The sequence below is a fragment of the Cohnella herbarum genome, assembly GCF_012849095.1.
Taxonomy (GTDB): Bacteria; Bacillota; Bacilli; order Paenibacillales; family Paenibacillaceae; genus Cohnella; species Cohnella herbarum.
The window spans coordinates 2,595,217-2,652,887 of record NZ_CP051680.1 but is presented as its reverse complement, the minus strand read 5'-3'; the positions used below and the strand labels follow the sequence as shown (position 1 = coordinate 2,652,887).

Annotated in this window: 44 protein-coding genes (1 of these 44 running past the window's edge); 39 read left to right on the top strand and 5 right to left on the bottom strand. The window is 50.4% G+C overall.

Annotation, left to right across the window (positions count from 1 at the left end):
• Nucleotides 1-814 precede the first annotated feature (814 nt).
• On the bottom strand, nucleotides 815-2,788 hold the full coding sequence (locus tag HH215_RS11930) for a methyl-accepting chemotaxis protein (protein ID WP_169280107.1): 1,974 nt from the start codon (nucleotides 2,786-2,788) through the stop codon (nucleotides 815-817).
• A 186-nt stretch (nucleotides 2,789-2,974) separates the two neighbouring features.
• Here HH215_RS11930 and HH215_RS11925 point away from each other — a divergent pair, with 186 nt between their 5' ends.
• From HH215_RS11925 to HH215_RS11890, 8 genes are all read left to right on the top strand, one after another.
• Entirely contained in the window at nucleotides 2,975-4,783 is a 1,809-nt protein-coding gene (locus HH215_RS11925; RefSeq protein WP_254450452.1) for a cache domain-containing sensor histidine kinase, read from the top strand.
• Between the two features lie 22 nt (nucleotides 4,784-4,805).
• A complete protein-coding gene (locus HH215_RS11920) occupies nucleotides 4,806-6,140 on the top strand; it encodes a response regulator (protein WP_169280105.1) in 1,335 nt (444 codons plus the stop codon).
• Between the two features lie 98 nt (nucleotides 6,141-6,238).
• Complete coding sequence (locus tag HH215_RS11915) at nucleotides 6,239-7,159, top strand: carbohydrate ABC transporter permease (RefSeq protein ID WP_169280104.1); 921 nt, start codon at nucleotides 6,239-6,241, stop codon at nucleotides 7,157-7,159.
• A gap of 12 nt (nucleotides 7,160-7,171) precedes the next feature.
• Entirely contained in the window at nucleotides 7,172-8,035 is an 864-nt protein-coding gene (locus HH215_RS11910) for a carbohydrate ABC transporter permease (RefSeq protein ID WP_169284351.1), read from the top strand.
• A gap of 127 nt (nucleotides 8,036-8,162) precedes the next feature.
• Entirely contained in the window at nucleotides 8,163-9,623 is a 1,461-nt protein-coding gene (locus tag HH215_RS11905) for an ABC transporter substrate-binding protein (RefSeq protein WP_169280103.1), read from the top strand.
• A 79-nt stretch (nucleotides 9,624-9,702) separates the two neighbouring features.
• Entirely contained in the window at nucleotides 9,703-12,120 is a 2,418-nt protein-coding gene (locus HH215_RS11900; protein ID WP_169280102.1) for a glycoside hydrolase family 31 protein, read from the top strand.
• Nucleotides 12,121-12,135: 15 nt separating this feature from the next.
• On the top strand, nucleotides 12,136-14,862 hold the full coding sequence (locus HH215_RS11895; RefSeq protein ID WP_169280101.1) for a discoidin domain-containing protein: 2,727 nt from the start codon (nucleotides 12,136-12,138) through the stop codon (nucleotides 14,860-14,862).
• A gap of 161 nt (nucleotides 14,863-15,023) precedes the next feature.
• A complete protein-coding gene (locus HH215_RS11890; protein WP_169280100.1) occupies nucleotides 15,024-21,656 on the top strand; it encodes an S-layer homology domain-containing protein in 6,633 nt (2,210 codons plus the stop codon).
• Between the two features lie 480 nt (nucleotides 21,657-22,136).
• Here HH215_RS11890 and HH215_RS11885 read toward each other — a convergent pair whose 3' ends face one another.
• Nucleotides 22,137-23,159 carry a LacI family DNA-binding transcriptional regulator gene (locus HH215_RS11885; RefSeq protein ID WP_169280099.1) on the bottom strand — a complete coding sequence of 341 codons (1,023 nt, stop codon included), beginning with the start codon at nucleotides 23,157-23,159 and terminating at the stop codon, nucleotides 22,137-22,139.
• 181 nt (nucleotides 23,160-23,340) lie between these two features.
• Here HH215_RS11885 and HH215_RS11880 point away from each other — a divergent pair, with 181 nt between their 5' ends.
• The 7 genes from HH215_RS11880 to HH215_RS11850 all read left to right on the top strand — a co-directional run bounded on the left by HH215_RS11880 (nucleotide 23,341) and on the right by HH215_RS11850 (nucleotide 31,346).
• Nucleotides 23,341-24,666 carry a sugar ABC transporter substrate-binding protein gene (locus tag HH215_RS11880; protein WP_169280098.1) on the top strand — a complete coding sequence of 442 codons (1,326 nt, stop codon included), beginning with the start codon at nucleotides 23,341-23,343 and terminating at the stop codon, nucleotides 24,664-24,666.
• Between the two features lie 64 nt (nucleotides 24,667-24,730).
• The gene (locus HH215_RS11875) at nucleotides 24,731-26,041 is read left to right on the top strand and encodes a carbohydrate ABC transporter permease (protein WP_169280097.1); all 1,311 of its coding nucleotides are present in this window, start codon (nucleotides 24,731-24,733) and stop codon (nucleotides 26,039-26,041) included.
• Entirely contained in the window at nucleotides 26,038-26,862 is an 825-nt protein-coding gene (locus tag HH215_RS11870) for a sugar ABC transporter permease (RefSeq protein WP_169280096.1), read from the top strand. The genes HH215_RS11875 and HH215_RS11870 overlap by 4 nt, the downstream gene beginning before the upstream one ends.
• Nucleotides 26,863-26,925: 63 nt before the next feature.
• A complete protein-coding gene (locus HH215_RS11865) occupies nucleotides 26,926-28,710 on the top strand; it encodes a glycoside hydrolase family 13 protein (protein ID WP_169280095.1) in 1,785 nt (594 codons plus the stop codon).
• A gap of 137 nt (nucleotides 28,711-28,847) precedes the next feature.
• Nucleotides 28,848-29,267 (top strand): phage holin family protein, encoded by a 420-nt coding sequence (locus HH215_RS11860; RefSeq protein WP_169280094.1) that lies wholly within the window; start codon nucleotides 28,848-28,850, stop codon nucleotides 29,265-29,267.
• A gap of 116 nt (nucleotides 29,268-29,383) precedes the next feature.
• Nucleotides 29,384-30,808, top strand: coding sequence for an NAD-dependent malic enzyme (locus HH215_RS11855; protein ID WP_169280093.1), 1,425 nt, complete (start codon nucleotides 29,384-29,386; stop codon nucleotides 30,806-30,808).
• 157 nt (nucleotides 30,809-30,965) lie between these two features.
• On the top strand, nucleotides 30,966-31,346 hold the full coding sequence (locus tag HH215_RS11850) for a cupredoxin domain-containing protein (RefSeq protein ID WP_169280092.1): 381 nt from the start codon (nucleotides 30,966-30,968) through the stop codon (nucleotides 31,344-31,346).
• An 88-nt stretch (nucleotides 31,347-31,434) separates the two neighbouring features.
• On the opposite strand, the gene HH215_RS11845 is transcribed toward HH215_RS11850, so the two are convergent.
• Entirely contained in the window at nucleotides 31,435-31,686 is a 252-nt protein-coding gene (locus HH215_RS11845; RefSeq protein ID WP_169280091.1) for a hypothetical protein, read from the bottom strand.
• An 88-nt stretch (nucleotides 31,687-31,774) separates the two neighbouring features.
• Between HH215_RS11845 and HH215_RS11840 the strand changes: the two genes are divergently transcribed.
• The 13 genes from HH215_RS11840 (at nucleotide 31,775) to HH215_RS11780 (ending at nucleotide 39,516) form a co-directional block, all read left to right on the top strand.
• Nucleotides 31,775-32,062: a Dabb family protein gene (locus tag HH215_RS11840; RefSeq protein WP_169280090.1), complete on the top strand. Its 288-nt coding sequence runs from the start codon at nucleotides 31,775-31,777 to the stop codon at nucleotides 32,060-32,062.
• Nucleotide 32,063: 1 nt separating this feature from the next.
• Nucleotides 32,064-32,201 carry a hypothetical protein gene (locus tag HH215_RS11835; protein WP_169278022.1) on the top strand — a complete coding sequence of 46 codons (138 nt, stop codon included), beginning with the start codon at nucleotides 32,064-32,066 and terminating at the stop codon, nucleotides 32,199-32,201.
• A 19-nt stretch (nucleotides 32,202-32,220) separates the two neighbouring features.
• The gene (locus HH215_RS11830) at nucleotides 32,221-32,643 is read left to right on the top strand and encodes a DUF86 domain-containing protein (protein ID WP_169280089.1); all 423 of its coding nucleotides are present in this window, start codon (nucleotides 32,221-32,223) and stop codon (nucleotides 32,641-32,643) included.
• 225 nt (nucleotides 32,644-32,868) lie between these two features.
• Entirely contained in the window at nucleotides 32,869-33,744 is an 876-nt protein-coding gene (locus HH215_RS11825) for a cation diffusion facilitator family transporter (RefSeq protein ID WP_169280088.1), read from the top strand.
• A 300-nt stretch (nucleotides 33,745-34,044) separates the two neighbouring features.
• A complete protein-coding gene (locus HH215_RS11820; RefSeq protein ID WP_169280087.1) occupies nucleotides 34,045-34,980 on the top strand; it encodes a magnesium transporter CorA family protein in 936 nt (311 codons plus the stop codon).
• Between the two features lie 92 nt (nucleotides 34,981-35,072).
• Nucleotides 35,073-35,558, top strand: a complete 486-nt coding sequence (locus HH215_RS11815; protein WP_169280086.1) for a hypothetical protein — start codon at nucleotides 35,073-35,075, stop codon at nucleotides 35,556-35,558.
• Nucleotides 35,559-35,563: 5 nt separating this feature from the next.
• On the top strand, nucleotides 35,564-35,911 hold the full coding sequence (locus HH215_RS11810; RefSeq protein WP_169280085.1) for a YtxH domain-containing protein: 348 nt from the start codon (nucleotides 35,564-35,566) through the stop codon (nucleotides 35,909-35,911).
• 164 nt (nucleotides 35,912-36,075) lie between these two features.
• A complete protein-coding gene (gene racE / locus HH215_RS11805; RefSeq protein WP_169280084.1) occupies nucleotides 36,076-36,888 on the top strand; it encodes a glutamate racemase in 813 nt (270 codons plus the stop codon).
• A 136-nt stretch (nucleotides 36,889-37,024) separates the two neighbouring features.
• The gene (locus HH215_RS11800; RefSeq protein WP_254450451.1) at nucleotides 37,025-37,918 is read left to right on the top strand and encodes a M14 family metallopeptidase; all 894 of its coding nucleotides are present in this window, start codon (nucleotides 37,025-37,027) and stop codon (nucleotides 37,916-37,918) included.
• A gap of 61 nt (nucleotides 37,919-37,979) precedes the next feature.
• Nucleotides 37,980-38,210, top strand: coding sequence for a hypothetical protein (locus HH215_RS11795; protein WP_169280082.1), 231 nt, complete (start codon nucleotides 37,980-37,982; stop codon nucleotides 38,208-38,210).
• A 69-nt stretch (nucleotides 38,211-38,279) separates the two neighbouring features.
• Nucleotides 38,280-38,870, top strand: a complete 591-nt coding sequence (locus tag HH215_RS11790) for a cupin domain-containing protein (RefSeq protein ID WP_169280081.1) — start codon at nucleotides 38,280-38,282, stop codon at nucleotides 38,868-38,870.
• A gap of 99 nt (nucleotides 38,871-38,969) precedes the next feature.
• Entirely contained in the window at nucleotides 38,970-39,272 is a 303-nt protein-coding gene (locus HH215_RS11785; RefSeq protein WP_169280080.1) for an iron-sulfur cluster assembly accessory protein, read from the top strand.
• Complete coding sequence (locus HH215_RS11780) at nucleotides 39,259-39,516, top strand: DUF1450 domain-containing protein (protein WP_169280079.1); 258 nt, start codon at nucleotides 39,259-39,261, stop codon at nucleotides 39,514-39,516. The genes HH215_RS11785 and HH215_RS11780 overlap by 14 nt, the downstream gene beginning before the upstream one ends.
• A 423-nt stretch (nucleotides 39,517-39,939) precedes the next feature.
• On the opposite strand, the gene HH215_RS11775 is transcribed toward HH215_RS11780, so the two are convergent.
• Entirely contained in the window at nucleotides 39,940-41,871 is a 1,932-nt protein-coding gene (locus tag HH215_RS11775) for an LTA synthase family protein (protein ID WP_169280078.1), read from the bottom strand.
• A 232-nt stretch (nucleotides 41,872-42,103) separates the two neighbouring features.
• On the opposite strand from HH215_RS11775, the gene HH215_RS11770 reads away from it, so the two are divergent.
• The 11 genes from HH215_RS11770 to HH215_RS11720 all read left to right on the top strand — a co-directional run bounded on the left by HH215_RS11770 (nucleotide 42,104) and on the right by HH215_RS11720 (nucleotide 55,226).
• A complete protein-coding gene (locus HH215_RS11770; RefSeq protein ID WP_169280077.1) occupies nucleotides 42,104-42,736 on the top strand; it encodes an O-methyltransferase in 633 nt (210 codons plus the stop codon).
• Nucleotides 42,737-43,266: 530 nt separating this feature from the next.
• A complete protein-coding gene (locus HH215_RS11765; RefSeq protein WP_169280076.1) occupies nucleotides 43,267-44,985 on the top strand; it encodes a peptide ABC transporter substrate-binding protein in 1,719 nt (572 codons plus the stop codon).
• A gap of 106 nt (nucleotides 44,986-45,091) precedes the next feature.
• Nucleotides 45,092-46,027, top strand: coding sequence for an ABC transporter permease (locus HH215_RS11760; RefSeq protein WP_169280075.1), 936 nt, complete (start codon nucleotides 45,092-45,094; stop codon nucleotides 46,025-46,027).
• 3 nt (nucleotides 46,028-46,030) lie between these two features.
• The gene (locus HH215_RS11755) at nucleotides 46,031-46,966 is read left to right on the top strand and encodes an ABC transporter permease (protein ID WP_169280074.1); all 936 of its coding nucleotides are present in this window, start codon (nucleotides 46,031-46,033) and stop codon (nucleotides 46,964-46,966) included.
• Nucleotides 46,967-46,997: 31 nt separating this feature from the next.
• A complete protein-coding gene (locus tag HH215_RS11750; RefSeq protein WP_169280073.1) occupies nucleotides 46,998-48,014 on the top strand; it encodes an ABC transporter ATP-binding protein in 1,017 nt (338 codons plus the stop codon).
• Nucleotides 48,011-48,967, top strand: coding sequence for an ABC transporter ATP-binding protein (locus HH215_RS11745; protein WP_169280072.1), 957 nt, complete (start codon nucleotides 48,011-48,013; stop codon nucleotides 48,965-48,967). The genes HH215_RS11750 and HH215_RS11745 overlap by 4 nt, the downstream gene beginning before the upstream one ends.
• A 591-nt stretch (nucleotides 48,968-49,558) precedes the next feature.
• Nucleotides 49,559-51,238 carry a peptide ABC transporter substrate-binding protein gene (locus HH215_RS11740; protein WP_169280071.1) on the top strand — a complete coding sequence of 560 codons (1,680 nt, stop codon included), beginning with the start codon at nucleotides 49,559-49,561 and terminating at the stop codon, nucleotides 51,236-51,238.
• A 146-nt stretch (nucleotides 51,239-51,384) separates the two neighbouring features.
• Nucleotides 51,385-52,314, top strand: coding sequence for an ABC transporter permease (locus tag HH215_RS11735; RefSeq protein ID WP_169280070.1), 930 nt, complete (start codon nucleotides 51,385-51,387; stop codon nucleotides 52,312-52,314).
• 3 nt (nucleotides 52,315-52,317) lie between these two features.
• A complete protein-coding gene (locus HH215_RS11730; protein ID WP_169280069.1) occupies nucleotides 52,318-53,232 on the top strand; it encodes an ABC transporter permease in 915 nt (304 codons plus the stop codon).
• A 13-nt stretch (nucleotides 53,233-53,245) separates the two neighbouring features.
• Complete coding sequence (locus HH215_RS11725) at nucleotides 53,246-54,277, top strand: ABC transporter ATP-binding protein (RefSeq protein ID WP_169280068.1); 1,032 nt, start codon at nucleotides 53,246-53,248, stop codon at nucleotides 54,275-54,277.
• Complete coding sequence (locus HH215_RS11720) at nucleotides 54,270-55,226, top strand: ABC transporter ATP-binding protein (protein WP_169280067.1); 957 nt, start codon at nucleotides 54,270-54,272, stop codon at nucleotides 55,224-55,226. Before HH215_RS11725 ends, HH215_RS11720 begins: the two co-directional genes overlap by 8 nt.
• A 1,168-nt stretch (nucleotides 55,227-56,394) precedes the next feature.
• On the opposite strand, the gene serS is transcribed toward HH215_RS11720, so the two are convergent.
• Nucleotides 56,395-57,671 carry the 3' portion of a serine--tRNA ligase gene (serS, locus tag HH215_RS11715; RefSeq protein ID WP_169280066.1) on the bottom strand. It continues 13 nt past the right edge of the window, so only the last 1,277 of its 1,290 coding nucleotides appear in the window; its start codon lies off the right edge, out of view; its stop codon occupies nucleotides 56,395-56,397.

Here is a 57,671-nt window from a genome sequence, read left to right as displayed (position 1 = left end):
ACAAGCCGCTGTCAGCGGTCTAATGGGTTGGATTTCGAGGGATAGTGTGTTACAAGCCGTTGTCAGCGGTCTAATGGGTTGGATATCGAGGGAAAGTGTGCTGTAAGCAGCTGCCAGCGGTCTAATTGGTTAGATATCGAGGGAAAGTGTGCAATAGCTGGGTTAAATCGAAGGAATTACCGTCTCAAAGTGCCTCCCCGCTCGATTTAAAGCGGCGTAGCCGGTCTAATTCCGCTCAAAGTGCCTCCTCGCTCGATTTAAAGCGGCGTAGCCGCTCTAATTCCGCTCAAAGTGCCTCCTCGCTCGATTTAAAGCGGCGCAGCCGCGCTAATTCCGCCGAAAGTGCCTCCTCTCTCGATTTAAAGCGGCGCAGCCGCTCTAATTCCGCCGAAAGTGCCTCCCCGCTCAATTTAAAGCGGCGTAGCCGCTCTAATTCCGCCCAAAGCGCCTCCCCGCTCGATTTAAAGCGGCGTAGCCGCGCTAATTCCGCCGAAAGTGCCTCCTCGCTCGATTTAAAGCGGCGCAGCCGCGCTAATTCCGCTCACAATGCCTCCTCGCTCGATTTAAAGCGGCGCAGCCGCTCTAATTCCGCTCTAATTCCGCTCTAATTCCGCTCTAATTCCGCTCTAATTCCGCCCCTAATTCAGTACCAAGTCCCGAACCAATTCCCTCACCAAATCCGGTTCACCGAATTATCGAGCATCGAGCCAACTTTAGGTTTGATTCTGGTCGCGGTTTCCCCGACCATGATTCCCAATTCGACCTGTAATATCGAATTGACCTCAGGGAAACCGCAGCAACTCCTATTAAAAGTCTAAATCTTATCGCGAGAAGAGAAACCCGAGAGAGTTTCCTGCAAGGAGAGGGATAAGCTCTCCAATTCCTTGGCGATCCCTACGACCTCTTGGCTCGATTGAAGTTGGCCCGTGCTCAGCGCCGAGACTTGCTCGGAAGTCGCCGACGCTTGCTGGGAGAAGCTGCTTACGTTCCCGATCGACGTATTCAGGTGACGCTGCTTCGACTCGAGCCGAACTACGGTTTCCTTGATTTGTTCGACGTGGAGCGTAAAGGCTTCCGATTTCTCGAATACTTTGTTGAAAATCGCATTGGCGGTTCTGACCGATTGGATTTGATTTTGCAACAACGGCAAGGCGTGTTTTAAGGCTTTGACCGTCTGGGAGATTTCATCCTGAATCGTCTCCGTCATCAAGTTGACGGTATTCAAGGAATCGTGCGTTTGATCGGATAATAGTCCCATCTCTTTGGCGATGACTTTGAATCCTCCGCTCTGCTGCCCCGAGCGGGCCGCTTCGATGCCGGCGTTCAGTGACAAAATTTTGGAGTCTTTCGTAATTTTGTTCATCAACCCGAACACTTTTTGCATCTCCCCCGTACTGTCCTCCAGCTTCGTGACCCGTTTGACTAACAGATCGATCGAACTCTCCGAATCCAAAGTCATTTGAACGACATCCTCCATAAATCGCTTGCCTTCCGAAGAAGCGGATTTCACGTCCAACGAAGAAACATTGATCTCGTCCGTCGCGTTCACGACGTTCGAAAGATCGGCGTTCATGGAATCTACGATATGGAACACTTGGTCCGCCTCGGATGCAAGCTGCGCGGAACCTTCCGCGATCTCTCCCGTCGCCGTAGAAATTTCTCCGGACGATGTCGCCGTGTTCTGGGATACGTGCAGCAAGGTCGATGAGGTATTCAGCACCTTGTGTGCGGACGTTCGGGTTTGCTCGATCAGTCCGTTCATCTGCTGCATCATCCGATCGAAGCTGTCGGCGACCTCCCCGATTTCGTCTTTTCTGTTTATTTTCACCCTTGCGTTCAAGTTGCCCTTCGCGCCTTCGTTTAACATATTGCGGATTTTCAATAAAGGTTTGCCTATGTACAACAAGATGAGATAACCGATTGCGATCGCGACGACCGCGGCGATTGCGCACATGATGTAGGTCAGATTTCGAATGACCTTCGTTTCCGCGACGAGTTCGCTTAAGGGAGCGACGCCGGTTAGCGTCCATGAAGTTTTCTTCAGCAATTCGGACACGATCAACTGATCGTCGGATTCGTCCGCCACCGAGAAGCGTTTTCCGACGTCTTCCGGCCTGGAGGACAGAAGCATCGTTCCTTGGCCGTCGGAGAGGAACATTCGGGAGCTCGCGCTGAAATGGATGCTTTCCAACGTTTGCGTCAGCATCGCGGCATCGATCTCGAAGACGATGACGAATTTGTTGACGACCCTCGTCAAGGCGAACAAGTTGCCCTTCGCCAAGCCCGTGTAACCGTTCTCGATCATAGGCAGCCACAACGCGGTGCCTTTCATTCCGATCGCCTTGGTATACCATTCGGCTTTGCGATCTATCGCCGTTAATCCCGTCGAAACGGAAGAGATCGTTTGATTCTCGTCTCCGGTATTGAATAAGGAGATCGATTTAATATAGGTATTCGTCCTGGCGATCTGATTCAGCGTGTCTTGAACCGTCATCTTCGCGTTCATCAGATCGGCCGGATCGGCGGAAGCGTCGAATAGGATATCCAACTGCTGTTGAAGCTCGCGGCTAGTCGAGAACTGCAAGGACATATCCTCGAACTGCTTGAGCATCAAGGCGACCTTCTCCGTCGCTTCTTTAACGGTTTGTTGCGAAACCGTCTTGATCTTATCCTCGATAATGGACTGGGATTTGCCGTACGAAATCAGACCGACAAGGAGAACGGAAACGAATGTCGAAACAAAAAACAAGATGAATAATTTCGCGCCTACCGAACGGAACATACGCATCTAGCGGACCCTCCCTTATGATTCTGTCTATCTCTCATTGTAAGGGCTATCATTTGTCTGATAATGTGTTATTCTACGTAAAATAGGCGCGCTTGTACGCGAATGCCGTAATCTTCTGCCCGTTCATAGGGAAAGCGCTCATAATAGGGATCGACATACGTTGGGGGGAGCTAGGTGAGCTTGAAAATGAAAAATCCTTTGACGAAGATGAACGTGAGACAGCAATTGATTTTGTTGTTTTTAATATTGGTGAGTCCGGTTTTTCTCCTGAATATGTACGCGAACTCGAAAGCCGAACAGATTCTGAAGGAACACGTCACCAACGCCTATGAAGAGTTGAATAAGCAAAATCATTTCTTGATCAACAGGGATATCGATACGATCAGCCGAATCATGACGACGATCATTCAGAATCCGGTTACTCAGAGCATGGTAAGCGACAAAAAGGACGTGGAATTCGACCGAGTCGTTAAGTATCGGGAGTTGAATACGTTGCTGGGCAATAACTCTATGGGATTATACGGAGGGGAATCGATCTACTATTTCCTGTTCGTCTACGACCCGAACAACAGCTATCCGTTCGCCCCTTCGATTCCGGATATCGACCGGCCGAATAACACCGCTAAGGTGTTCTTCTATTCGGACGAAACGAAGACGCCTTGGATCGAGGATGCCCTCAATGCAAGAGGCAAAGGCGTACTGGCGCTTATCGACAATTTCGGGCCGAAAGGAGATCAGCAGACGCTTGCTTATCTTCGTACGGTCAACAGCGTCACGAACGGGAAGAGCATCGTAGGAGTGCTCGTCGCAACGAAGATGGATAAGAAAATCGAGGAATCGTTTAGCACCGTCTCCTTGCCCGAAGGCGGAGAGCTTTACTTGACCGATTGGTCCGACCGGGTGCTTGCGACGACGACGGAAGATATGGGCAAGGTATTGAAGCTGCCCCACGGATTAATCACGAACGAAGCGATGGAGGAAACGCTTAGCGCGGTTTCCAAGGACTACATTTACGTGATCCATACGAAATATTCTTTGAAACAAAAGCTTGTTTACACGATCCCGACGAAGTCTTTGCTCCAGCAAATCAGCGCTTTGAAGCAAGTAATCCAGACGATCTCGATCGTCTATTCCCTATTCGCGATTGTCGTCATGATGTACTTCTGGCGCTCGCTCATGAACCCGCTTCGGAAGCTTGCGATGTTCGCCCGTTCCCATGAACCCGGCAAGCCGTTGGCGAGAGTCCCGTCGAAGGAGCGCAACGACGAGGTCGGCGTATTGATCTACTCGGTGCACAACATGGCGAACCGGATCAATGACATGATTCACGAACAATACACGATGGAGATCAAGCAGAAAGAGTCGCAATTGCAGTTACTCTACCAGCAGATTAATCCCCACTTGTTGTACAACACGCTAGAGAGCATCTATTGGAAAAGCTCGCTAGAAGGAAATATGGGATCGGCCGAGATGATTAAGGAGCTGTCGAAGCTGATGAGAATCAGCTTGAGCAGAGGCAGGGAACTTATTTCGATCGAAGAAGAACTTGAACATGCCATGGCCTACACGAGCTTACAACAGAAGAGGTACGAATACGGGTTCAGCATCCGTTGGGATATCGGCGACGACGTTATGCCCTACATGATTCCCAAGATCACGCTGCAGCCGTTGATAGAAAACGCGATCATCCATGGGGTCATCAATATGGGCGAGGACGGGGAAATTATCGTTTCCGTTCGTTCCGAGGAGGAGAACATCATTATTGCCGTCGAAGATAATGGATATAAAGAAACCGACTACGAAGCGATAAACCGGCTGCTCGAGAACGAAGCTCCGGATACGGGAACCGGCTATGGAATCAAGAACGTCAACAGGCGTATCCAATTGCACTTCGGCAACGGTTACGGCTTGCATTACGAAGCCCGCGTTACGGAAGGGACCAAAGTAACCGTCGTGATTCCCAAACGAGCAAGCGCCGGACAGACAGATCAATGACACATTTCGGGGGGACTAATCGATGTACAACATTCTAATCGTGGACGATGAACCGCTCATATGCCGGGGCTTAGCCAGTCTCCTGGAAAACTCGGGGCTTAACATTCAGAATATTTATACCGCTCATAACGGTTACGAAGCATTGGATTACTTGAAAATGGAAACGATCGATTTGCTGATCACGGATATTCAAATGGGCGCGATGAGCGGGATCGAGCTGATGCAGCAAGCAAAGATCATCAAGCCTTGGGTGCAGGTCATCGTAATCTCGGCCCACGAGACTTTCCAATACGCTCAGCTAGCCATGAGGTTGGGAGCGAAGGATTATCTGATTAAGCCGATTAACAGCGAGCAATTGCTGAATACCGTGCGGCACGTTCTTCTGCACATGGATCGTCCTTTGCAGGATCAAGCCGATATGATTTCGGATTTGCGCGAGCATTTTCGCATGGAACAGCCCCATCCCGAAAGAACCGAGATCTTGAATCAACTTCTGTCGGAAGATCCGTCGGGATCGTCCTCGGCGATTACGTACGGGTTGGAACAGGCCAATCAAATCGTCCTTCGCGGACCTTATTTCGCGATGATCAAGATCCGCATAGATCTCGACTCCAGCTCCAAAGGCATAAAGGTAGAAGAGAAAGACGCGAAGCTGTTGCAATATGCGGTTCTTAATATCGTCAACGAACTTCTCGATAAGGAATGGAATCATTATTCTTTCTACTCCGAGAGCCGGGACGTCAGCATCATCGTTCAGTGGGACGAGGCCGGATACGGCGATTCCAGCGTCGACAATATCAATCAGCTGGAGATGATCGGAAGAAGTTTACATTTCCACATCCATAGGTTTCTAGGGTTTCAATGCGTTGTCGGAATTAGTCAGATTCTGAAAGGCCGCGAATTCTTGCCCGAGCTGAACGTTCAGGTCAATAAGGCGATCGTGTGGAACCGCGAGCATAAGGATCATCACGTCTTTTTCTTCGGCGATTTCAAGTGGGGTTTGTTTACCGAGGATCCTACGGACGAGGATTTGGCAGCCCAGAACAACTTGATCGTAGAGAAAGCCAACGAATACATTCACTCCAACTACGCGCAGAAAGGGCTGACTTTGAACGAGGTCGCGCAGAAAAACCACGTAAGCCCCAATTATCTGAGCTATCTGTTCAAGAAAAATACCGGAACGAACTTATGGGAATACGTCATCAAACTTCGAATGGAGGAGAGCAAGCGGCTGATCCAAAATACCGATTTGCGCCGGTACGAGATTTCCGAGCGCGTAGGCTACGAATCCCCGGAACATTTCAGCAAAATATTCAAGAAATACTTCGGAATCAGCCCGAGCGAAATGAAGAAGTAGTATTGCCCATGATCCCAATAGATACGCACATGTTCACTTGGCGCTCCTTTTTCTACAATAGTAGTTATTGATAGATATTAAGGAATGAGGGAGACCAAATGAATCAAACCAACGCCGTTCCAATACGTCCCTTGGAATCCCAAACCAAGCGACCTCCCACAAAGTGGACCAAACATCTATGGGGCTATTTATTCCTCTTGCCCGCGGTAGCCATCTTCTTCACGTTCTTATGGATGCCGATCGGCAAAGGGGTCATCTTTAGCTTCTACCACATCGATTTCGTCAAAGGGGACACGTTCGTAGGCTGGGATAATTACAATCGGATATTCAACGATCCCGATGTATGGACCTCGGTGAAAAATACGCTTTACTACATGTCGCTAGGGGTATTGATCGGCTTCTGGGTGCCCATCCTGTTCGCGATCTCCATCTCGGAGATGAGAAGATTCCAGGGTTTCGCCAGAATCGCCGCTTACTTGCCTTACGTTGTTCCGGTCGTCGTATTATACGGCCTGTGGAGGTGGCTGTATGATCCTGTAGGGCCGATTAACGCGGTGACCACCAGATTAGGCTTCGACTCGGTTGCTTTCTTAACGGATACGGCTTGGTCGATGATCTCTCTCGTGGTCATGGAAACTTGGCAGAGCTTCGGTTCCGCCTTGCTAATCTACCTAGCCGCGATACTGAGCATTCCGCGCGATTGGTACGAAGCAGCCGAAATCGACGGAGCGGGCGTGTGGAAACGAATTCGCTATATCACGCTGCCGGCCATCAAGAACCAAATTATTCTGTTGTTTCTTCTCCAGCTCATTGCGACTTCGCAAGGGTTCCAATCGCAAATGGCTATGCTGGACGGCGGACCCAACAACGCGACGCTTACTTACGCGTTGCTCGTCGTGAAATACGCGTTCAGACAACAAGATTACGGCTCCGCGTCAGCGCTGGGCGTCATGATGTTCCTAGTTCTCGGATTGCTTGCGGTTCTCCAATACAGAATGTCCAACAAGAAGGAGGCGTAGGCTTTGAAAACGATGGAACGTGGAATCTTGTCGAATTACGACTTGAAAAAACCCGGAACCAGGATCATGTATTACTTAATGACTTTGATCGTGCTCGTCATGGTGTGCACGATGCTGTACCCGATGCTCGTTATTCTATTTAACGGTTTGAAGCTGAACACGGAAGTCAATTCATTCCCGCCGACGTTCCTTCCTTCGGAATGGCACTTCGAGAATTACTCGAAAGCATGGGGACATATCGAACTTCCGCTATTCGTCAGGAACACCTTATTCATTTTTGCAGGGAACATGGTCATGACGGTGCTCGTAGTCGGGTTCGCGGCATTCAGCTTATCCCGGATGAACGTGCCGTACAAGAAGGTCATACAGTATTTCTTCCTGTTGACCTTGTTTATCCCGCCGACGACGTACATTATTCCGAACTTCGTTAACCTGCGCGATCTCGGACTTATGAATACGTTCTGGGCGCTTTGGTTGCCGGCGGGAGCGAACGCGTTTTTCCTCTTGCTGCTAAAGTCGTTCTTCGACGGCATCAACATCGAGATGTTCGAATCGGGGCGGATCGACGGAGCATCCGAGCCGAGATTGTTTTTCCAGATCGCGTTCCCGTTGTCGGTTCCGATCTTCGCTACGCTTGCGATCTTCGTCTTCTCGACGGCATGGAACGACTGGTACTGGCCGTCGCTCATTCTCTCAAGCAATGAACGATATCCGCTTGCAACGGCAATCTATAAGTACGTCATAGAAGTCAGGCGATTGGATCTCAACTTGCGGTTCGCCATCTTGACGATGATCTCTTTTCCGCCGGTTCTCGTGTTCCTGCTCTTCCAGAAATACATCGTTCGCGGTTTGCATTTAGGCGGCGTCAAAGGGTAAGGTCGAAAAACAGCATGCGTAAAACTGCACATGATCGAAATAGGAATACACATCGCCTTGATGAATGCGCCTCCATTATGATGAGCGTGTAAGCAAATCAATTAAAACGAAAAGGGGATTAACAACAATGCGTAAGATATCAACGGTTATCGCTAGCCTTCTCGTATTCAGCCTTGTGCTGTCTGCATGCGGCGGCAACAACAAAAACAATGCATCGCCATCCGCTTCCGCTCCGGCGGCGAGCACGCCGGCCGAATCGTCCGCGGCTCCTCCAGCCGAGAGCAGCGAAGCACCTCCGGTAGACAATACGCAAATTAAAGCAACGATCAGCATCTACTATCCGACTCCGGACTTGGTAGAGAAACGCGCTCTCGAAGACGACAAAATCAAACGCTTCAACGAAGTGTATCCTAACGTCGAAATCGTCAAAAGCGACTGGCAGTACAACCCGAACGAAATCGGGATCAAAATGGGAGCCAACGAGGCGCCTACTCTGTTCAACACTTACGCGACGGAAGGTAAGTTCCTTGCGGAGAAAGGTTGGGCAGCCGACATTACCGAACTGTTCAACGCGTATGACAAAAAAGATCAACTGAACCCGATCTTGCTCGACCAATTCAACATCGGCGGCAAAATCTTCGGAATTCCGCAACAAGGTTACGTTGTAGGTACGGTAATCAACAAAAAGATGCTGACGGACAAAGGCGCGACCGTTCCTCCAATGAACTGGACATGGGATGACATGCTGAACACGGCTAAAGCGGTTGCCGATCCGGGCAAAGGGATTTCCGGTATCGCTCCGATGGGTAAAGGAAACGAAGCTGGCTGGAACTGGACGAACTTCTTGTTCGAAGCCGGCGGAGAAATCCAAACGGTCGCGGATGGCAAAGTTACGGCGGCATTTAACTCCGAAGCCGGGTTGAAAGCTCTCGAGTTCTACAGCAAGTTAAAAGAAGCAAGCGTTATCCCTGCTGACTGGGCATTAGGCTGGGGAGATGCGGTAGGCGCGTTCGCTCAAGGCAGAACGGCTATGGTCATCGCCGGACCGGACGGTCCGCTCGATCAAGGCTTGAACCAAGGCGGAATGAAACCGGAAGACTTGCTCGTGTATCCAATGCCGGCAGCTAGCGCAGGCGGCAAACACACAGGCGTACTCGGCGGAGACTTCCTCGTTATCAATCCGAACGCAACGCCGGAAGAACAACAAATGGCATTCCAATACGCGGTATTCGATTATTTCTCCGACAAAGGGTTGGAGTCGCTCGAAGTAAACATCCAAGCTCGTAAAGCAGAGAACAAATATTTCGTACCTCCTGTTATTCAGTACTTCAAGCAAGATTCCGAATACGGCGTGAAAAACAAAGCGGTATACGACAAATACGACAACGTATATCAATACAGCGACGAATTGATGAGCCTTCTGGACGGTAAGCCTGAAGCGCAATTCAATACGCAAGATTTCTATGCGGCTATGACTAACGTCATCCAAGAAGTTTTCTCCAAAAAAGGCGTAGATCTTAAAGCTCAGCTCGATGCCGCCGCGAAAACCGTGCAAGAGAAATTCTACGATCAAATCAAAGTAGAATAGTTTGAAAGAGGGTTGCCTAAGGCGAACGAAAGTTTGCAGTAGGCAACCCTCTACACTATCCGAGGAGCATCGAACGAACATGTTGACTAGCGAAGCGATATTGCCGGACCGACCGAACGACAAACGGGAGAAGACGTTATCATCTTCGGTAGGGCGCATTTACAGGACGGACAGGATCGAAGGAACCGTCATTTTGCGCGGAGAACGCGCGAATGTGGTTTTTTGTTTTATTAACGAACAATTGCTTAGAATGAAGCTGTTTTTCGGAGAGACTCCCGACCTGCGGTCGACTCCCGCTATCGTCGACGATGCGGCGCAGCCGACAACGGTAGAAGTCGAGGAGAAAGACGGTCACATCGTCATTTCTTCGCCGGCGATGCATGCGGTTATCGATCCGGAGAGATTCTCGTTGCGGTTGTTCAACGGGAATGGGGAGCTATGGTTCGAAGAGCTGGCGACCGAATGGGACGAGAAGAACAAGATCGCCTTCTCGGCTGTTAAATCCAGCGATTCGCATTTCTACGGTCTAGGCGAGAAAACCGGGTTCCTCGACAAAAACGGCGAGCGTTACGAGATGTGGAACAGCGACGTATATGAGCCGCACGTGCAAGATACGGATGCCCTATATCAATCGATTCCATTTTTGATCCACTACGAGTATGGCAAACCGGCCTATGGGTTATTGCTAGACAACCCCGGTAGAGCGACTTTCGATATGCGAACGCATGAAGATCGTTATACCGTCAATATCGCCAGCGGCGAGCTGGATCTCTTCTTATTTAACGGCCCTAGCATTAAGGACGTCGTGAAACGTTTTACCGACATTACCGGAAAGACATACATGCCGCCGAAATGGGCAATCGGATACCAGCAGTCCAGATATAGCTACATGAACCAAGAGGAAGTATTGGACATTGCCCGTACTTTTCGGAAAAAAGGCATCCCGTGCGACGTACTCTATCTCGACATTCACTATATGGACGAATACAGAGTGTTTACGTGGGACTCCAAGCGGTTTCCGAAGCCGCTGGAAATGATGGCCGAATTGAAAGAGCTCGGGTTCGAGCTCGTCCCGATCGTTGATCCGGGCGTGAAGAAAGACCCGAAATATCACATCTACCAAGAAGGCGTTAAGAACGGATACTTCTGTCGGAAGCTTGAAGGTGATATTTTCATCGGGAAAGTGTGGCCAGGGCTTAGCGCGTTCCCGGATTTCACCGACGATGCCGCCGCGGAATGGTGGGGGGATCACCATCGGTTCTATATCGAACAGGGCATAAACGGAATTTGGAACGATATGAACGAGCCTTCCGTGTTCAACGATTCGAAGACGATGGATCCGGACGTCGTTCACGCGAATAACGGAAATCCGAAAACCCATGAGGAATGGCATAATCTATATGGTCTCTTAATGTCTAAGGCAACTTTCGAGGGAATGAAACGAGGCTTGTCCGGGGATCGTCCGTTCGTGCTGACACGCGCCGGTTATACGGGAATCCAACGTTACGCGACGGTATGGACCGGGGACAATCGCAGCTTCTGGGAGCATATGGCGATGAGTATTCCGATGGTACTGAACCTAGGGATGTCCGGCATTGCTTTCGCTGGCCCCGACGTAGGAGGATTCTCGCATCACGCATCCGGAGAACTCGTGGCTAGGTGGACGCAAATGGGCGCTTTCGTTCCCTTTTTCCGCAACCATAGCGTTATCGAGTCCCGCAGGCAAGAACCATGGATGTTCGGAGATCAGGTTGAAGCGATCTGCCGCGAGTATATCGGATTGCGTTACCGGCTCATGCCATACTTGTATTCCCTGTTCTATGAGGCTCACAAGACAGGCGTGCCTATTCTGCGAGCTTTGATTATGGAATATCCGGAAGATCGCGCCGTCTATAACGTTTGCGATCAGTTCTTATTCGGTTCGAGTTTTCTGGTTGCTCCGATTTACCGTCCAGGCGTGCAGTCTAGATCGGTTTATTTGCCCGAGGGCGTCTGGTACGACTATTGGACGGGAGAGAAGCACGAAGGCGGCAAATCCGTTCTGGCTCATGCTCCGCTAGATACGATGCCTCTCTATGTCAAAGCCGGGGCTATCGTTCCCGAGCAAGCATTAAGGCAATCGATGGGGGAGCAGACGGATGAGCCCGATCGGGTTCGTTTCTATGTCGGATCGGGCGGAGCGGATGAAAACTCGTTCGCTCATTACGAGGACGACGGGCGCACGTATGCTTATGAATCCGGTCAATATCGGCTTCGGAATTGGCGTTTGCGAGAGCTTTCCGAGGAAGGGTTGATCATCGCTTGCGATTATGCGCACGACGGGCTGAATAGCGCTCAGAAGTTGTTATTGACGATTGAACCCGTCGCTTCTAAACCGGAGGAACTAAGTTCGACCGGCGGCACGGAAGTCGATACATGGGTTTACGACGGGGACAGTCGCCGACTGCAGGTTTCGATAACGGCAAATCATTCCTTCGAAATTCGAATCCGGTTATAGGGGAGAGGTGCGGCAATGCGCATTTGGCAATCGAAAGCGGCATGGATCTCGTTCGGGGTCGTCATCATCCTGCTGGCAGCGGCGTACTTATTCTTGAATACTCCGTTCAGCGCCAAAGCCAGCTTCAAGGACAAAGACGGGTTGTTGATCGTCAAGAGCGGACAGTACGAGATCGCTTTTCGCTCTGATAACGGCGCGATCGCTTATCTTAAGAATGAAGACTCTTCGGACAACATCACGTTGGGCAATCGGGAGAACGCGTTATGGTGGGCGTTCCTTCAGGACGATTCTTCGACGAACGGCCAGAAGGCCGAAAATTTCTCTTACGATTGGAACGGTCGGAAAGGCGAGCTCTCGTTTCGTTACGGGGGGTCAATTCAAGTAGAAGTGACCGCCCGATTCAACGAGGAAAATCGGATTTACTTGGATGCCAAGGTCGATAATCAGTCGGACAAGACGATTAAATCCTTCCGGTTTCCTTACGAGCTGAAGGTAGACTCCGCGACCGTTACGGACGGTATGCTGCCGATGCTTCCGGGGGCTAAGCTGCGGGATGCTTTCTTCAAGGAGAGCAACTCCTTCCAGGATCAGTATCCGGGGGTTATGTTCGCTTCCTACGTCGGATTGCGAACGACCGGCGGCAACCTCGCCGTATATGACCTGCATGGCGATATCGTGGCTACGACGGAGCTCGGCTTCAAGAGTCAAGTAGACGATAAAGGAAAGACGGGAATCGTTCACAACTACAAAACGTGGATCGACCCCAAGAAGCAGTGGAGCAGCCCTTCCGTAGTCATCGAACTCGGGGACTATGGGAAGACGGCCGAAAGCTATCGCAAGCTGAACAAAATCGACGAGTATCGCTCCTTGGACGACAAATTGGGCAAGGAGAAGCAAGCTTATTTCGAATTGCCGCTCTACAAGGCGGATATTTCGGCGATCAAAGACGGCAACTGGAACAATCTGACCAAAAATTACGTGGACAAAATGAATTACAACGGAATTCTGCATCTGGTCGGCTTCCAGAAGGGCGGCCATGACGAGAACTATCCGGATTTCATGCCTCCCGATCCGGCCTGGGGCGGGGAACCCGCCTTCCTCGCGTTCATGAAAGCGGCGAAGGACAAAGGCAACCGCGTCGTGCCGTATACGAACATGAGCTGGTGGGGAAATCATTCCCCGACGTTCGAGAAATTGCCTTCCGGAACGACGCTGGACGATTTGGTCGTCGTCAAGGAAAACAACGCGATCATGAAAGAGGACTACGGCAAACATAGCGGGTACGTCGTGAACACGGGTCATCCGTTCTTCCTGCAACGGACCGCCGAAGAGCACAAGAAGTTGTTGGAGCAAGCCGGGTTCGACGGGATATTCGAGGACCAGTGGGGCATCCGTAATTCCCCGTACGTGTTCAATAAAGAAATTCCGGAAGGAACCGATCCTTCTTCGGCGTATTTCCAAGGCGTAAGAAACTATCTCGATTCGCTTAAACACAACATGTACATGGAAGACGGAACGGACGTCTTGGCGGACGATTCGGTCGGCTTTATGGGCTCGACTTATTTGTGGGATATACTGGAGTATCGCAAGAATACATCATCATACACGGATTACTATCCGTTGTCCGGTATGATGTTCCGCGATAAGGTGATGCAGTATCATCACGATCTCGCCGCCGAGACGATGACGGACGATCAAGACATGCTGAGATGGAATTTGGCGATGGGTTACAATTTAAGCGCCGATTTCTTCAATGGCGTTGCCAATCCATGGGTGGATACGATAGGCGTGTTCCAGAAATACGTTCTATCGCAATACGCCGACTCGTTGGTAAAGGGTTTCGAACAAGTGACTCCCGCCGTCACGCTTACGGATTTCGGCAAATACAAAGTTACGGCGAACTGGAACAAAGACGAAGCTTATACCCTGGATGCGGACGTAACGCTCGCTCCCGGTGGTTACGACGTGAAGGCGGTCGACGACAATCGCCGGGCAGGCAACTTCGTTCGGTATAACGGTTTGGATCTGGATGCGGGAGAGCATAACCTCGTTGAAGTCAGGGAGAAGGATCTCATTCGCGTCTATCAACCGATCGGCGCGGATACGACGCTTAAGATCAAGAAAGGCAAAGACTGGCCTCATGTTGCCGCGATCGCCTATCAAGCGAACGGAACGAAGATCGCCGAACTTCCGGTTAAGGAAGAGGGAGATTACGTCCTATTCGACTACGTTGCGTTGATCAAAGATCAAAAGGTCGGTTACGTGGAACTGACTTCGGCCAAGGAAGTCAGCAAAGCCGCGGAAACGTTCGAGAAAATCAAAGTTCAGATTAACGTAGCGCTGCAGCAGAAAGTATTCGCGACTTCCAACACGGCAGATGCTTTCCCGCCGGAGCTTGCCGTTGACGGCGATCCGTACACGTATTGGGAAAGCACGGCCAAGAAATTCCCGCAGTCTCTGACGTTGGATCTTGGCGAGGAGAAGGCCGTCGGCAAGGTGATCTTGCGACTGCCGCCGCAAGATGCATGGGAAGCGCGGGATCAAGAAATCGAAGTTCTCGTTAGCGCCGATGGCGAGACGTTTACATCGGTGCTTGCGCCGAAGCCGTACACGTTCGATCCGAAGAACGCCAATGCGGTAGAAATAGCGCTTACCGGAGTGACTACGAAGTTCGTGCGATTGACGATCACCGGCAATACGGGATGGCCGGCCGCGCAAATCGCGGAATTCGAAGCTTATTGATGGTTGATGTAGAAGGCTGTCGCGCACTGTCGCGACAGCCTTCTTGCCGTTTCATATGTCGTAATATTACGCCTATTTCGTTTAAGAATACACATCGTTTGGTAAGCGTTTCCACTCTATGATGGAGTAGCATGCGTTGACATTTTATTGGGAGGCTATTTATGGCGCGGGTTAGAGTGTGGTTCGTGTTATTCCTTGCGGCGATGTTGGTCGGATCGGCGTTTCCGGTTCATGCGGACGAGCCGTCCGGCGGGTCGTCGGGGGGTTCATCGTTAGCGGATTCGGGTTCTTACGTGAGAGTGAAGAACAAATGGAAGAGCAATTTTCTGTACGAAGCGGCTGGCGGGATTGTCAGATACGGTGAGACCAGGGGGGACGACCAAAGTTCGCACTGGCTCGTAGAAGACTTCGGAGGGTTCAAGAGATTGAAGAACCGCGCCACGGGGCATTACGTTTCGGTGCTGCCGGGCATGCAGCGAACGGATCCGCTCAGAAGCATCGCGGTTGCCGAGAGCACGCCGGACGATCAATGGATCATCGAGGAAACGTCTAACCGTCCGGGCTTTTACATTATTAAGAATGCACGCGACGCTACGGCGAATTACGTCATTCACGAGGAAAATCAGCTCGGGTTCGCGCAAGCCAGCACCGACATTAACGTGACTTTCGAGAGCCCCCAGTGGGCGTTCGAGCCGGTCGATGACGATATTCCCGTTCGTCTGGCGAATCAATATAGGGCGGGTCAATATTTGTACGAGGACGCGAATGGTTTTGTAAAATTCGGGGAATTGGGGGCAACGAATAAGACCGCACATTGGTATTTAGACGTGAAAAGCGATGTTGGTGGAGCTCAGAAAACGGTAACGATTCGTAATCGCGCAAGCGGACACGTCATTACGCAAGGATTAGACTGGGCACAGATTAAAGCACTGCCGCTAGATCCGGGAAACCCGGCCAAGAGCGAGTGGGTGATGGCGCCTAACGCCGACCCTTCCTTCTACTCCTTTAAGAACGTGGAGGCTATGCAAGCGACGCCTTCTTTGACTTACGTGCTTAATACTCAGTTTGACGGAGATACGAACGCAAGGTCGAATAACTGGGCGCAGCCGGAGTGGGGAAGCTCGTTATGGCGAGTGGAGGTTGCTCCGGATTTGGCACCGCGTCGCATCGTCAACTTCACGCTTGGCGACGTTGGAGATAAATATCTCTACGAGCTGAACGGTATCGTGAAATACGGCCCTCTCGATAAGAACAACAAGGGCGCTGCGTCTTCCTACTTGTGGATTACGGAAGATTTCGACGGGGCGAAGAGAATTCGTAATCTCGCGACCGGGCATTACGCGACGAATCAGAATATCGTTAACGATATCGATCCGTTAGCGGCGCTGGAGTCTCCGAACGGTTCGGGTTCGGACAGGTGGTTCGTTCTTCCGTCCGATGAATACGACGACTATGTATCGGTTCAAAGCGCCGTGTATGCTGATCGTTACTTGAACATCATGAATTTAACGGGCGCGGTTCAGGCAAGTATCGTCGATCCGAACTCCGACCCGGCGCAATGGTTGTTCGAGGATCCCGATTTTGTCTCGAACGGCACTCCGATCTACGTCCGTATTCAGAACGAGTGGCAGCCGTACGTCCTTTACGAGGACATGGAAGGCAAGCTGAAATACGGGAACGCGGCGTTGGAGGATCAACGGTCGCATTGGGTCATCGAGAAATTCCAGGGGCGCAAGAGGATAAAGAATCGGGCGACGGGTCATTTCATAAACGTGGAAGCGATGTCCGGAGGCCGCATAAACGTTAGCAACGTCGAAGATAGTTGGCGAAGCGCGGTTTGGATGATCAAGGATGACAAAGGCGTGAAGCTTATTCAGAACGTATTAGACAAAAACGGAGCCATCGGCCAGCAAAAGTATATTAATTTGCAAAACTTGAACAAATACGCCGAGTATAGCGTCATCAATCCCGGCTGGGGAAGCCCGAGGTGGAGATTCTCGATCGTGAAAGATCCCGAGCCGACGAACTTCCGTTTTAAGAATAAGCTGACCGGACAATATCTGTACGAGAGCTATTCCGGAGGAAATATCGGCGAGCTCAAGTTCGAGGATGCCGCGGTCGACGATCTATCGTCCATCTGGATGAAGGAGGATACCGGTGGAGGCATTACGTACCGGTTGAAAAATCTGAAAAGCGGAAATTACATTTCCATGGAGCATTTCGCGGCGGGAGGACACGAACTCGAGACGGATCCGGCTCTACCGCTGCAAACGGTTAATCAGATCGACACGGCTTGGGATAGCGTGAAGTGGTTTGTCAGCCCAGCTCCCGCGGAAGGTTACGCCGTGATCCGAAGCGGATGGACAGGCGAGCATTTCATGTATGCAGATCCCTCAGGATCGCTCAAAGTAAGTAAAAATATTTCGACGCAAGACAAAGCGCAATTCGTCGCGGAGCTCGCGACAATTCCCGATGCGCCGCTACCGACCGCGGAAATTCGCATCCGAAGCGTAGCGAGCGGTAAGTATTTGTACGAGAATGCGAAAGGGGTCGTCATGTACGGCAACCCTGCGGATAACAACGGCTATTCGCATTGGCGCATCGAGACGATCGACGGCCATCAGCGACTCGTGAATCGGGTGACCGGACATGCGATCAAAGCAAGCGCGGTTAGCCGGGTTATCGAAAGCATGCCTATGGAAGACCCGGCAGACCCGGCTTTCAAGTGGGCGATCGAGCATTCGCCGGACGGCTTGAATTACGTTATCCGAAACTTGAGCGCGGGAATCGACGACGAGCTGATCAACGTGCAAGGAGGTGCGGGTTACGCGGAGAGGGGCTTGTATCCGATTAACTACGGATCGGTTCAATGGGCGCTGGAATCGGCGCCTGCCGAATTCGAAGCGCCTTCGTGGGAGGAAGGCAGGAATAGCGCTACGGCAACTCCGATTCAGAGCGATACGAACGTGATCCGGATTGTTTCCCATACGAATTCGGCGGCCGGAAGCAAAGCATTATACGAGAGCGACGGAGAGATTCTGCTCGGTCCGGTGGATAAACAGGATGCGTCCGCGCAATGGATCGTTCAAGATTTTAACGGCCGCAAGCTGATCGAGAACGTTGGATCGGGTTCGATACTTTGGTTCGGGGAGGAAGACGGCGCGGTTAACGGTCAGTGGACGATCGAAGATCGTCTGGGATACAAGGTGCTGCGCAACGGATCGCAGACCGAAGGCAGCCTGCTGGCCGTCGCGACCGGTATCGATTATGGACAATCGGACAATGCTTCGGATTCGTTATGGACCTTCGAACCGATCGTCTCCGACGTGAAATACGAAGCCGAAGACGCATTCGTTAGCGGAGGCGTGCGAGAAGGGAAAACGGGAACGGGTTTCACTGGCAAAGGTTATGCGGTAGGGTTTAACTCCGACAAGGCTAAGATTAGCTTTGCCGTTCATGCCCAATCCGCGGGCAACTACGAAACGGTAATCCGTTACCGTAACGCGGGTGCGCCTAAGTCGCTGAACGTTCTCGTCAACGGATATCCGCAAACGCCTATCCTGTTAAGCACGGTTGGCGGTTGGACGGATATCGTCGTGGTAGCGAAATTGCGCGCGGGGATGAACTCGCTAAGCTTGCAGGCATCGTCGTCAGGCGATAGCCAAGCGGAGATCGACTACGCGATCGTCAAAGCTAGCGTGAATAAACAATATCGCGGAGCGACGGTTCCGTATACGACTTACGAAGCCGAGCACGCGACGACGAACGCCGAAGTGATCGGCCCGTCCAGAACGTATTTGGAAGCGGCATCCGAAGCTTCCGGAAGACAAGCGGTCAGGCTGGACGAAACCGGCGAGTTTGTGGAATTTAAGCTAGCTAAGCCGGCTAACTCCATCGTGTTGAGATATTCGATGCCGGATAGCGCGGATGGAGCGGGATTGCAAGCGGATCTTGCGTTATACGTTAACGGAGTTTTCAAGCAGAATCTTAACTTGACCTCCAAACATGCGTGGGAGTATGGCGGGTATCCTTGGTCGAACGATCCGAACCAGGGTAACGGACATCGTTTCTTCGACGAGATTCACGCCTTGATCGGAGACGTCCCGGCCGGGGCTACGATTAAGCTGCAGAAAGACGCAACGAGCACGGCGGACTACTATGTCATCGATCTGGCGGATATGGAACAGGTTGCCAATCCTTATTCGAAGCCGGCATCGTTCGTATCGCTCGCCGATTACGGCGCGTCTCCAAATGACGGCGTCGACGATACCGCGGCATTCGTGGCAGCGATGGCGGACGCTAAGACGCAGGGCAAAGGCCTTTGGATACCGCAGGGCGAGTTCGATTTCGGTAACGAGCTGCTCTATCTCGACGGGATTACGATCCGCGGAGCGGGTATGTGGTATACGAAGCTCAAGGGAGCTAAGTTTTTCGGCAAAGGCGCTAACATTCAAGTGTACGACCTGCTGATCGACGGCGATCTTAACGTCCGCGACGACGAAGCGAGCACGCATGCGTTCGAAGGCGCGTTCGGTATAGGTTCCGTCATTCAAGACGTGTGGGTCGAACACTCCAAAACGGGCTTGTGGTTGACCAAACCTAAAACAAGCGATGAGCTGACTCAGGGACTATACATGATGGGACTCCGTCTACGCAATCTAATGGCCGACGGAATCAACTTCTGCGTCGGTACGAGCGACAGCATGATGGAGCAGACCGATATCCGCTATCCGGGAGACGACGGAATCGCGATGTGGTCTACCGGAGGGATGGCCAGCACGAACAATACGGCGAGATTCAATACCGTCTCGTTGCCGTGGCTTGCCGATAATATCGTCGTATTCGGCGGAAGGGATAACAAAATTCAGGACAACATCGCCAAGGATACGATCGTTAACGGAGCGGGAATCGCCGTTTCTACCCGCTTTAATCCGGTACCGTTCTCCGGAACGACGATCGTGGAGCGCAATACGCTTATCCGTACCGGAAGCTTTGATTCCGGGTATGGATTGAATCTAGGAGCGATCTGGTTGTTCGCTAGCGATAAGGATTTGAACGGAAACATTATCGTGCGCGACAACTTGGCGCTCGATAGCACGAACAGCGGTATTTTCGCTCACGGGACGTTTAGTATGGACAATGTATTACTGCAAAATATCGTCGTGGACGGAACGGGCACGAACGGAATCGAAGCTTCTACGGGAATTAAAGGCAGATTGATCTTGGATAACGTAATCGTGCGAGGCGAACGCATGGCGATGGTTGGCCCGTTGCCCGAAGGCTTTACTTTAGCCGAACAGAATGAAGGATTGGCTTCGGTGGCGAAACCCTTCCGCGTGAGCTTGGCTAACGGAAGTACGGGGCCGCTCGCCTTACGTGCCGGACAAACGGACACGCTCCGGGTTTGGAACGCGGCCGGCTTGGAAGTTACCGCGAATGCGATTATTCAAGCGGAACCGTCCGGGATCGTAACGGTAGGCGCGAACGGAAGGATTAGCGCCATCTTGCCCGGCCAAGGAAAGGTAACGGTTCAAGTTGGAGCGGATACGCGGGTATTTACTCTGGACGTTGCGGTCTCGGCTAACCCTGGCGGAGGTTCCAGCGGCGATGGGGGTGCAGGAGGTGGAGTCGTCGTTACGCCGGGTTCAGCGGCCGACAACGACAAGAAGCTTAACGGAGCCGCCGCGAACAGTGCCGCGATCGAATTCGTAACCGATGGCAGCAAGCCGATCGGGAAGGTTCCTTTTACCGTTGGCACGCTGACGAAGTTCGCGAAAGATCATCCCGAATCGATGATCGTCATTAAACACGGGGATGCCAGCTATAAGTTCCCGGCGAAGCTAATCGTTCAGATGCTGAAGCAGTCCGGTATCGGCGATGAAGCGAATGCCGTCTGGGAATTTTCCATCCAGACGGTAGGTTCGGAAACGGCGAACGAAATCGCCGCGAAAGCGACGGCGCAGGGGATGAAGATCGTCGGCAGCCCGATCGACTTCAGTATTAAGCTTTACCGCGGCGAGACGGTTGCGGCCGAATTTCATAGCTTCGGCACGACGTTCGTGGAGAGAACGATCGGCTTGAAGGAAGCGGTCGATGGAACGACCGCTGCGGCGTTCGTCTACGATCCTGGCACGGGGAAATTTACTTACGTGCCTGCTTTGTTCAGCATGGCGAACGGTCAAACGATCGTCACCATTAAGAGTACCGGGAACAGTATTTACGTTATCGCCGTCAATCCCAAATCGTTCAAAGATACGGTTGGCCATTGGGCAAACAAAGAAATCTCGCTCCTGGCTTCCAAGCAAATCCTGAACGGCGTATCCTCCGACGATTTCGCGCCGGGTAAGACGGTAACGAGAGCGGAGTTCGCTTCGATGATCGTTCGAGCTCTAGCATTAAGAGACAATGGAACGAAAGTCGCCTTCAAGGATGTGCGTCCGGAAGATTGGTTCTCCGAAACGGTTAAGATCGCTTCCCAGCAAGGAATCGTTCAAGGCAACACGGACGGTACGTTCGGTCCTCATCTGACGATCACGAGAGAACAGATGGCGGTCATGGCGGCTAGGGCGTTAAGTTTAGTCGCGGAAACCGAGAAGCCAACCGGAATTAACGCGGAAGGGCTGCAGGATCTGGGTCTCATTCACTCTTGGGCTCTTGAGTCGGTCCATAAGGTAATGAGCCATGGAATTATGAAAGGCAAAACCTCCTTGATCTTCGCTCCGGGCGACCTCGCATCAAGAGCGGAAGCCGCGGTCATTCTGAGCAGATTGCTTCAATCGATGAGATTGATTTAACGGTTTAGGCTCCGCAGGCGACTAAAGAAATAGGGATTGAGCGGGTTCTTCCGCTCAATCCCTATATTAATTTCCGGGGCAAATTAAGCCCGCCCAGCGGTCTTATTTCGCCCACCGCCTCGCATTTAGGCAAATTAAGCCCGCCCAGCGGTCTTATTTCGCCCACCGCCTCGCATTTAGGCAAATTAAGCCCGCCCAGCGGTCTTATTTCGCCCACCGCCCCGCATTTAGGCAAATTAAGCCCGCCCAGCGGTCTTATTTCGCCCACCGCCTCGCATATAGGCAAATTAAGCCCGCCCAGCGGTCTTATTTCGCCCACCGCCCCGCATTTAGGCAAATTAAGCCCGCCCAGCGGTCTTAATTCGTGCATCGCCCCGCACTTAGGCAAATTAAGCCCGCCCCAGGCTCTTAATTCGTCTCGCAAGATCAATCTCTAGAATTTCAATAGTTGTAATCGGTTCACCACCACTTATCAAGCTACTATTCATTCCGCAAAGTAGACTGCCGAACGATCAACTCCGGCTTGATCGTTTGAAAAGGCGAGAGAAGCTCGTCTTGCCCGATCTTGTCGAAGAGAACGTTCGTCGCCAAGGCGCCGAGACTAAACGTATCGATATCGAGGGCGGTCATGGAGGGCGTCGTGTACGGTGCCATCGGGTAGTTGTCGAAGGTAACGATGCCCAGTTGCTCCGGCACCCGGATTCCGCGGTCTTGAGCCGCTTTCAACGCTCCGTAGGCAACGAAATTATTGACGCAGATGACGGAATCGGGCGGTGAATCCATCTCCAGCAAGTCGTTCATCATCCGATAGCCGTTCATTTCGTTCGCTTCGTCATAGCGGATATAGCGATTATCCTTATCGGAGCCGAGCAAAGAAGAGACGACGTTTCGATAACCCGTAAGCCGGTTATGGGAGATGGCTTCGTCCGGTTTTCCGCCAAGGAAGGCGATCCGCGAATAACCTTGTTCAAGCAAATGATGGGCGGCCATGCTTCCTCCGGCATTATTGTCGATATCGACCCAAGCGACGCCGACCCCGTAGTCTTCTTTGGGCTGTCCGACGATAACGTAAGGGAACGCAAGCCTCTCCAACTCCCGAACGATGTCTCTGTTCAGCACAGAGGGGTTGATTAGCATTCCGTCCAGCTTCTTGCTATAGACGTATTGGTTCATGAAATCAATCTCGCGATTGTGGATATTCGATATCGTCAATTCGTATTGATGCTCGAAGGTAACGTTCTCCGCTCCGCCTAGCAAGCTGTAGAAGAAAGGATTCAGAAAGTCGTCCTTCCTATCGAAATTCATAATAAAACCGATATTCATGCTGCTTTGTCTCGCCAATTGTGTAGCGATGCTGCTAGGCGTATATTGTAATTCTTTCATGATCGCCCGTACTTTTTGTTTGGTTGCTTCCGAGATGGTGGGAGCGTCGTTCAATACTTTCGATACCGTAGATTTCGCGACGTTAGCCGCTTTGGCGATATCGTTAATGGTTGTTTTCATGAGAAATTCCCCTTTGGATTACCAGCAAGTACCATCTGTAATTCATTATAGCTTGGTGCGCGGGTTCCGCCAATTAAGAAATAAAAAGTTGTTGATTTCCTAAAAAAGGTATGTTACCTTGTTCTCAAGGAAACCGGTTTCCTTAATCATAAACGATTCGAAGGGCGGGTTCAACAATTTTATGAAAAGAACAGTCGGATTACTCGCGTTAGTTACGATGATGGTGTTCGTGCTATCGGCATGCGGCGGCAATAACAACAAGACGGACGCTTCTCCGAGCGCTTCGGTAGCCTCTGAAGAAACGGCAAGCGAAAGTCCGTCGGCCTCGAATGTAAGCGCTACAGAAGTAGCCGAACCGGAGCTGAAGCCCGAAGACGGCGCAAAGTTGAAAATATGGGTCGACAAAACGGAAAGAACTTTTATCGACAGCGTTCTCCCCGATTTCAAGACGAAGTTCGGCGTGGACGTTACGATCGAGGAAGTCAACATCCCGAATCAAGCGGAGAAACTTGAAACCGACGGACCGGCCAAACTAGCGGCGGACGTTCTTATGCTTCCGCACGATAAATTATCGAAGCTGGTCGTCGCCAACCTGTTGTTGCCGAACGATCTCTTCGAAGAGGAAACGAAAGCGTCGTCTCTTGAAACCGCTATTACGGCCAGCTCGTACGATGGCATTCTATACGGCTATCCGGAAACGATCGAAACTTTCGGCTTATTTTATAATAAAGCGCTCGTGAAAGAAGTGCCGAAGACTTGGGACGAAGTCATCGCGTTCGCTAAGACGTTCAACGACCCCGCGAATAAGAAATATACGATCGCGTGGCTGCACAATCTGTATTTCAATAGCATGTTCATCAGACCTTACGGCGGGTATATTTTCGGTAAAGACGGAACGGACGGATCGGACATCGGCTTGAATAACGACGGAGCCGTCGAAGGAATGAAATATTATCAAAGCCTGTTCGATATCGCTCCGATCAAGACGACCGACTTGACCTACGATATCCAATCGGAGCTGTTCACTTCGGGCAAGCTTGCGATGACGATCGACGGACCTTGGTCTATCGGGGCGTACAAAGGGAAAGTAGATTTCGGCATCGCTCCGCTTCCCGATCTGCCGGGCGGCAAGAAATCTCTGTCTCTGGCGGGAGTAAGATCGTTCTACGTGAATTCGTACACCGAGTATCCGATAGCTGCCAAAATGCTCGCTAACTTCCTCGTCTCGAAGGAAAGCGCCTTGAAGGATTTCGAGTTGGCTAACATCATCCCGGCGAACAAAGAAGCCAACGAGGATCCAAGAATCAAGAACGATCCGATTCTGAGCGGTATCGTCGAACAATTCAAGAATTCGACGCCTACTCCGTCCATTCCGGAGATGAACAATGTATGGGGTCCGACGGATGCCGCGTTCGCCTCGATCTGGAACGGCAAGGAAGACGTTAAAGCGACGTTGGACAAAACGGTGCAATCGATTAAAGATTTGAACAGCTCCGTGGCGAAATAAAACGACTTAAACAGTGGAAGGGGCTGTTTCCGAACAGCCCTTTTCGAGAGGAGCATCGGATCGCATGACCAGACATACCCCTCAAGCCACGCTGCTGTCCGTTTTGTTCATGGGATTAGGACAATGGTACAATCGCCAGTTCATGAAAGGACTTCTCTTCGCGTCCATCGAGATAGCGGGTATTTATTGGATCGCTAGTCGTTTAGGCAAATCCGTGCAAGGCTTGTTTTCTTTGGGAGATACTCCGCGGGGAATGGTGAAAGTCGGCAAAGTCTATCAACCGGTCGACGGAGACCACTCGATCTTCTTAATGGTAGAAGGACTGATCTCTTTGATTCTGGTCCTGCTGCTCGTCTTCCTCTATTGCATATGCATTCGCGACGCAAGACTAACCGCGCTTAATCGGGAAAAAGGGATAAAGCCGCATTCGTTCCGAGTGACTTTAAGCAATATGGCTAACCGCAATTTTCCTTATCTTATATTAGCTATCCCGGTAACGGCGGCGCTGCTGCTGACGGTTATGCCGATTATTTTCTCCGTGCTCGTGGCGTTCACGGATTTCGCGGCTCCGAATCTGCCTCCGGCGAAGTTGGTCCACTGGGTCGGATTCGACGTATTCAAGAACCTCGTGAACTTAGGGTCATGGAGCAAGACGTTAGTCGGCGTGGCAACATGGACCGTAGTTTGGGCGGTCGCGGCGACGCTCACGACTTATTTGTTAGGAACGATCGTCGCCGTGCTCATTCAGCAAAAAGGAATACGCCTGAAGGCATTCTGGAGAACGATGCTGGTCATCCCGTTCGCCGTGCCTAATCTCGTGTCGTTGCTCGTGTTCCGTAATCTCTTAAACGAAGAGTTCGGTCCGATCAATCAATATTTGGAGCTGCTCGGTCTTAGCGGACTTCCGTGGCTCAACGATCCGACATGGGCGAGAATTACGGTCATATTCGTAAACCTATGGTTAGGTTTTCCGCTCATCATGATTCTCGTGTCCGGTATTCTGACGACGATTCCCAAGGATCTGTACGAAGCGGCGGAAGTCGACGGAGCGCCGCGCTTCTATACTTTCCGCGTTATTACGCTTCCGCTGGTGCTGTACTCGACGGCTCCGATCCTTATCATGCAGTTCGCCGGCAACTTTAACAATTTCAACGTCATCTTCCTGCTCACGAACGGCAATCCGGTCGTGCCCGAATACGTGTATGCCGGGGGAACGGACTTGCTCGTGACCTGGCTTTACAAATTAACGTTGACGAACAATCAATACAACTTCGCCTCGGTGCTTAGCATTCTGGTGTTTATTTTCATCGCTTCCGTATCGATCTTGAATTATCGCAGAACCCGATCTTTCAAAGAGGAGGATCTGATCCAATGAAAGCACGCCATCTGATTACGTACGTGATTCTGATCCTGCTGACCGCGTCGATCGTCTATCCGGCGCTCTGGATCGTCATGTCCTCTTTAAAGGTAGGAAATAGTTTGTACAGCGAGACGTTAATCCCCAAGGCGTTTACTTTCGACCACTATAGGGAGCTGTTTACGAGCACTCGTTACCAATACGCGCAGTGGTATATGAACACGATCAAGGTTGCCGTGCTTTCGGCTATTCTAGGAACGCTTATGACTTTGTTAGGCTCCTACGCGATGGCCAGGTTTCGGTTCATCGGCCGCAAGTTCGGATTGATGGGGATGCTTGTCCTGAATATGTTTCCAAGCTTCATGTCGCTCGTGGCGATCTATATTCTGATGCTGCAGTTCGAACTGCTCAATTCGCATTGGGCTTTGATTCTCGTCTATAGTTCGGGCGCGTTCATCAGTAACGTTTTCGTCGCCAAAGGCTTTTACGATACGATTCCAAGAAGCCTGGAAGAAGCGGCGAGAATAGACGGAGCTACCCATTGGAAAGTGTTTACGACGGTCATGATTCCGTTGTCCAAGCCTATGCTGACTTATGTGAGTCTCGTTATCTTCAACGGGGCTTGGGTGGATTTTATATTCGCCAGATTGATCTTGAGAACCGCGGACAAAGAAACTTTGGCAGTCGGACTTTACGATATCGTTAATCAACAGACGTCGACGGACTTTACCTTTTTCGCCGCAGGCGCGGTATTGTTGGCCGTTCCCGTACTCATTCTGTTTGTTTGGCTGCAACGATTCTTGGTCGAGGGATTAACCTCGGGAGCATCCAAAGGCTAGACCAGGGATAGGCCAGCGCTAGACCAGGGATAAACCAAATCGCGTCAAGGAGCTATCGCGCATATGCAGAAAGAAGCAATCTACCATATTAATGATATTCCTTATTTGTTTACGGTCGGCGAGCATGAGGTGAAAATTCGTATACGCGCGAAGCGGGACGAGGTTTCCCAATGTACTCTGCTTCACTCGGACCGATATCAGCCGCCGGGGCATGGAACATCGGTTCAACTCGCGTTAGCCGCGACTACCGATCTGCATGATTATTTCGAGGGAGTTCTCTATTCGGATACGGGAAGAATTCGATATCAATTTCTGTTATCCGGAAAAGATGGAACGCAAGTCTGGTACGGGGAGTATGGAGCATCCGATAGTCGCGGGAAGGCCGGTTATTTCCACTGCGCCTCCGTTGCCGCTTCGGACGAAGGCGCCCCTCCGTCATGGGTAAAGGATGCCGTCGTCTATCAAATTTTCCCGGATCGATTCGCGAACGGGAATCCGGCTATCGATCCCGACAACGTTAGAAGTTGGACTTCGCCCGAAGAGCCCGAACGGGATTCGTTCTATGGCGGAGATCTGCTCGGCATTATCGGGAAGCTTCCTTATCTTCATGACTTAGGTATTAACGTCATCTATATGACACCCGTATTCGAATCGCCGTCCAACCATAAGTACGATACGACGGACTATTATTCTATCGATCCGCATTTCGGGCAAATGGAAGACTTGAAGCGCCTCGTAAAGGAAGCACATGCCCTGAATATGAGGGTCGTTCTGGATGCGGTATTCAACCATGCGGGAGATCGTTTCTTCGCCTTTCAGGATTTACTAATCAACGGTGCCGACTCCGAATACAAGGATTGGTTTTTCGTCGATCGGTTCCCGATCGTCCAATCCCCGAGTCCGAGCTATGAATCTTTCGGCATTCATTCCCCGACGATGCCGAAGCTGAACACGGGAAATCCCGAAGTGATGCGCTATTTGCTGGATGTCGCGAAATATTGGATCAAGGAGGTCGGGATCGACGGCTGGAGGCTCGACGTAGCCAACGAAGTCGATCATCGGTTCTGGCGGCGTTTACGCGAAGAGATCAAAGGGATCGACCGCGAACTGCTGCTTGTCGGAGAAATCATGCATTATGCCGGACCTTGGTTAAGGGGAGAACAATTCGACGGGGTCATGAATTATTTGTTCCGCGATGCGGTCATCGGTTTTTTCGCCAAACAGTCGATAACGGCCCGCGCTTTCGTCGGTCAGATCGAATCCATTCGAATGCAGTATACCGATCATGCCAACTCTTCCATGTTTAACTTGATCGGAAGCCACGATACGGAGAGATTTCTGACGGCATGCGCGCACGGCGAATGGGGCTGGAGCGAGAAACAAGAAGTCGCCCGGTTGAAACTGGCAGCGCTGTTTCAGCTTACTTATACGGGGATGCCATTCATCTATTACGGCGATGAAGTCGGGATGACGGGAGGCGAGGATCCAGGCTGTCGCAAACCGATGATTTGGGATGACCGGCTGCGGAACACGTCGGTTCTAACGCATTACAAAGAACTGATCTCGCTAAGAAAACAATACGCGGCATTACGAGAAGGAGAATTCAAAGAGTGGTTCGTTGATGAAGCGACGAATTCGTTCGGGTTTATTCGCCGGCTAGACGGGCAGTGCGTAGGAATCGTGCTGAACAACAGCCCGGACGAGCATCCGTTCAAGCTGGAAGCGCCTAGGGGCGTCGCGATTCACGGCGTCGATAAGCTGTACGGTTCCGATGAATTCGAATGGGATCGCGGACTTCTGACAGGATCGCTATCCCCGTATCATGCAGTAATCCTTCTATTAAAGTAGGAAATAAAGATCGATCTGGCACGCAGTTAATCCTAACGAAAGTGGTTCATTGCCATTCGGATATTCACCGTTCCAAACTTGTCCACCCGGACATAAGCTAACGTAGTATAAACGATTATTCCGGGGAGGAACGGTGGATGCAATTTCATGCTGGGATATTTTGCGCGCTAATGGGAGCAGTGATTTCCTTCTCGTTCGGCGTGTGGAACGAATCTCTTACTTTCCTGCTCGTTCTTATGGCGATCGATTACATTACCGGCGTAGCGGCCGCGATCAAGGACGGTAGCGGATTAAATAGCAACATCGGCTTCTGGGGTTTGTTCAAAAAAGGGCTGATTTTGCTAATGATGATTATCGCTCATCGGTTAGATCTTTTACTAGGTATCGATATTGTAATGGGGAGCGCCGTATTTTTCTATATCGCCAACGAGTTGCTCTCCGTTATCGAGAATTACGGTCGTTTGGGACTTCCGTTGCCGGAACGAATCAAACGAATCGTATTGGTGCTAAGGGATAGAGCAGGCGAAGTAAAGAACAAAGAGAACCCGGGACCTTAAGCAAACGATAACCGAATTTCCCGTCCGTAGAGGCGGAGAAGTACGGTTTTTTGTTTTTGCTCAACTCAGGCTATAATCATACATATCAAGCAACTTCAATCTGGGGGATGATCGTCATGAGATTAGAAGGCGGCACGAGCGTTATTCTACGCGTTGAAATGGACAAGCAAGCGGTAACATTCGGTGAACTTGTATCTTTAATCGGGCAACAAGGCGGCGACATCGTTGCGATTGACGTCATTCAACCGGGCAGAAAAACGGAAGTTCGAGATTTAACGGTAAGCGTCGTCGAGCCGTCGGTCGTCGAAACCCTATCGGCGGCGGTAAGCGCGATGAAGGGAATCCATCTCGTGAACGTATCGGATCGTACTTTCCTGCTTCACTTGGGAGGTAAGATCGAAGTGCATTCGAAGGTGCCGATCAAAAACCGCGACGATCTTTCCCGCGTCTATACTCCGGGAGTCGCGAAGGTGTGTTTGGCGATACGGGACGATCCGAGCAAAGCGCATTCCTTGACGATTCGCCGGAATACGGTTGCGGTCGTATCGGACGGTACGGCGGTGCTCGGACTCGGCGATATCGGCCCTCACGCGGCGATGCCGGTCATGGAAGGAAAAGCGATGCTGTTCAAGGAACTGGCAGGAGTAGATGCGTTCCCGATTTGCTTGGATACGAAGGACCCGGAAGAGATCATCGCGATCGTTAAGGCGCTGGCCCCGACCTTCGGCGGGATCAACCTGGAGGATATCTCGTCTCCGAGATGTTTCGAAATCGAAAACCGGCTCAAGGAGCTGTTGGATATTCCCGTCTTTCACGACGATCAGCACGGAACGGCCGTCGTACTGCTGGCAGGGCTGCTCAACGCGCTGAAGATCGTCGGTAAGGCCATCGAAGAAATTAAAGTGGTCGTATGCGGGATCGGAGCAGCCGGGGTAGCTTGTTCGCGGATGCTGCTTGCGGCTGGCGTGACCCATCTTGTCGGGGTCGATAAGGACGGCGCCATTCATCGAGGCGTTCGATACGAGAACGAAGCGTGGAACGATTACGCCGCCATCACGAATCCTCGCCAGGAAACCGGAAGACTCGCCGATGTCATTGCGGGAGCGGACGTATTCATTGGGTTGTCTAGGCCAAGACTACTGAATAACGAGGACGTTCGGAAAATGAAACCGGATCCGATCGTATTCGCGATGGCGAACCCCGACCCGGAAATTTCCCCGGAGGAAGCCGGTTCGTACGTTCGGGTCTATGCGACCGGGCGTTCCGACTATCCGAACCAACTGAATAACGTACTCGCGTTTCCGGGAATATTCCGCGGCGCCTTGGACGCAAGGGCTAGCACGATAAGCGAATCCATGAAGCTGGCTGCGGCCAAAGCGATTGCTTCGATCGTGACCGACGAAGAATTGAACGAAGAATACATCATCCCGAGCGTTTTTAACGATAAAGTCGTTCCCGCCGTTCGCAAAGCCGTCATCCAAGAAGCGATACATAGCGGGGTAGCGCGTAAAATACCAAGCGATTTTCGGAATTTAGACTAAGATAAGGGAAACTTTTTTCGCAAAATACACATGTTGTTCATCAAATTGTCAAAAGTTAAAAAAGTTGACCGTTCTCTTCAGACTAGTGCTTGAGTTCAAATGCATGTATTAGGTAAAATATGAGGTAGACAATTTGTAGGAAGCAGGGGAGCAGACGATGCATAAATGGCTTTTGTCCACTTTGATCACGATCGCGTGCGCAATGGGGGTATACTTGATGGCGACCGGATTGCCGGAGAAGCCGAAGGATGAAGCCTCCGAATTAAAGGAAGGCCAAGAGTTGCTGAAAATCAAAGCTACTAACTTTAACTTCGATGAAAAGGAATACCGCGTGAAAGCGGGAACGAACTACAAAGTCAAGTTCTCCAATACGCTTGGTAACCACGGCGTCGAAATCGTAGGTCTTGATCTCGAGTTGACCAAAGACAATCCCGAGCTGGAAGTTACCTTCGACAAGCCGGGCGAATATGAGATGCATTGTTCGATCATGTGCGGACAAGGCCATGGAGATATGGTCTCGAAATTAATCGTCGAGTAATTCGATTAATGCGGCTTGGCTGCGCGGGAATCAAAAAAGGAGCCGAAAGGGCTCCTTTTTACAGTTCATTCAACAGGGACTTGTCACTTTAGAGATGTTTCCACGTCCGGATCCGCGCTACGCCGAGATCGCCCAAATATCCGATTAGCGCCCAGCTAAGAACGGTGAGCGCGTACATAAACCATATATTGACCCTATGGATATCGGTAAACAGCTCGACTAACCACATCGGGACGCTGAACATCATCAGGAACAAGTTGTGCGGATCATATCCGGTCACGTTAAAAAGGCAAAGCGCAACACCGATCAGAGTACAAGCTATCGTAATGGTATGACGCATATGGGTCCATGTGACTCCCTTCGCTTAACTTTACGGGTAGTATGCACGAGACGCTAAATCCTCATGATAAGAAAGGAATGGAAAAATTATGATTACTCATATCGTACTTTTCAAATTAAAAGACCGCAGCCCGGAGAGCATCGCGACAACGGTACAAGTATTACGCGACATGGAGGGCAAGATCGACGAGTTACGCCATCTGGAAGTCGGTACGGACGTTCTACATTCGGAGCGTTCGTACGATATCGGCTTGATTACGAAATTCGATTCCTTGGAAGCGTTGCAAGCGTATAACGTACATCCGGTACACAAGAAAGTGATCGAACATATGACGTCCGTTCGCGAAGCTTCGGTTAGCGTCGACTACGAGTCCTAAGATGAGGATGTTGGTGGAGAAGGATCCGTCGAACATGGGCGACGTATACCAGATGGCCACGTATACGATCCTCATACTGATCAGCGCCGTTATCATGGTTGTCTGGTTGAAGCGCAGAGGAAGAAGAAACAAGAAATAGCAAGGGGGTTAATCGCCCGATGTATGACGTGAACGTGGAAAGCATTCGTAATCGGCTCGCTTGTTTGCCGGAACTCGCCCAGGCCCTGTCCGCGATGACCGTTTCCTGGACAGGCAGTTTAATGGAGGGCTTAGCTCAGGAACGAGCTCTGCATCTTGCCGCGGAGATCGCGACGGATGTCGGCCATACGTTAATCGACGGCTTTATTATGCGCGATGCGAGCAGCTACGAGGACATTATCGAGATTATCGCCGGAGAAGGCGTCCTAACCGAACAAGTGGCGATCCCGTTGCGACAGTTGGTTCTGTTGCGCAAGTCACTTGTTCAAGAGTACGACCAGTGGCCGCGGAGCGAATTACACCCGTTAACGGCCGAGCTTCCGAGGGTATTGATGGGATTTTCCGATCAGGTACAAGCATATTTGCAACAAGAGTTAATCTAATTTTTGAACGATACAACAGTTTCGACGCGTTCGCGCGGCGGAGCTGTTTTTATTTTCTCCGGAGGTGATCTCGCTTGTTGCGACGACCTAAAATAGTTGTACCTAGTCAAGATAGTTTCGTCCACCTTACAGTATTAAAGCGCCCCAACACTGTTTCTCTAGACCCACACGGGTTTGCTCCTGTATGATTTCTATAGATCATAGAATCAACGGGGGATCGAGCATATGGAGCTGTACGGGGATATCAAACAAGGGGAAAAAGGGGCATGGCTTAGCATCGTTGCCTACATTTTCTTGTCGCTGCTTAAGTTGATCATAGGCTATACGTTTAACTCCGAGGCATTGCTTGCCGACGGCTTAAACAATTCCACGGATATCGTCGCGTCGATAGCCGTATTAGTCGGTTTGAAAATTTCAAGAAAACCTCCGGACCGCAATCATAAATACGGACATTTTCGGGCGGAAACGGTTGCGGCTCTTATCGCCTCCATCATCATGGTCGTTGTCGGGATTCAGGTCCTCTACCAGTCTTTCGGCAAGTTTTTTGAAGAGACTCTCGTTAAACCCGATATGATAACGGCATGGACCGCGGTTTTCTCCGCCGGCGTGATGTATTTGGTTTACTTATACAACGTACGTTTAGCCAAGAGGATTAACAGTAGCGCGATTATGGCCACGGCTCAGGATAATCGATCGGATGCGCTTGTAAGCATAGGCGCTTTCGTCGGAATTATCGGATCGCAATTGGGATGGCCATTGCTGGACCCCATTGCCGCTTTTATCGTAGGGATTATCATTTGCCGAACGGCTATCCATATTTTCAAAGACGCATCGCACGCGTTAACGGACGGCTTCGACGAAAAGAGGCTTAAGCGTTTCAAGAAAACGATCGAATCGACCCCCGGCGTCAACGAAGTCAAAGATATTAAAGCAAGAATACATGGGAATAACGTTCTATTGGATGTCACGATTCAAGTCAACTCGAACTTGAACGTCGTTCAAAGTCACGACATAAGCGATGCGATAGAGAAAAGCATGTTGCAAGAACATCAAGTCGGGCACGTGCATATCCATGTTGAACCGGAATATAGGAAAGCATGACATTTCGGTTGACGATAGAGGGGGGAACATGTTCAGTGGACAGCGGACCGAGTTGCCGAATACGACTATGGAATCGAAATCCCGACCGGAGAGCAATCCGTACACCGGGCGCTCCTGCATGTTCCCCGTACCGAACCTGCCAATTTCCGTAGCAAGCCGGAATTGCGTTTTCGTAGGGTAGTTTGACATGCAGTCGCGATAAGGCCGTCCGCCTTGCCGGCTCTCTTCTACATGGGGAGAGTCTTTTTTTTGTTTTAAGAAGCATCACCGAAATTTACGCGACGAAAGGAAGTTTAGAGCATGTTGAACATTTACAAAAACGATTTTTCCGGAAAAATGAACGAAATCTCTCAATTCGATAAAGGGAGCTGGATTCATCTATCCCATCCTTCCGAACAGGAAAAGCAATTGCTGGTTCAAGAATTGAACATCGATCTGGAGTTTCTATCGGATGCGTTAGACGAGGAAGAATTAGGGCGCATCGACAGGGATGGCAACAGGGTTAAGCTCTTCGTGGATATTCCGATTTGCACGAAGGACGGGGCTAAAGACATTTATTCGACGGTTCCGCTCGGCATCTTGATCATGGATAACTATTTCGTGACGGTGTGCTTGGAAGAGACGGCCGTCATAGACGAGTTTACGGCTAATAAAGTAAGAAACTTGCAAACGCATATGAGAACGCGATTCGTCTTGCAGATTCTGTACTTGACTTCATTCTACTATTTGCAATTTCTTAAGAAAATTAACAGGCAGATCGAAACGCTGGAGATGTCATTGCGCCGGTCGATGAAAAACAAGGAATTGCTCACTTTGCTTGAGCTGCAAAAAAGCCTCGTATACTTCTCTACTTCGCTCGAGACGAACAATATGTTAATCGAGCGGTTGTTCAGCGGCACCTTCTTAAAAATGTACGAGGAGGATAAAGAACTGCTCGAAGAGGTTAAAATCGAAATCCGGCAAGCGACGAAAATGACGGAGACGTATACGGTCATTCTTGGAAATATCATGAACTGTTTCGGCTCGGTCATCTCCAACAACGTGAATCACGTGGTCAAATTGCTGACCGCGATCACCATCATCATTACGTTGCCGATGGTTATCGGAACGTTCTACGGCATGAACGTCGAACTGCCGATACAGAGTAATCCGCATGCATTCGCTATCATTATGGTCATGTCGGTGACCATTACGTCGATTACGGCGATTCTGTTCTGGAGGAAAAAGTATTTCTAGCTTGTCACCTGTGTCAAGACGGGCTTCCCTTTCTTATACTGTCATTAACCGCATGGGCATTCGCCCGGGGTGAACGATTGGAGGGAGTGCGCATGGCTTGGGAACTGGCCGGTTACGGGGTGACCGCGGCAGTCGTCGTTATCGCTGCGGCGTTCTTATACGGCGTCGTGAACGTTGTTTGTTCGCTAAGAAGATTAGATCAAGCCGTTGCGAACTTAAGCAGGGAAGCGGAAACTTCCTTGCAGGGATGCAGCCGGTTAGCGGAAGAAGCCAGCGAAGCGATTCAAGTTTCCAGGCAAAGTCTTCAGGGCTTCGCATCGCTCGCGGAGGGGGCGAGAGCGCTTGGCGAAGCCGTGCAGACGGCAGCGCAAACGGCCGTTCACGTTACGGAGCAGTACCGGGAAATCCTGACCTCGCCTATTCGTTCGACACCTGACGATCGGGATCGGGGAGAGCGCGAAACGCCCAATCTATCCGAAATAGGCAGAAGGTTATGGATGATGTGGAAGAAGGGCGAAGGCAGGGCCGGAAGCTCTCGAAACCCGGGAACGAGTGCGGATCCATCTGAGGGAGAGTGAAGAAAATGGCAGACAAGAAAGCAGTGAAGTCGTTTTTGTGGGGGACGTTAACCGGGGCGATTACCGGTGCGGTTACCGCATTGTTGTTCGCTCCGAAATCGGGGCGCGAGCTTCGCGGAGATATTGCCGAGACGGCGCAGAAGGTCGGCGAGAAAACGGCTGACATTAGCCGCCAGGCTGGAACCGCGGTACAATCTCTGGCTAAGCGGACTACGAATCTGGTCGTCGATGCCAAAGAGGCTACCGGACGGTTGGTGACCGACATTCGCTCCCGCAAAGCGAACATCGCCGAATCCGACGAAGTTGCCGCAACGGAGGAAACCTACGTCGAGGACAAATCGTCCGCCTATTAATAGAGGGCGATCCATAACGTTCGAAAGCACCGCCCTCTCCCGCAGGGCGGGCTTTCGCGCGTAATCTTGTCCAAAGATCGGCTAAGATAATGGTACCTTTTGCGCCGCAATCTCATAAAGTAAATTGAAATGAGTTCATCATCTATGAAGAAAGCGGTGTTTCCGTGCAGCAAGCGATCGCAGTCCTTGATTCCGGCGTAGGGGGACTGACCGTCGTCAAAGAAGTGATGCGTCAGCTTCCCTTTGAGAAAATACTTTATTTCGGGGACACCGCGCGAACGCCCTATGGTCCCAGAGATGCGGAAGAGGTCATCTCGTTCACCCGCGAGATCGTGGATTATCTCATTCAGTATCAACCTAAGATGATCGTCATTGCCTGTAATACGGCCACGGCAGTAGCTATGGAAGACATTCGATATCGCGTCAACGTGCCTGTCGTCGGAGTCATCAATCCGGGAGCGCGCGCCGCGGTCGGCCGGACGAAGACAGGGGTGGTCGGCGTCATCGGTACGGAAGGGACGATCAAAAGCGGTGCGTACGACACGGCGCTTAAACGCCTTTCATCGCGCATTGAAGTCGTGAGCCGAGCCTGTCCATCGTTCGTGCCTTTAGTGGAAGACGGGAATTTTCGGTCGATTGAAACCTTTCGTACCGTATCCGAAGCTCTATCCCCGCTCCGAGATCCGACGATGGATTGTTTGATCCTCGGCTGCACGCATTATCCTTTTCTCGCCGATTGCATTTCGGAAGCGATGGGCTCCGAAGTTGTTTTGATCAATTCGGCTGAAGAAACCGCGCGGGATATCAGTACGATTCTTCAAGAAAATAATGAGATGTCGGACGTGGAAGAAGTTCCTGTCCACCAGTTTTTTTGCAGCGGTGATCCCCGGAAGTTCCAAGATATCGCCCAGGCATGGCTTGGGGAGCAGATTCGGTTAACTCCCGTCGTATGGCAAGTTCCCCATATCGGGGCATGACGGTATTTAGGCTCGCGCAGGTCGGAAGCCATGTCGGCTTCGGCTTGTCGGGCCGTTTTTTTTGCGTGGAATGGGTTATACGGAAGCTCCTTCGCTCATACACCATTAGAACCGCGAAGGTATGGGAGGGAGCTTCATGAAGAATAAAGAGGAGTATGGTCCTGATCAAGTCGTCAACGACATAAGAAAATTGACTCGCGAGTATCCTTTTTTGAGCACGGGATCGATTGGTCGTAGCGCGCTCGGTAAACCGATTCCATACTTGAAGATCGGCGAAGGTCCGTTCCGCTGGCATTTCAACGGAGCTTGCCATGCCAATGAATGGATCACTTCGTTATTGCTGATGAATTTCGCGGAAGATTACGCCCGTGCATGCGCGAACCGGGTTTCTTTCTGGGGGAAATCCGCACAGGAATTGTTTGCCCGCAGCAGTCTGTGGATCGTTCCGATGGTCAATCCGGACGGAGTAGAGCTCGTGCAAAGGGGAATGTCGGCCATACATCCGTTTTACGAAAATTTGCTGAAGTGGAATCGCGGATCTAATCGGTTCCACCGATGGAAGGCTAACGCAAGAGGAGTGGATCTGAACGATCAGTTCCCCGCGCATTGGGAGGAAGAACGCGCGCGTCGTTCGATTCATGAACCGGGTCCCCGCGATTACGGAGGAGAACGACCATTATCTGAGCCCGAAGCGATCGCTCTCTCGGACTTTACGGAACAAACCGACTTTCACGCGGTTATCGCGCTTCATAGCCAAGGCGAAGAAATCTATTGGAATTATCGAAACAACGAGCCGCCGGAATCGCGCGATTGGTCGGAGCGCCTAGCCGCCTCCGCGGGATATAGGGCCGTGTATTTAGAGGGGAGCGATGCAGGGTACAAGGATTGGTTTATCGCCAATTATCGCAGGCCGGGGTTTACGGTGGAAGTCGGCTGGGGCCATAATCCGCTGCCGATGGACGGGTTTGAAGAAATGTACGATGACGTTGCTAGATTGCTCGCGGAAGCTCTGGATTGCTCGCCCTCATGATTCGAGAAGCCGGTTGAGGGGTAAACTGGATAACGATCGCTTCACGAAAGGAGCCCCTCGTATGGCACGAAGATCATGGCTAACGTTATGGAGACATCTTCCCCGAAGGGTATGGCGCATTCTGCGATCGGAGAAGGTGTCCCTGAGGGACAAGCTGCTATTCGTCGTTCCGGTGGCATTGTATTGGGTACTGCCGGATCTCATGCCCTTCATCCCGATAGACGATGCGGCGTTCACGGCTATCGCTGCCAGCGTCTACGCGAAGGCGATGGAACGGAAGTATAAGTATTGAACCTTGGGCTGGGCGGTCGCATATACTCTATCTAGATAGGAATTAAGGATAGAGAGGCGTGAATACGGCTTGGCGATATCGTATATGGATTATACTGCACCGGGAACTCAATTTACTTTCGATCTGAGGAATGATTTGTTTTTCAGAAAAGATGCTCAAAATTATATCAACCGCTTATCGATCAATGATCTGAATACGCTTGGGAACACTTCGTTGCTGGATATCTTTCTGACTAAGGGAAACGTAGTTGAACCGCATTATCATCCGAATGCATCGGAACTCGTCTATTGCATCTCGGGTGCGGCAGTCGTATCTCTGATTAATCCGTTTACGAATCAATTGCTTAACTTTCCGATACAGCCCGGACAAGTCGCGAATATTCCACAAGGCTGGTGGCACTACGAGATTGCGACGGAAGACTCGACGCATTTGCTAGCTATTTTCGATGCTCCGATTCCGGAAGCGATATTCGGCTCGGACATTCTGAGATTAACTCCGGCGAATGTATGGGCGCACGCGTATTGCTTGAACGAGAAGATGGTGAAGGAAACGTTCGCTCCGATCAAAACCTCGACGTACATCGGTCCGCCAAAGGATTGCGTTAAAGTGCAACCGGCAGCGGGAACCCGGACTTCATCCAACTTGCAATATCGAGGTTAACAGGGAGCTTTGGGGCGGCCGTTTTCGGCCGTCTCTCTTGTGTTCCGGCGTCAAAATAATTACAATGGAACGGAGAACCTTACGGGAGTGAATCGCGATATGAATTGCAAAATTACCCGGAACGCGGCTACCGTGCTGCGCCGTGAATTGGACAAGCCTGAGAACGCGGATTTGAAGTTAAAAGTATTCATTACGCATAGTCACGGAGACCATGCGCATTACGGAATGGATTTGGCTAAGCCTACGGATAAAGAAGAGATCGTGTCTACGGATAAAGATATCGATGTCATTCTGACAAAAGGGGAGCCTTTGCTCGATGGCGTCAAGATCGACTATCTCTATTTTCCTAAGGAAGGATTCGTGATTACGAATCCGAGCAAGGGCAATCATGGAGACCACTGATAACGAACTGTTGGAAGAACCTCTTAACGATATCCGAATCTGCGACAAATGCAGGCATATCCGGATGAAAACGATTATGCCCAAGTTGCAGAAGATGGCTCCTGGAGCAGAGATCAAGATCGCCTGCAAATCCTATTGCGGTCCTTGCGGCAAACGCGTATTTATCTTTATTAATGGACGTTACGTAACGGGTTCCACGGAAGACGAAGCTATCGAGAAAGCAAGCAAGTACGTCAAATGTTAGTTTAATGGAGGGCTGCAAGACCGATTTCGGTCTTGCGGCCTTTTTGGTAGGTGCAAGCGGTGCTGTAGCAGAGGTGTGGTAATGGAGTGCGTGGCGGAGTCGGGGTTCTATCGGTGAAAAAGCTACTTTTGATGGGAATAGCCCGGCTGAGTCGGGTATTGATCTTCTTTCACCGTACTTACCATACTTCCGTTCAACAAGGTACATTTTTGGCCTTCTTTTGCCGCATTCTCGATACTCGGAACACGAGCGACCAAGTTCGCCTAACCAGCAAAGGAAATAGAGTACTCACAGTACCTTACAGACAGCGCGAGGCATTCGGATGGTGGGTATAGAGTACTCTCAGTGCTTTTCCCCCAAACATAAAAAAGAGACGGGATAAACTCCCGTCCCCCGTCTCTTCTTCGCTAACACTTACCTCATTCACTCTTCTTCCTTAAACGTAGCAATCAGGTCGTTCTCGATTACCCGGTCGGAGACGTTTAGATCTTGCTTGGCGGATTCGGCGCCCGCTGCGCAAGCCGAGGAGTCCGTCTTCGCGGGGTCTCCGTTAGTGAGATCGTAGCAGGTACCGTTGGCGATGATCCCGTCGCTGCTCGGTACGAAATACACTTTACCGTCGGTAAACCCGCCGTTACGGAATACGACGGACTTAGGCGCTTCCGATAGCATGCTTAGCCCCATAAGGTAACTTTTTTCCGTCGGTATTCCTAGAAGATGCATGAGGGTAGGCGTCGTATCGATCTGCCCGACCGCTTTTTCCACTACGCCCGCGTTCTCGTCGTTAGGGAGGTGAATGAAGAACGGTACCTTGCGAACGATTCTATCCTTGTCGATATCCGACACCGGTTGGCCGAAAAACTTTTCATACAATTTCCAATCATACACGGAGTTGTCATGGTCGCCGTAGAACATGAGGATGGTGTTCTCCCACATGCCTTCGGCCTTCAAATCCTCGATCAATGCACCGACCGCGGAATCGACGTAATGCGTTGCTTGCAAATAATCGCCTAAGATCGTCCCTTGTAACGTACCTACATCCAACTCCTGATTGGAGTATGGCATCTTAAACGGATGATGGCTGGATAACGTAATCGATAGCGCATAGAAAGGCGATTTATCGCGTTCCTTTAATTGCTCTACCGTTTGACGGAAGAAAGATTCATCTCCGAGCGACCAACCTATCGGTTCATCGATGGTATAGTCTTTAATCGTATAAAATTGATCGTATTCCATATTGTGATACATATTGTTCCGATTCCAGAAGCTGCCGTCGTAAGAATGATGTACCGTCGTATCATAGCCTTGGCTTTTCAGAATGGACGGCGCACAGGTGAATTCGTTGCCGGCGAAGCGAATGAAGGCGGAACCGGTCGGCAATGGATGCATCGAGCAACTTGTAAGGAAATCGGCATCCGAAGTTCGGCCTTGGGCGGTCTGGTGATAGAAGTTAGGAAAATAAATGCTCTGTCCGATGAGTTTATTGAGATTAGGAGTAATCTCCTCGCCGCCGATGGATTGACCGATAACGAATTCTTGGAAGGCTTCGGCTTGAACGATAAGAACGTTTTTTCCTTTGTATTGTCCGAACAGCGGCTCGGATTCCATTTGCTTTTGCAGCCTTTGACGTTCCGTGAACCAGGCTTTGCTTTCCTCGATCTGCTCATCGGATATACCGTCGCCGAACCAATGCTCTTTCGCGTAACGATAGCCGTCATAACCGTGAAACCCAAGTAAGCCGGTTACGTTGTAAATCGGTATGTTCCACCAGTTTCCAACAAACAATCCGCGCGCCCAGCCGTTCTTTTGCTCTTCGACAGGGTAGTAGACAAGTGCCCAACCAACGGCGAACAGGAGCGTCGCCGGGATGAATTTCTTCAAAACGTATTTAAGGGCAGAAGAACCGGAAGAAGTCCGTACGGGACGGCGTTTAGCCGAATGCCGCCAAAGTACCCACCCGGCTAGCGCGAAGGCTACCGGAATATCGGCGAAGAAAATCCAATCCCCCGGTTGCATTAGGCTCCAGATGCTAGCCTGCAATTCGCCTACTTGGCCCGCTTGGAGCAGGACCGGGATAGAGATGAAATCCTTGAAATATCTGAAGTAGATCAGATCGGCGAATAGGAGAACCGACAGAGCCAAATCCAGCAGGGCAAGCGAGATCGCCCTGGCGCGGACGCCTAAGAATACCGTCCAGAAGGAGACGAGAAGTACGGCGCCCAAATTAACGGCCCATTTCCAATAGTTCATGCCCCCAACGTTAAATTGATCATCAAGCTCGTTTAACTTGTATAACATCGAAGCGGCGAGCAGAATAACCCCCCATAAAGGTACAATCCGGACACTTCGACTCAACCAATGAAGCCCTCCGAGGGCAACACTTTTTAATCGCGCTAACATGAACAAAACTTCCTTCCCATAACGGCGATTCTTTCGCTTTGTAAGGTTCGCCATACCAGATGATTAACGGAATGTAAATCCTAAATAAAAATTAGTATAGCTCTATTGAAGGGGAAATTACAAACATTGTGTTAAAATATTAATGCGGCAATGCCCGTCGTAACGAACGAAGGAGGAATGAGGGGCTATGGATTTGTTGCCAGATCAGTATTTTGACGAGTTATATTCGAAGGATGTTGCGCTTGAACGAGTGAACGAGAGCATCCGAAACGCGGGAATGCCGGAAATTTCGGTCGCTCCCGGCTATGGCAGATTGCTTACCTTTCTTATATCCGTATCCAAAGCCCGTAATGTTCTGGAAATAGGCGCATTAGGCGGGTACAGCGGAATTTGTTTAGCTAGAGAATTGCCCGAAGACGGGAAGCTCATATCGCTGGAGCTTAAGCAAGAATACGCAGACGTAGCGCAGATGAATATGACCGCAGCAGGATTGGGAGAGCGTGTGGAGTACCGGGTCGGAGACGCGAAGATAAGCTTGGAAAGCCTTGCCGCTGAAGGATCGAGGTTTGACTTTTTCTTCATCGACGCGGATAAGGAAAGTTACCCGCATTACTTAGAGGCCTGTATCCAACTCGCTAGCAAAGGCGCGATCATTGCGGCGGATAATACTCTGTTGCGAGGGAAAACGATAGACGAGAACAAGCAGGGGCCTTCCGTGCTCGCGATTCGACATTTTAATCGAATTATCGCTCAGGACGAGAGGTTAATGGGAGTACATCTTCCTGCTTATGACGGGTTAGCGCTGGCTCGCGTGAAATAATTACCAACTAATGGAGCTCCGAAACGGTTGAAGTTGACTGTTTTAGAGCTCTTTTCCATTGATGTATAAGTGATGCATAAAGAAAAAATAGCGTTTTCAGAAAATTTGGTTAGTTTTCTGCAAATTTTAGAGAATTTTTGTTGAGTAATATCTATATTTTTCCATAAAATTGAACGAGTGTTCACAGTTTGACGGCTCAACTTACAAACGGATCACTTTTAGTGAATGTTTATACGAACAAGCTAATTATTAGTCGGTTTTGCAAGCGTTTTCCGTCAAGTATAGGTAATTATTAGTCACATAACATGTAATATTACATAACAAATACGTAAACTTTGATTGCAGAATCCGAACGTTAGTAGTAAGATTCATTTGTTCCAGTATTTTCATTGAAAACACTTTCTTTTGGAGGTGGGATTGACGGATCAACCGAAATCGTGAAGCTGTATTCTGTTAATTCGCAATATTCTGAAATTGAAATCGAAATGTCGATGAAAAGAGAAAAATGACAAAAATGGGGAGGTAATAATATGAAATTGAAGAAGATATTCTCGGTCGCCTTGGTGGTCGCGCTCGCGGGTTCGCTACTCGCGGCATGCAGCGACAAAAATAATGAAGGCGGTGCTTCCTCGTCCGCGAGTAAGGCTCCTGAGGCGAGTTCGCCGGCTGCGAGCTCTCCGGCTGCGGAAAGTTCGGCTGCCCCTGAGAACCAAGATCCTAAGGAATTCCGTTTTACGTTGGCGAGCGAGCCGCCAAGTCTTGATCCAGGGTTAATGACCGATGCTCAGTCGTCGATCGTAGCTTCCGGATTGTTCGACGGACTTACTCGTCTGAACGCTGCTGGCGTTCCGCAACCTGCCATTGCTAAAGATTGGACGATTTCAGACGACGGCAAAACCTATACGTTTAACCTCCGCGATGATGCCAAATGGAGCAACGGAGATCCTATTACGGCGCAAGACGTCGAGTTCTCGTGGAAACGCGTCTTAGCGAAAGAGACCGTTGCCGATTACGCCTATATGCTCTTTTATCTTGAGAACGGCGAGGAATATAATGCCGGCAAAGTCGACGCAAGTCAAGTCGGCGTCAAAGCGACGGGCGACTTCGCGTTGGAAGTGAAGCTGAAATCGGCCACTCCGTATTTTGACTCCTTGTTGGCTCACTATTCGTACTGGCCAGTACATAAGGCTTCCGTTGAAGGTAAGCCGGATTGGGCGGCCGACAAGTCTACGATGGTTACGAGCGGACCGTTCACGTTGGCGGAATGGGCGCATGGCGACAAGCTTGTTCTAACGAAAAACCCGAACTACTATAATGCGGCTAATGTTAGCTTCGACAAAGCGACGATTTCTTTGGTCGAAGACGAAACTACCGTGTACAACTTATTCGAAACGGATAAGATCGACTGGATCGGGGCGCAAGCGGGTTCGGTACCGAGCGATCTAGTACCATCGCTTGTAGCTGCAGGCAAGGCTGAAATCGTGCCGAGTGCGTCCACTTATTATTATGTGTTCAACACGACCCAGAAACCGTTCGATAACGTGAAAATCCGTAAAGCGTTCTCGATGGCGATCGATCGGCAAGCTATTATCGATAACGTAACGAAAGCTAACCAAACGCCTGCGCATGCGCTAGTACCGCCAAGCATTAGCGGTTTGGACGGCAAATCGTTCCGCGAAATGTATCCGGATGCGGACTATATCAAGGAGAATGTGGAAGAAGCGAAGACGCTGTTGGCGGAAGGGCTTAAAGAAAGCGGACTTGCTAAATTCCCGGAAACGACTTTGCTGTACAACACGAGCGAAGGGCATAAAGCGATTGCGGAAGCGATCATCGACATGTGGCGCAAAAACCTCGGCGTGGAGCTGAAGTTGTCCAATCAAGAGTGGGGCACGTTCCTCGAGACGAGAGACGCGCAGCAATTTGGTATCGCTCGCGCAGGTTGGGGCGCGGATATCAACCATGCGATTAACTTCTCTTACGACTTGATTCATCCGAAATCCGGCAACAACGACGGCAAATACAACAACCCTGAAGTCGGCAAGGCGTTGGATGACTCTCTCGCTGCTCCCGACGACAAAACCCGTCTGGATTTGATCGCGAAAGCGGAGAAAATCGCAATGGCCGACGATATGGCTGTATTGCCGATTTACTACTATACGACTGTAACGATGATCAAACCGGGCTTCACGGACGTTGTGTCCGATTATGCAGGTCACTTGGATTGGGCGTTCGGCAAAAAGGAATAAGTCATAGTTGAGCTTGGGCTAATCCACGACTTGGAAGGGTATATATAGTATCCCTATATATACCCTTTTAGTTGCATAATTTCGGAAGAACGGGCGGTGAGAAGCTGTGATTCGCTATATATTGAAGAAATTCGTATTTATGATCTTGTCTTTGTTTTTTTTGATCACAGCAACTTTCGTCCTGATGAATGCAGTGCCGGGTAGTCCGCTGCAATCGGAGAAAGCGACGAGCGAACAAATACAGAAAAATCTTGAGGCGTATTACGGTCTGGATAAGCCCGTGATCGTACAGTATGGCATCTATTTGAAAAACTTGACCCAGTTTGATCTTGGGATTTCGATGAAGAAAAAGTTTCAGGCAGTCGATAAAATCATTTCCGAATCGTTTAAGTATTCTCTGAAGCTTGGAATCGCGTCCGTCATTACCTCTGTCGTAGCAGGGTGCGTCTTAGGCATTATTGCCGCGATGTACCATCGGAAAATGTTAGACAATCTAGCAATGGTTATTGCGGTAATCGGGTTGTCGATTCCGAGTCTGGTAATGGCCCCGGTGCTGCAATATGCGTTAGCCGTGAAAATTAGGGCCTTTGAAGTGGCGGGCTTAAACGGTCCGATGGATTACGTACTACCTACGATTGCGCTATCATCCGCTTCGATCGCATTTATCGCCAGGTTGATTCGCTCAACTATGATAGAAGTATTAAACGCCGACTTTATTAAGACCGCGAAGTCCAAAGGGCTAGCCGGACATCTGATTATTTGGCGCCACGCTTTGCGTAATTCGATGCTGCCTGTCGTTACGTTCCTTGGTTACTTAATGGCTAACGTCGTCACGGGGTCTGTCGTTATCGAGAAAATATTCGCCATTCCCGGACTGGGCAAGTTTTTCGTGCAAAGCGTCTCGGACCGGGATTACCCGCTGATTATGGGCATTACGATTTTCTATGCGGTTATTCTGATGGTATCTCGACTATTGGCTGATATCGCTTACGTGCTGGTCGATCCTCGGATCAGGGTAACAGGCGGAAAGGTGGCGAAGTAAACCTTGCAAAATCAATCTAAAGCGGGCGACGTTCGTCCCGAGCTGTTCAAGTCTATCGACCGCAATTATGGCGGCGCTGAAAAAATAGAACGCAAACGACTCACTGCCTGGCAAGATATCAGGATGAGGCTGTATAGCAATAAGTTAGCAATGTTCGGTTTTTGGCTCATGATCGTCATCGTGCTGTTTGCGGTTATCGCGCCATGGGCATCTTCGTATGACCATTTTACGAATGATTTGGTCAATTCGAATCAGCCGCCAAGCTCCAAACATTGGTTTGGTACGGATGATTTAGGTCGCGACTTATACGTGAGAACGTGGATGGGTGCTCGAATTTCTTTGTTCATCGGTTTTGTCGCCGCATTTATCGATCTATTGTTCGGGATTATTTACGGTGGGATTATGGGCTACCATGGCGGTAAGATTGATGAATTCATGAACCGGTTTGCCGAAGTTTTGTACGCAATCCCCTACTTGCTTGTCGTTATTTTGTTGCTCGTCGTGATGGAACCGAGCTTATTTACGATCATTATAGCGATGTCTATTACGGGCTGGATCAATATGGCTTGGATTGTTCGCGGTCAGATGATGCAATTGAAAAACCAAGAGTATGCCTTGGCTTCGCAAGCGCTCGGAGCTGGTTCTATGCGCATTATTTTCCGACATTTGATCCCGAACGCGATGGGTCCGATTCTTGTTACGCTAACTTTAACGGTTCCTAGCGCGATATTTACGGAGGCTTTCCTTAGCTTCCTCGGTCTCGGGGTTCAGTCTCCGATTGCTTCATGGGGGACCATGATTAACGATGGGGTCAAATCGATGAACATTTACCCGTGGAGGTTATTTTTCCCGGCTTTGTTCTTGAGTTTGACGATATTCGCCTTCAACATCTTCGGTGACGGAGTGCGCGACGCATTCGACCCGAAAATGAAAAAATAAACGTTAGACACGGAAAGGAGGTCATCTCCAGATGAAAACGTTACTTGAAGTGGAAAACTTAAGCGTGTCTTTCGATGTTTACGGCGGAGAAGTGCAAGCGGTCCGGGACATCAGCTTTGAGGTCAAAGAAGGGGAGGCCGTCGCGATCGTTGGCGAATCCGGTTCCGGTAAAAGCGTCACGGCCCAAACGATAATGCGGTTGATTCAGATGCCTCCCGGCAAAATCAAAAGCGGTTCCGTGAAGCTGGGCGAGTTGGATCTTCTGAAGTTGTCCGAGAAGGAAATGAGGAAAGTTCGCGGCGATCAGATCGGCATGATCTTCCAAGATCCGATGACATCGCTGAATCCGACGATGACGGTCGGGAAACAGATCATGGAAGGTCTTGTTCAGCATCAGCGTCTTAGCGGGGTAATGGCGAAAGCTCGCGTCATCGAGTTGCTGACGATGGTGGGTATCCCTAACCCGGAGACGCGGCTTAATCAGTATCCGCATCAGTTTTCCGGAGGCATGCGGCAGCGGGTAATGATTGCGATTGCGCTTGCGTGTAATCCGTTTCTGTTAATTGCCGACGAACCGACGACTGCATTGGATGTCACGATACAAGCGCAAATCCTTACGTTAATGAAAGATCTTCAGAAACGATTAAATACATCTATTATTTTGATTACGCATGATTTGGGAATCGTGGCCGACCTTTGCGACCGTGTCTTGGTCATGTACGCGGGTCAGATCGTCGAAACGGGAACGAAACGGGAAATTTTCCGCAACCCGAAACATCCGTACACGAAAGGGTTGTTAAAGTCGTTGCCTCGGCTAGACCAGGATAAATCCGAGCCGCTCATTCCGATATTCGGGACGCCTCCGGATTTGATCAAGCCGCCCCAAGGCTGTGGGTTCTGTAGTCGATGCGAATTCGCGATGACGATCTGCGAAACGCAAGTTCCGGATATGACTGAGTTGAGCACGACGCAATCGGTGCGCTGCTGGCTGCAGCATCCTTACGCGAAACAAACGGATTCATCGGGCGGCAAGGGGGCGGCGGTATGAGTAAGGCGTTTGTTGAAATCGAAAATTTAACCAAATTTTTTCACGTTGGCAATAACCGCGTATTGAAAGCCGTCCAAGATATTAGCTTCTCCATTCAAAAGGGGGAAACGTTGGGGCTCGTCGGCGAATCCGGTTGCGGTAAATCGACGGCCGGACGCACGATTATTCGCTTGTACGAGCCGACGGCCGGGCGAATCCTGTTGGATGGAACCGATATTTCCAAGCTGTCCGGCAAGAAATTGAAAGTATGCCGCAGCAAGATGCAGATGGTGTTCCAGGATCCGTACGCTTCGCTTAACCCTAGGATGACCGTTCTGGATATCGTTGGCGAAGCGCTTGATATTCATGGATTGGCGGGCAGTAAGGCCGAGAGGAAACGTCGGGTGGAAGAGTTGCTCGAACTGGTCGGATTAAACGCCGAGCACGCCTCTCGTTACCCGCATGAATTTTCCGGCGGACAACGCCAACGGATCGGAATTACGAGGGCGCTTGCAGTGAAGCCGGAATTCATCGTATGCGATGAACCGATATCGGCGTTGGATGTATCGATACAAGCGCAAATCGTGAATTTACTTATGGAGCTTCAGAAGAAAATGGGGCTCACGTATTTGTTCGTGGCGCATGATCTATCGATGGTCAAGTACATAAGCGATCGAGTAGCCGTTATGTATTTGGGTAAAATCGTCGAACTCGCGCTTAGCGAGGATCTGTATTCGAATCCGCAGCACCCTTATACGAAAGCGTTGCTGTCGGCGATCCCGGTTCCGGATCCCGACGTCGAGGCGAACAAAGAACGTATCGTGTTAAGCGGCGACTTGCCAAGCCCCGTCAATCCTCCGAGCGGCTGTGCCTTCCGTACTCGCTGTCCTGTGGCGACGGAGAAATGCGCGGCGGAAACTCCCGCGTTCCGCGAAGTGCGTCCTGCGCATTATGCCGCTTGTCATTATGCATAAATCATAACGTCGAATCGGTCCTCCGGAAATGGCTGTTTAGAGCCATAGATGGAGGATTTTTCATATACATTAGCAATTTTTAATGGCCCGCTTACATTTAGTTAGTTTTGTACTAATATTACATCCAGTAAGAATGCGTTGTTACTATTATATGGTTTTAATTTGAACATAATTTCACATTTTTTGATTCTCCCCTTACATTTTCGACAAATGAAATGAATGTTTATGCGGAATGATTAATTAAAAATACATAAAAATCGCGATTTGTGTCACATTGGTGTTATATAACAGAACATAATAAGTCACTTTAAGTCCCTTTACCAGAAACTCTCATTGCAAATTCCGATCCTATTAATGTAATATGACAACTATTCCGTCAAAAAATCAACTTGGAAGAGTGAGTTAATCCAGTGCAGGATGGTTAATCATTCTATTGAGAAGAACAAATGTCGGATATTGGAATTGTCATTTTTTCATATTTGGAGATTTTGGCAATTTTCAGTTTCGAAACATGGGGGTATATGCAGGTATAGATGCATAGAAGCTATGTGAATTAGCAAAGATAGTCAATAAAAACGGGGAGGCAACAGAATGAATTTCAAGAAGATTTTCTCGACTGCCATGGCAGTCACGCTTGCGGGCTCGTTACTTGCGGCTTGCGGCAACAACAACGCTGCTGAGCCATCCGGTTCGGCAACTGCATCCGCGTCGGCAGGTTCCGGCAAGGGCAGTAAACAAGAAATGGTTATGAACTACCGCGCCGATCCTCCGGCACTCGACGTATCGATCGCGGAAAGCGCTGCTTCGTTTACGATTCTCGGAGCGATCAGCGAAGGCTTGTACCGTTTGGACAAAGACATGAATCCGCAACCAGCTCTAGCAGCGGAGTTGCCAACGATTTCCGAAGACGGTTTGACTTATACGATTAAATTGCGCGACGGTCTTGTGTGGGCCGACGGATCTCCGTTGACTGCCAAAGACTTCGTTTATTCCTACCAAAGAACGCTGGATCCAGCGACTAAAGCTTCCTATGCATTCATTCTTACTTGGTTGAAAGGCGGCCAAGAGGTAATCGAAGCGGATACGCCGGAGAAATTGAAAGCGGCTAAAGAAAACCTTGGCGTCAAAGCACTTGACGAGAAGACGCTGGAATTGAAATTGGATATTCCGCGGGCATATTTTACTGCTCAGCTTGCATTTTTGAACTACTACCCGCAAAAACAAGAGTTCGTTGAAGCTCAAGGCGACAAGAGCGGCGCGGATGCGGACAAAGTTCTCGGAGCCGGTCCATTCGTACTGACGAAATGGGATCATGAGCAACAGCTCGTACTCGAGAAAAACCCGAAATATTGGGATGCCGCCAACGTCAAGCTAGATAAAGTAACTTTGAATATCGTCAAAGATACGGCAACAGGCTTGAACTTGTACGAATCCAATAAAACGGATTATGCCGACATCAAAGGCGATCAAATGAAGCCTTATGAAGGTAAATCGGAGCTTCACCGCAAGAGCGAGCTTGTTACGGGTTACTTGAACTTCCAACAATCGAAAGTTCCCGCTTTCGCTAACGTTAAAGTTCGTCAAGCTTTGAGCATGGCGATCGACCGTCAAGGTCTTGTCGACGTTGTTCTGAAAAACGGTTCCGTAGCTTCTACCGGTTACGTTCCTAACGGTAACAGCGACGGTAACGGAGCTGAGTTCCGTAAAGTCGTAGGAGATACGGAAGTTCCTTTCGACGCGGCTAAAGCAAAAACTTTGCTTGCCGAAGGTTTGGCTGAAGTCGGTATTTCTTCTTTACCGCAAGTGTCCGTAATGGGCGATGATACGGAAACCGGTAAGAAATTGCTTGAATTCCTCGTTTCCCAATGGAAAACGAATTTAGGAATTACGGTTCTTGCCGAGCCGTTGCCGCATGCGACTCGTCTTGAAAGAGAGCTTAGCAAAAACTACTCCATCGTATCCACATTGTGGGGCGCTGACTACAACGATCCGATGACTTGGTTGGATATGTACGTTTCGGGCAGCCCGTTCAATACGCAAGATTGGAAAAACGCGAAGTACGACGAGTTGATCAAATCGGCTAACAAAGAGCTCGACAACAAAGTACGCGCTGAAAAAATGCACGAAGCCGAAAAAATCTTGCTTGAAGAAGCTGCGGTATTCCCGCTGTTCTTCCGCTCTTCGCCGTTCTTGATCAAAGACAAAGTAGAGGGTTTGATCTTACCTCCTTACGGTCCCGACTTCGAGTTGAAATGGACTTCGATTAAGTAATTCGGAGGCTCCATGATCTAGAAGCGATCATGCCGTACATTCAGTACAAGAACAATCCATGGAAGAGGCCGTTGCTAGAACGGCTTCTTTCATGTTGATTGTAGGGCATAGGAAAATTATTCATTCCCGGAAAGGAGGATTTCATCGTGCTGAAATACGTGCTGCGTCGCTTTATCTATATGATCGTTACGTTATGGGTCATTATCACGGCGACTTTTTTTCTCATGAAGCTATTGCCGGGAAATCCTTTTGGAGAAGTTGCCGCGAAGTTGCCGCCAGAAAACTTGGCCATCTTGAAAGCGCAATACGGCTTGGATAAGCCGGAATGGCAGCAGTACCTGCAGTATTTAGGAAATGTAGCCCAAGGAGATTTGGGCGTATCGTATCAATTCCCGACCCGTACGGTCGTTGAAGTCATCAAGCAATCGTTCCCGGCTTCGTTGGAGCTTGGAGTCGAATCGCTTATTATCGCGATCATCATAGGTCTTTCGCTTGGAATCGTTGCCGCATTAAAGCATAACAAGTGGCAGGATCATTCCGCCATGATCATTGCTCTCATCGGCATATCCATTCCTTCGTTCGTTCTTGCACCGCTGCTTTCGCTTTACGTAGGTAACAAGTGGGGAATTCTTCCGCCAGGTTTATGGGAAGGACCCGAAAATCGTATTTTACCGGCATTCGCTCTCGCTCTCGGAACAATCGCTACTTTAGCGCGGATGATGCGCGCCTCAATGCTCGAGGTTGCGAGCTTGGATTATATTAAAACAGCTAAGTCTAAAGGTCTTTCCACGCGCAAAATCGTAACAGGCCATATGTTGCGAAATGCGATACTGCCTGTCGTAACGATTCTTGGCCCCATTGCGGTCGGCGTTATTACGGGTACGCTCGTAGTCGAGAACGTATTCGTTATCCCTGGCTTGGGTTACCAGTTCGTGAGCTCCATCACGACGTTGGATTATACGATGATTACGGGACTGACGATTTTCTACGCGGCAATTCTTATCGTCGTAATGTTCCTGACCGATATCGCCTACGGCCTTATCGATCCAAGGATTCGTATGTCGGGGAGGAGGTAAACGATGGAAAGCATATCGAAAGACAAGTTTCAACCGGCCGAGAAAACGACAAACGCGGAATCCATAGTGCGGCCTTCGCTAACTTATTGGCAGGACGCGTGGAGGCGTTTGAGATCTAATAAAATGGCTATGGCGGGATTGATCATACTGATCCTGTTGACCATACTAGCCATCTTTGCTCCTATGTTCAGCAAGTACGATTACGAAACGCAATATTTGAAGGATATCGACTTAAAGCCGTCTTGGGGTCATTTCTTCGGTACGGACGACTTCGGACGGGATTTGTGGACGAGGGTATGGTGGGGAACGCGTATTTCCTTGCTTATCGGGGTTATCGCAGCCCTTATCGATCTCGTGATCGGCGTTCTGTACGGCGGGATTTCCGCTTACTTCGGCGGTAAGGTCGATAACGTGATGCAACGGATCGTCGAGGTTATTTACTCCATCCCGTTGCTGTTGCTCGCGATCATTCTCATCGTCTTCCTCGGGCCGGGCATAAGTTCGATTATTATCGCCTACGCCTTGACCGGCTGGGTGGGAATGGCCCGTCTCGTCAGAGGTCAGCTTCTGCTCGTCAAGGAGCAAGAATTCGTATTGGCAGCTCGGACTTTAGGCGCGAAGCCTAAACGGATTATTCTTCAACATTTGATTCCTAACGTCATCGGTTTGGTTATCGTTCAAATCACGTTTATCGTGCCGACGGCGATATTCTTCGAGTCGTTCTTAAGCTTCATCGGGGTCGGCATCCGTCCGCCGATGGCATCTCTGGGTAACTTGATTAACGATGGTGCCCACTATATGAGGTACCAGCCTCACCGGATTATTTTTCCAACGATCGTGTTTAGTTTAATCTTGTTAAGCTTTAACGTTCTTGGAGACGGATTGCGAGATGCGCTCGATCCGAAAATGAGAAAATAAGGAGGCCTGCCGAATGGGTAAACCGATACTTGAAGTCAATAATCTACGCGTCTCCTTCAAAATGTATGCCGGTGAAGTTCAAGCGGTTCGTGGCGTCTCCTTCACTGTAAATAAAGGAGAGGTTCTAGCGATCGTCGGCGAGTCCGGTTGCGGTAAATCGGTAACGGCTCAAACGATCATGAGACTGGTTCCTTCTCCGCCTAGCATGATTAAGGAAGGTTCGTCCATTTTGTTCGACGGTAAGCATGAAATCGCCAAAATGAACGAATCCCAAATGCAACACATTCGCGGGCAAGAGATGGGGATGATCTTCCAAGATCCGATGACCTCTCTGAACCCGACGAAAACCGTAGGCGCGCAAATTTCCGAAGGCATTCTCAAGCATCAGAAGGTAAGCAAGGTGGAAGGCTTGAAACGGGCTGCCGAGCTGTTGACGCTTGTCGGAATGTCTAACGCCCAAGAACGAATTCATCAGTACCCGCATGAATTGTCGGGCGGTATGCGTCAACGGGTTATGATCGCGCTGTCGCTTGCTTGCAATCCGAAGCTGTTGATCGCGGATGAGCCGACGACTGCCTTGGACGTAACTATCCAAGCGCAAATCATCGATTTGTTGCGAGATATTCAAGAGAAGACGGAAACTTCGATTATTTTGATTACGCATGATTTAGGCGTCGTGGCCGAGATGGCCCATAAAGTCATCGTTATGTACGCAGGTAAAGTCGTGGAGAGAGGCACGTTGGACGATATTTTCTACAACCCTAGGCATCCGTATACTTGGGGCTTGCTTCGTTCCGTTCCAAGGCTCGACAGCGACAAAAATAACGAGCTTGCCTCGATTCCGGGTACGCCGCCGGATTTGTATTCGCCTCCGGTCGGCTGCGCGTTCGCGGCCCGTTGTCCATATGCGATGAAAGTGTGTAAAGAGATCGATCCGGAACACTTCGAAGTGTCCGCGGATCACAGCGCGGCATGCTGGCTTAACCATCCGGACGCTCCCGAGGTAGAAATGCCCGTTGGAATAGGGAGGGGATCACATGGCTGAAGATAAAATTTTAGAAGTAAAAGATTTGCAGAAGCACTTTCAGCTAAGCGGTGGTCGGGTGCTTAAGGCGGTTGACGGCTTAAACTTCTCGATCAAGCGGGGCGAGACGTTCGGTTTGGTCGGCGAGTCGGGCTGCGGCAAGTCGACGACCGGACGAACGATCATCCGTCTCTACGAAGCTACCGGCGGGCAAGTTTTGTTTAACGGTAAAGACGTTCAGAAGATGAAGGGAGCAGAACGGGAGAAATTCCATCGAGATATGCAGATGGTGTTTCAAGATCCGTATGCTTCGTTGAATCCGCGGATGACCGTCGGCAAGATTATCGCCGAAGGGATCGAGATTCACGGGCTCTACTCCGGCAAGGAGAAGAAGGAACGCGTCAATCAACTGCTGAGGGACGTCGGTTTGAACGAAGAGCATGCCGGACGTTTCCCGCATGAGTTCTCCGGCGGACAACGCCAACGCATCGGGATCGCCCGGGCACTGGCGATCGAGCCGCAATTCATAATCGCGGACGAGCCGATCTCGGCGCTCGACGTATCCGTGCAGGCTCAAGTCGTGAATCTGTTCAAGAAGCTGCAGAAGGAACGCGGGCTAACTTATTTGTTCATCGCGCATGACCTTGCGATGGTCAAGCATATTTCCGATCGTATCGGAGTGATGTACTTGGGCAAGCTGGTCGAGGTGGCGACGTCCGATAAGTTGAACGCGAAACCGATGCACCCCTATACGCAATCGCTGCTGTCGGCGATTCCGATTCCGGATCCCGACTTGCAGAAGGCGCGCAAGCGGATCATTCTTCAAGGCGAGATTCCAAGCCCGCTAAATCCGCCGAGCGGTTGCCCGTTCCGCACTCGTTGTCCGCACGCCATGCCGGAATGCGCGGCGACGATGCCTCCGTTCAAAGAGGTGGAGCCGGGTCATTTCGCGGCTTGCCATTTGCTGTAAGCGATAAGAAATAAAAGCCCCAAGTCCTAGCGACTTGGGGCTTTTTTTAGCAGTAGCTTCGTATGAGGAATAGTACCGCCACGCGGTTACTACTCAGGTCTCCCTCTGCAAAGCATGTACACTTAAGTGTTCAATCTGCAACTATATAGACGGTAATAAGCAATCCATTATGATACTTTGAATATGCTTTCAATCAGGATTGGGGCCATAGTGCCGGAATATGATACTTTAGCGCGGACTCCGAGCTCGGATGACCCATAGTGTCGGAACACTACCCGCCGTTTATATAATAACGTTATCCGATATCGCTATTTGCCCTCAAAGTTATCCAGAGTGCCGCAATAAAGTTATGCCATAACGCTATCTCTCACCTGAAGAAGAAAATGGACAGAATTCAAAAAAATAACGTTATGCCACACCGCTAATTGATCCCGCAGTCACCCGGAAAACCGGAATAACGTTACGCCGTAACGTTATTTCGCCATCACAATGGAGTTTCACAGAGCCAAAGTTACTCTAAGTACGCTTTCCGCCAAATTTCGGCTAACGAACCACGAAACGAACCGAGAGTACCGTACCCCGCCGAAAGTTGGCTAACGCACCGCAAAACGAACTGAGAGTACCTTATCTCCGCCGAAAGTTGGCTAACGAACCTCGAAACGAACTGAAAGTACCTTACATCCGACGAAAGTTGGCTAACGATCCGGGAAGCGCACTGAGAGTACCTTATCTCCGCCAAAGGTTGGCTGACGAACCTCGAAACGAACTGAGAGTACCTTACACCCGACGAAAGTTGGCTAACGAACCACGAAACGAACTGAGTACCTTACAGCTGCCGAAAGTTGGCTAACGAACCACGAAACGAACTGAGAGTACCTTACACCCGACGAAAGTTGGCTAACGATCCACGGAGAATGTTACTGAGTGTGAGGCTGGATGACGACTACGGCGAAGCAGACTAAAAAAGTGACTAGTAATACTCCCTAAAAGAAGTCGGCCTAAGCCCAGTAACCGCAACACGCATCTATTTTCTCCATAGCCGGCCTCGCACACGGAATAGTACCCCGGCACGCACTTATTTCCTCCAGAGTCGGCTCCGCACACGGATTAGTACTGCCGCGCACCTATTTCCTCCGGAGTCCGCTGAGCATGCGATCTCATCTTGTTGCTATACAGAATGGAGAGGATAAAGCCGCTCACGGCCGCCCATATATGGCCGCAGAGCTGCCGGAATGCTAATCGAGCCGTCTTCGTCTTGATGGTTCTCCAGAAGCGGAATAAGAATTCTCGGGCTAGCAACGGCAGTGTTGTTAAGCGTGTGACAGTATTGAAGACGACCGTCCGCATCGCGATAACGGATATTCGAGCGACGCGCTTGGAAATCGTGCAGGTTGGACGACGAATGGGTTTCGCCGTATGCTTGCCGGCTCGGCATCCAAGTTTCGATGTCGTATTGCTTGTAGGTTTTCTGCGACATGTCGCCCGTACATACGGCGACTACCCGATATGGCAGCTCCAGAAGTTGCAAAAGCCGTTCGGCGTTAGCGGTAATCTCTTGGAGGATGCGATCCGACAGTTCCGGGTCGGCATCGCATAGGATGACTTGTTCAACTTTGGCGAATTGATGCACCCGGTACAGTCCATGGACGTCCTTGCCGGTCGAGCCGACTTCGCTGCGAAAACAGACGGAAGCCGCCGCTAACTTGATCGGTTCGTCGACGTTAACGATTTCATTGGCGTAATAGGTAACAAGTGGCACCTCCGAGGTTCCCACGAGCCATCTGTCCTCCTCGGCGATCCGATAGGTTTGGTCTTCTCCAAGCGGGAAGAATCCGGTATTGCGCAGCGCTTCGGGCCTCGCCGTTAATGGGACTTCCAACGGTGTGAACCCTTGGGCGATAAGCAAGTCGAAAGCGAGTTGCTGTACGGCGCGATGCAACAGGACACCTTCGCCCTTCAAGTAATAGTTGCGCGATCCGGCCGTTTTGACTCCGCGGGGAACATCGATCATCTCGTGCAGTTCACCGAGCGCTACGTGATCTTTAAGGCTATAATCGGCCATTCTTGGCTCTCCGACCCGCTTAAGCTCCACGTTGTCCAGATCCGACTTGCCGTAGGGCGTATCGTGCGAGACGTTATTCGGTACGAGCATCATCAATTCCGAATAGCGAGTTTCCGCTTCAGATAAATTCATCTCGCATTGGAGCAAGCTATCATTGATCTGCTTTACCCTTAGCTTGATCGGTTCGATTTGCCCAAAATCACCTTGGCGGGTTAGGCTTCCGATCTGCTGCGACAGCTTGTTTCTGGATTCTCTTAGCCCTTCCGTTTCGGCGAGCAACGCTCGTCTTTTCTCATCCCACTCCAGCAGCTCCGCTATCGAAATAACGATCCCTTTCTGATCCGCTACCGTCTGCACTCTTTCTTGATTCATCCGAATCCATT

Excerpts from the sequence above, each read along its gene's own strand:
- HH215_RS11820 (WP_169280087.1), top strand. The coding sequence starts at position 34,045 with ATGTTGAACATTTACAAAAACGATTTTTCCGGAAAAATGAACGAAATC.
- HH215_RS11865 (WP_169280095.1), top strand. The coding sequence starts at position 26,926 with ATGCAGAAAGAAGCAATCTACCATATTAATGATATTCCTTATTTGTTT.
- HH215_RS11910 (WP_169284351.1), top strand. The coding sequence starts at position 7,172 with ATGGAACGTGGAATCTTGTCGAATTACGACTTGAAAAAACCCGGAACC.
- HH215_RS11845 (WP_169280091.1), bottom strand. The coding sequence starts at position 31,686 with ATGCGTCATACCATTACGATAGCTTGTACTCTGATCGGTGTTGCGCTT.
- HH215_RS11780 (WP_169280079.1), top strand. The coding sequence starts at position 39,259 with ATGGAGACCACTGATAACGAACTGTTGGAAGAACCTCTTAACGATATC.
- HH215_RS11800 (WP_254450451.1), top strand. The coding sequence starts at position 37,025 with ATGAAGAATAAAGAGGAGTATGGTCCTGATCAAGTCGTCAACGACATA.
- HH215_RS11930 (WP_169280107.1), bottom strand. The coding sequence starts at position 2,788 with ATGCGTATGTTCCGTTCGGTAGGCGCGAAATTATTCATCTTGTTTTTT.
- HH215_RS11875 (WP_169280097.1), top strand. The coding sequence starts at position 24,731 with ATGACCAGACATACCCCTCAAGCCACGCTGCTGTCCGTTTTGTTCATG.
- HH215_RS11885 (WP_169280099.1), bottom strand. The coding sequence starts at position 23,159 with ATGAAAACAACCATTAACGATATCGCCAAAGCGGCTAACGTCGCGAAA.
- HH215_RS11825 (WP_169280088.1), top strand. The coding sequence starts at position 32,869 with ATGGAGCTGTACGGGGATATCAAACAAGGGGAAAAAGGGGCATGGCTT.
- HH215_RS11795 (WP_169280082.1), top strand. The coding sequence starts at position 37,980 with ATGGCACGAAGATCATGGCTAACGTTATGGAGACATCTTCCCCGAAGG.
- HH215_RS11770 (WP_169280077.1), top strand. The coding sequence starts at position 42,104 with ATGGATTTGTTGCCAGATCAGTATTTTGACGAGTTATATTCGAAGGAT.
- HH215_RS11810 (WP_169280085.1), top strand. The coding sequence starts at position 35,564 with ATGGCAGACAAGAAAGCAGTGAAGTCGTTTTTGTGGGGGACGTTAACC.
- HH215_RS11890 (WP_169280100.1), top strand. The coding sequence starts at position 15,024 with ATGGCGCGGGTTAGAGTGTGGTTCGTGTTATTCCTTGCGGCGATGTTG.
- HH215_RS11840 (WP_169280090.1), top strand. The coding sequence starts at position 31,775 with ATGATTACTCATATCGTACTTTTCAAATTAAAAGACCGCAGCCCGGAG.
- HH215_RS11870 (WP_169280096.1), top strand. The coding sequence starts at position 26,038 with ATGAAAGCACGCCATCTGATTACGTACGTGATTCTGATCCTGCTGACC.
- HH215_RS11915 (WP_169280104.1), top strand. The coding sequence starts at position 6,239 with ATGAATCAAACCAACGCCGTTCCAATACGTCCCTTGGAATCCCAAACC.
- HH215_RS11730 (WP_169280069.1), top strand. The coding sequence starts at position 52,318 with ATGGAAAGCATATCGAAAGACAAGTTTCAACCGGCCGAGAAAACGACA.
- HH215_RS11725 (WP_169280068.1), top strand. The coding sequence starts at position 53,246 with ATGGGTAAACCGATACTTGAAGTCAATAATCTACGCGTCTCCTTCAAA.
- HH215_RS11925 (WP_254450452.1), top strand. The coding sequence starts at position 2,975 with ATGAAAAATCCTTTGACGAAGATGAACGTGAGACAGCAATTGATTTTG.
- HH215_RS11905 (WP_169280103.1), top strand. The coding sequence starts at position 8,163 with ATGCGTAAGATATCAACGGTTATCGCTAGCCTTCTCGTATTCAGCCTT.
- HH215_RS11785 (WP_169280080.1), top strand. The coding sequence starts at position 38,970 with ATGAATTGCAAAATTACCCGGAACGCGGCTACCGTGCTGCGCCGTGAA.
- HH215_RS11765 (WP_169280076.1), top strand. The coding sequence starts at position 43,267 with ATGAAATTGAAGAAGATATTCTCGGTCGCCTTGGTGGTCGCGCTCGCG.
- HH215_RS11850 (WP_169280092.1), top strand. The coding sequence starts at position 30,966 with ATGCATAAATGGCTTTTGTCCACTTTGATCACGATCGCGTGCGCAATG.
- HH215_RS11830 (WP_169280089.1), top strand. The coding sequence starts at position 32,221 with ATGTATGACGTGAACGTGGAAAGCATTCGTAATCGGCTCGCTTGTTTG.
- HH215_RS11880 (WP_169280098.1), top strand. The coding sequence starts at position 23,341 with ATGAAAAGAACAGTCGGATTACTCGCGTTAGTTACGATGATGGTGTTC.
- HH215_RS11745 (WP_169280072.1), top strand. The coding sequence starts at position 48,011 with ATGAGTAAGGCGTTTGTTGAAATCGAAAATTTAACCAAATTTTTTCAC.
- HH215_RS11900 (WP_169280102.1), top strand. The coding sequence starts at position 9,703 with ATGTTGACTAGCGAAGCGATATTGCCGGACCGACCGAACGACAAACGG.
- HH215_RS11835 (WP_169278022.1), top strand. The coding sequence starts at position 32,064 with ATGAGGATGTTGGTGGAGAAGGATCCGTCGAACATGGGCGACGTATAC.
- HH215_RS11750 (WP_169280073.1), top strand. The coding sequence starts at position 46,998 with ATGAAAACGTTACTTGAAGTGGAAAACTTAAGCGTGTCTTTCGATGTT.
- HH215_RS11815 (WP_169280086.1), top strand. The coding sequence starts at position 35,073 with ATGGCTTGGGAACTGGCCGGTTACGGGGTGACCGCGGCAGTCGTCGTT.
- HH215_RS11895 (WP_169280101.1), top strand. The coding sequence starts at position 12,136 with ATGCGCATTTGGCAATCGAAAGCGGCATGGATCTCGTTCGGGGTCGTC.
- HH215_RS11860 (WP_169280094.1), top strand. The coding sequence starts at position 28,848 with ATGCAATTTCATGCTGGGATATTTTGCGCGCTAATGGGAGCAGTGATT.
- HH215_RS11920 (WP_169280105.1), top strand. The coding sequence starts at position 4,806 with ATGTACAACATTCTAATCGTGGACGATGAACCGCTCATATGCCGGGGC.
- HH215_RS11720 (WP_169280067.1), top strand. The coding sequence starts at position 54,270 with ATGGCTGAAGATAAAATTTTAGAAGTAAAAGATTTGCAGAAGCACTTT.
- HH215_RS11855 (WP_169280093.1), top strand. The coding sequence starts at position 29,384 with ATGAGATTAGAAGGCGGCACGAGCGTTATTCTACGCGTTGAAATGGAC.
- HH215_RS11740 (WP_169280071.1), top strand. The coding sequence starts at position 49,559 with ATGAATTTCAAGAAGATTTTCTCGACTGCCATGGCAGTCACGCTTGCG.